Source organism: Planctopirus limnophila DSM 3776 (assembly GCF_000092105.1).
Lineage (GTDB): Bacteria > Planctomycetota > Planctomycetia > Planctomycetales > Planctomycetaceae > Planctopirus > Planctopirus limnophila.
The window spans coordinates 1,738,257-1,795,927 of the sequence record NC_014148.1 but is presented as its reverse complement, the minus strand read 5'-3'; the positions used below and the strand labels follow the sequence as shown (position 1 = coordinate 1,795,927).

Annotated in this window: 42 protein-coding genes (2 of these 42 cut by a window edge); 18 read left to right on the top strand and 24 right to left on the bottom strand. The window is 52.9% G+C overall.

Features of this window, described 5'->3' with window-relative positions; genetic code table 11:
- The 6 genes from PLIM_RS07275 to sppA all read right to left on the bottom strand — a co-directional run.
- Positions 1-2,568, bottom strand: the 5' portion of a protein-coding gene (locus PLIM_RS07275; RefSeq protein ID WP_449300679.1) for a DUF7133 domain-containing protein. It extends 735 nt beyond the left edge of the window; 2,568 of the gene's 3,303 nt are visible here — the first part of the coding sequence; it begins with the start codon at positions 2,566-2,568; the stop codon falls past the left edge of the window.
- A 361-nt stretch (positions 2,569-2,929) separates the two neighbouring features.
- Complete coding sequence (gene ilvB, locus PLIM_RS07270; protein ID WP_013109671.1) at positions 2,930-4,711, bottom strand: biosynthetic-type acetolactate synthase large subunit; 1,782 nt, start codon at positions 4,709-4,711, stop codon at positions 2,930-2,932.
- A gap of 394 nt (positions 4,712-5,105) precedes the next feature.
- Positions 5,106-6,836, bottom strand: coding sequence for an ABC transporter permease (locus PLIM_RS22615; RefSeq protein ID WP_052301515.1), 1,731 nt, complete (start codon positions 6,834-6,836; stop codon positions 5,106-5,108).
- Positions 6,836-7,888 carry an ABC transporter permease gene (locus PLIM_RS07260; protein WP_013109669.1) on the bottom strand — a complete coding sequence of 351 codons (1,053 nt, stop codon included), beginning with the start codon at positions 7,886-7,888 and terminating at the stop codon, positions 6,836-6,838. The genes PLIM_RS22615 and PLIM_RS07260 overlap by 1 nt, the downstream gene beginning before the upstream one ends.
- A gap of 77 nt (positions 7,889-7,965) precedes the next feature.
- Positions 7,966-10,566 carry an ABC transporter substrate-binding protein gene (locus tag PLIM_RS07255; RefSeq protein ID WP_013109668.1) on the bottom strand — a complete coding sequence of 867 codons (2,601 nt, stop codon included), beginning with the start codon at positions 10,564-10,566 and terminating at the stop codon, positions 7,966-7,968.
- Between the two features lie 163 nt (positions 10,567-10,729).
- On the bottom strand, positions 10,730-12,679 hold the full coding sequence (sppA, locus tag PLIM_RS07250; RefSeq protein WP_013109667.1) for a signal peptide peptidase SppA: 1,950 nt from the start codon (positions 12,677-12,679) through the stop codon (positions 10,730-10,732).
- Between the two features lie 585 nt (positions 12,680-13,264).
- Here sppA and PLIM_RS07245 point away from each other — a divergent pair.
- From PLIM_RS07245 to PLIM_RS07230, 4 genes are all read left to right on the top strand, one after another.
- Positions 13,265-14,092: a hypothetical protein gene (locus PLIM_RS07245; protein ID WP_013109666.1), complete on the top strand. Its 828-nt coding sequence runs from the start codon at positions 13,265-13,267 to the stop codon at positions 14,090-14,092.
- A gap of 111 nt (positions 14,093-14,203) precedes the next feature.
- Positions 14,204-15,388 (top strand): FIST signal transduction protein, encoded by a 1,185-nt coding sequence (locus tag PLIM_RS07240; protein ID WP_041403204.1) that lies wholly within the window; start codon positions 14,204-14,206, stop codon positions 15,386-15,388.
- Between the two features lie 43 nt (positions 15,389-15,431).
- Entirely contained in the window at positions 15,432-15,923 is a 492-nt protein-coding gene (locus PLIM_RS07235; RefSeq protein WP_013109664.1) for a metallophosphoesterase family protein, read from the top strand.
- A gap of 129 nt (positions 15,924-16,052) precedes the next feature.
- Positions 16,053-17,039, top strand: coding sequence for a glycoside hydrolase family 16 protein (locus PLIM_RS07230; RefSeq protein WP_013109663.1), 987 nt, complete (start codon positions 16,053-16,055; stop codon positions 17,037-17,039).
- A gap of 43 nt (positions 17,040-17,082) precedes the next feature.
- On the opposite strand, the gene PLIM_RS07225 is transcribed toward PLIM_RS07230, so the two are convergent.
- The 5 genes from PLIM_RS07225 to PLIM_RS07205 all read right to left on the bottom strand — a co-directional run bounded on the left by PLIM_RS07225 (position 17,083) and on the right by PLIM_RS07205 (position 21,387).
- Positions 17,083-17,880, bottom strand: a complete 798-nt coding sequence (locus PLIM_RS07225) for a hypothetical protein (RefSeq protein WP_148227015.1) — start codon at positions 17,878-17,880, stop codon at positions 17,083-17,085.
- A 32-nt stretch (positions 17,881-17,912) separates the two neighbouring features.
- Complete coding sequence (locus PLIM_RS07220; protein ID WP_013109661.1) at positions 17,913-18,908, bottom strand: ABC transporter ATP-binding protein; 996 nt, start codon at positions 18,906-18,908, stop codon at positions 17,913-17,915.
- Between the two features lie 91 nt (positions 18,909-18,999).
- Positions 19,000-20,436 (bottom strand): aspartate ammonia-lyase, encoded by a 1,437-nt coding sequence (locus PLIM_RS07215; protein WP_013109660.1) that lies wholly within the window; start codon positions 20,434-20,436, stop codon positions 19,000-19,002.
- 141 nt (positions 20,437-20,577) lie between these two features.
- Positions 20,578-20,985 (bottom strand): hypothetical protein, encoded by a 408-nt coding sequence (locus tag PLIM_RS07210; RefSeq protein WP_013109659.1) that lies wholly within the window; start codon positions 20,983-20,985, stop codon positions 20,578-20,580.
- Positions 20,986-21,072: 87 nt separating this feature from the next.
- On the bottom strand, positions 21,073-21,387 hold the full coding sequence (locus tag PLIM_RS07205) for a putative signal transducing protein (RefSeq protein ID WP_041401343.1): 315 nt from the start codon (positions 21,385-21,387) through the stop codon (positions 21,073-21,075).
- Between the two features lie 233 nt (positions 21,388-21,620).
- Here PLIM_RS07205 and PLIM_RS07200 point away from each other — a divergent pair, with 233 nt between their 5' ends.
- From PLIM_RS07200 to PLIM_RS07180, 4 genes are all read left to right on the top strand, one after another.
- On the top strand, positions 21,621-22,304 hold the full coding sequence (locus PLIM_RS07200) for a potassium channel family protein (RefSeq protein ID WP_013109657.1): 684 nt from the start codon (positions 21,621-21,623) through the stop codon (positions 22,302-22,304).
- Positions 22,305-22,438: 134 nt separating this feature from the next.
- On the top strand, positions 22,439-23,521 hold the full coding sequence (gene flhB / locus PLIM_RS07195; protein ID WP_013109656.1) for a flagellar biosynthesis protein FlhB: 1,083 nt from the start codon (positions 22,439-22,441) through the stop codon (positions 23,519-23,521).
- Positions 23,522-23,743: 222 nt separating this feature from the next.
- A complete protein-coding gene (locus PLIM_RS07190) occupies positions 23,744-24,202 on the top strand; it encodes an STAS domain-containing protein (protein WP_013109655.1) in 459 nt (152 codons plus the stop codon).
- 212 nt (positions 24,203-24,414) lie between these two features.
- On the top strand, positions 24,415-24,600 hold the full coding sequence (locus PLIM_RS07180) for a hypothetical protein (protein WP_013109654.1): 186 nt from the start codon (positions 24,415-24,417) through the stop codon (positions 24,598-24,600).
- 207 nt (positions 24,601-24,807) lie between these two features.
- On the opposite strand, the gene PLIM_RS07175 is transcribed toward PLIM_RS07180, so the two are convergent.
- Positions 24,808-25,764 (bottom strand): ROK family protein, encoded by a 957-nt coding sequence (locus PLIM_RS07175; RefSeq protein ID WP_013109653.1) that lies wholly within the window; start codon positions 25,762-25,764, stop codon positions 24,808-24,810.
- 96 nt (positions 25,765-25,860) lie between these two features.
- Here PLIM_RS07175 and PLIM_RS07170 point away from each other — a divergent pair, with 96 nt between their 5' ends.
- Positions 25,861-26,694: an HAD family hydrolase gene (locus PLIM_RS07170; protein WP_041401340.1), complete on the top strand. Its 834-nt coding sequence runs from the start codon at positions 25,861-25,863 to the stop codon at positions 26,692-26,694.
- Positions 26,695-26,702: 8 nt separating this feature from the next.
- Here the strand turns inward: PLIM_RS07170 and PLIM_RS07165 are convergent, their stop codons facing one another.
- From PLIM_RS07165 to hrpA, 3 genes are read right to left on the bottom strand one after another with little or no spacing between them, the layout of a single operon-like run.
- Complete coding sequence (locus tag PLIM_RS07165; protein ID WP_013109651.1) at positions 26,703-27,413, bottom strand: uracil-DNA glycosylase; 711 nt, start codon at positions 27,411-27,413, stop codon at positions 26,703-26,705.
- 10 nt (positions 27,414-27,423) lie between these two features.
- Positions 27,424-28,305 (bottom strand): rhomboid family intramembrane serine protease, encoded by an 882-nt coding sequence (locus tag PLIM_RS22610; protein WP_013109650.1) that lies wholly within the window; start codon positions 28,303-28,305, stop codon positions 27,424-27,426.
- A 32-nt stretch (positions 28,306-28,337) separates the two neighbouring features.
- Positions 28,338-32,255 carry an ATP-dependent RNA helicase HrpA gene (gene hrpA / locus PLIM_RS07155; RefSeq protein ID WP_013109649.1) on the bottom strand — a complete coding sequence of 1,306 codons (3,918 nt, stop codon included), beginning with the start codon at positions 32,253-32,255 and terminating at the stop codon, positions 28,338-28,340.
- 191 nt (positions 32,256-32,446) lie between these two features.
- Here hrpA and PLIM_RS07150 point away from each other — a divergent pair, with 191 nt between their 5' ends.
- A complete protein-coding gene (locus PLIM_RS07150; RefSeq protein WP_013109648.1) occupies positions 32,447-33,196 on the top strand; it encodes a class I SAM-dependent methyltransferase in 750 nt (249 codons plus the stop codon).
- 147 nt (positions 33,197-33,343) lie between these two features.
- On the opposite strand, the gene PLIM_RS07145 is transcribed toward PLIM_RS07150, so the two are convergent.
- Positions 33,344-34,234, bottom strand: coding sequence for a ThuA domain-containing protein (locus PLIM_RS07145; protein ID WP_013109647.1), 891 nt, complete (start codon positions 34,232-34,234; stop codon positions 33,344-33,346).
- Positions 34,235-34,489: 255 nt separating this feature from the next.
- Between PLIM_RS07145 and mtnA the strand changes: the two genes are divergently transcribed.
- The gene (gene mtnA, locus PLIM_RS07140; protein ID WP_013109646.1) at positions 34,490-35,578 is read left to right on the top strand and encodes an S-methyl-5-thioribose-1-phosphate isomerase; all 1,089 of its coding nucleotides are present in this window, start codon (positions 34,490-34,492) and stop codon (positions 35,576-35,578) included.
- A 36-nt stretch (positions 35,579-35,614) separates the two neighbouring features.
- Here the strand turns inward: mtnA and PLIM_RS07135 are convergent, their stop codons facing one another.
- Both PLIM_RS07135 and PLIM_RS07130 read right to left on the bottom strand, forming a co-directional pair.
- Positions 35,615-36,118: an MEKHLA domain-containing protein gene (locus PLIM_RS07135; RefSeq protein WP_013109645.1), complete on the bottom strand. Its 504-nt coding sequence runs from the start codon at positions 36,116-36,118 to the stop codon at positions 35,615-35,617.
- Positions 36,119-36,160: 42 nt separating this feature from the next.
- On the bottom strand, positions 36,161-37,648 hold the full coding sequence (locus PLIM_RS07130) for a S1C family serine protease (protein ID WP_013109644.1): 1,488 nt from the start codon (positions 37,646-37,648) through the stop codon (positions 36,161-36,163).
- 1,085 nt (positions 37,649-38,733) lie between these two features.
- On the opposite strand from PLIM_RS07130, the gene PLIM_RS07120 reads away from it, so the two are divergent.
- A complete protein-coding gene (locus PLIM_RS07120; protein ID WP_196349540.1) occupies positions 38,734-39,093 on the top strand; it encodes a hypothetical protein in 360 nt (119 codons plus the stop codon).
- A 285-nt stretch (positions 39,094-39,378) separates the two neighbouring features.
- Here PLIM_RS07120 and PLIM_RS07115 read toward each other — a convergent pair whose 3' ends face one another.
- Positions 39,379-43,059 (bottom strand): UvrD-helicase domain-containing protein, encoded by a 3,681-nt coding sequence (locus PLIM_RS07115; protein ID WP_013109642.1) that lies wholly within the window; start codon positions 43,057-43,059, stop codon positions 39,379-39,381.
- A gap of 95 nt (positions 43,060-43,154) precedes the next feature.
- Positions 43,155-44,219: a M42 family metallopeptidase gene (locus PLIM_RS07100; RefSeq protein WP_013109641.1), complete on the bottom strand. Its 1,065-nt coding sequence runs from the start codon at positions 44,217-44,219 to the stop codon at positions 43,155-43,157.
- Between the two features lie 509 nt (positions 44,220-44,728).
- Between PLIM_RS07100 and PLIM_RS07095 the strand changes: the two genes are divergently transcribed.
- Positions 44,729-45,073 carry a hypothetical protein gene (locus PLIM_RS07095; protein ID WP_013109640.1) on the top strand — a complete coding sequence of 115 codons (345 nt, stop codon included), beginning with the start codon at positions 44,729-44,731 and terminating at the stop codon, positions 45,071-45,073.
- Positions 45,074-45,144: 71 nt separating this feature from the next.
- Here PLIM_RS07095 and priA read toward each other — a convergent pair whose 3' ends face one another.
- The 3 genes from priA to PLIM_RS07080 all read right to left on the bottom strand — a co-directional run bounded on the left by priA (position 45,145) and on the right by PLIM_RS07080 (position 49,789).
- Positions 45,145-47,451 carry a replication restart helicase PriA gene (gene priA / locus PLIM_RS07090; RefSeq protein WP_013109639.1) on the bottom strand — a complete coding sequence of 769 codons (2,307 nt, stop codon included), beginning with the start codon at positions 47,449-47,451 and terminating at the stop codon, positions 45,145-45,147.
- Positions 47,452-47,516: 65 nt separating this feature from the next.
- Complete coding sequence (locus tag PLIM_RS22605) at positions 47,517-49,271, bottom strand: RuBisCO large subunit C-terminal-like domain-containing protein (RefSeq protein ID WP_052301512.1); 1,755 nt, start codon at positions 49,269-49,271, stop codon at positions 47,517-47,519.
- Between the two features lie 131 nt (positions 49,272-49,402).
- Positions 49,403-49,789, bottom strand: a complete 387-nt coding sequence (locus tag PLIM_RS07080; RefSeq protein WP_230849422.1) for a GlsB/YeaQ/YmgE family stress response membrane protein — start codon at positions 49,787-49,789, stop codon at positions 49,403-49,405.
- Positions 49,790-50,158: 369 nt separating this feature from the next.
- Here PLIM_RS07080 and PLIM_RS07070 point away from each other — a divergent pair, with 369 nt between their 5' ends.
- The 3 genes from PLIM_RS07070 to PLIM_RS07060 all read left to right on the top strand — a co-directional run bounded on the left by PLIM_RS07070 (position 50,159) and on the right by PLIM_RS07060 (position 53,665).
- Positions 50,159-51,094: an NAD(P)-dependent oxidoreductase gene (locus PLIM_RS07070; protein ID WP_041401328.1), complete on the top strand. Its 936-nt coding sequence runs from the start codon at positions 50,159-50,161 to the stop codon at positions 51,092-51,094.
- Between the two features lie 172 nt (positions 51,095-51,266).
- Complete coding sequence (gene dapA, locus PLIM_RS07065) at positions 51,267-52,157, top strand: 4-hydroxy-tetrahydrodipicolinate synthase (RefSeq protein ID WP_013109635.1); 891 nt, start codon at positions 51,267-51,269, stop codon at positions 52,155-52,157.
- Between the two features lie 170 nt (positions 52,158-52,327).
- Complete coding sequence (locus PLIM_RS07060) at positions 52,328-53,665, top strand: ATPase, T2SS/T4P/T4SS family (RefSeq protein WP_013109634.1); 1,338 nt, start codon at positions 52,328-52,330, stop codon at positions 53,663-53,665.
- Positions 53,666-53,753: 88 nt separating this feature from the next.
- Here the strand turns inward: PLIM_RS07060 and arfB are convergent, their stop codons facing one another.
- The gene (gene arfB, locus PLIM_RS07055; protein ID WP_013109633.1) at positions 53,754-54,209 is read right to left on the bottom strand and encodes an alternative ribosome rescue aminoacyl-tRNA hydrolase ArfB; all 456 of its coding nucleotides are present in this window, start codon (positions 54,207-54,209) and stop codon (positions 53,754-53,756) included.
- A 373-nt stretch (positions 54,210-54,582) separates the two neighbouring features.
- Here arfB and PLIM_RS07050 point away from each other — a divergent pair, with 373 nt between their 5' ends.
- Together PLIM_RS07050 and PLIM_RS07045 are read left to right on the top strand one after the other, a co-directional pair.
- Positions 54,583-56,763 carry an FdhF/YdeP family oxidoreductase gene (locus tag PLIM_RS07050; protein WP_013109631.1) on the top strand — a complete coding sequence of 727 codons (2,181 nt, stop codon included), beginning with the start codon at positions 54,583-54,585 and terminating at the stop codon, positions 56,761-56,763.
- 151 nt (positions 56,764-56,914) lie between these two features.
- A protein-coding gene (locus PLIM_RS07045; protein WP_013109630.1) for a ParA family protein crosses the window boundary here: on the top strand, positions 56,915-57,671 show its 5' portion. The gene runs 62 nt beyond the window's last position; 757 of the gene's 819 nt are visible here — the first part of the coding sequence; it begins with the start codon at positions 56,915-56,917; its stop codon lies off the right edge, out of view.

Here is a 57,671-nt window from a genome sequence, read left to right as displayed (position 1 = left end):
CTGAATCGAAGCTGTATAGACTTCCCGTTGCGGGGAGGCCAATCCCTCCACAAAAAGTGATCGCTCGGCTTCTTCAGGATGTTCGGAAAGTGCAATCGTGGCAGGAGATTTCAATCGAAATTCCTGAGCCTGCTTTCTAATGAGTTCTCGAAGCTTGGCGTCATTCGCAGATGCAAGAAGGAAGAGCACATCGCCCGTCCACAGATAATCGGGATCCGTTTCGATCTGCTTCACAAAACCACCGAGGGCAATTCCAAACAACTCTCCGGGGAACTTGCTCAGGTAGAGTACATGGTGAGACCTGCCCAGTTTGGGGTGCTGTGCCATCACGACGGGCAGCATTTCATCAATAGCACAATGGGCCAGATAAATGTCGCGGATGCGGTCATTCCAGTAAGTATCGCGAGGGAGTTTGCGTTCCATGATCTTTCGATCAAGATCAAGAAACGCGCTGATAATTGCTTCGCGATGGCTACTGGTACGAGCGACTCGCATACAGGCGGAAACCGCAAGCACGTGAATATCGTCGATCGGGTTCGAGGTTTCACTCAGTTGGCTGAGGAGTTTGGTGAGGACAGGTTCGTGCGCGAGTTCGATCATCGCGAGAACTCGTTCCAGTTCGACCTGATTGCCCGATGTGCGACTCAGGTAGATTCTCGCGAGATCAACTCGTAACTGGTCAATCTGTCGTTCGACTGTCGAGAGATTGGCACCGGCGACATATCCGAGAAATGCTGGTGGAACATCCGTTGGTCCGCCGACACCACCGAGAATTTTTTGCAGAAGTCGAATGGCCTCTTGTTGAGCTTCGATGTCATTGGATCGTTCCAGAACTTTCAACGCGACTGAAGCAGCGGAACTTTCGAGCCTGGTTGGCAGAGCATCTGTACGATCGATCCAACCAAATGCATACGCGATCGCTGCTTTGGGACCGCGTTTTCCGGCTTCGCTGGCAATCTGTGGGAGAAGATCCTCAGGAACCCTGGCGACAACTCGTGCTGCCAAAGTACGCACCAGGCGATGAGAGTGAGACAGGCAGGAGATGATGACGGGAGAAAACTCTTTCCAGTCAGAACTCGATATCTGCGAAACTTCGATTGTCAATAAACCTTCGAGTAGAGATTGTTCGACAAGGCTATCTGCATCACGGCCTGCCGAAGACTTGGATTCTTGCTGTATTGCGGGGATCACTTTCCGGATCGCCTCGACCGGTGGAAGTTCACCATTACGGAAGACGGACCAGACCGCCCGGGCCACGACAGGCCTACTGGCTTGAGCATCAGGAACAAGATTCAGCAGTTCGACGGCTTTCAACCCGCCATAGAGTTCGGTCATAGCTTCAATGGCACGGATTCTCTCGGCATCGGATCTGGAAGTCTCCAGCGCTGCCGCCAGAAGTGCTTCCCGGCCAGCCATTCGCGCGAGTGGAATCCACTGAGCCCGCGACCAACTGCTCAAAGGTTGGGGAGCATTCAAAACCGCCTGCATGGCTTTATCGACTGGCGATAACGCCGAGTCTGGCTGCGGGGAAGAGACGGCCTGCTTCGGTCGTAAGCGGTAAATTCCGCCTTGTGTGCCGCGACCACCCACACAGATATAAATGCTTCCATCCGGCCCGACTTCCATATCGGTGGGGGCGAAACCAAAGCCTGGTGCTGCAGTGAGAATCAATTCGGGGGGCTGTGGTTCCTGGCGAGTATCTTTGTCAGTTGCTGTAACCTGATGGGGAGGTATCGCCAAGAGTCGGCCATAGGTCCAATCGAGCAGGAACAATGTGTTACGCCATGATTCACCCATTGCATCGTGCTGATAAGAAAGAACACCAGTGGGGGAACCGCGGCCTGCTGTGGCGAGCACACGGGGCGAATCAAACCAATCGTCAGGACGCTTCCAACTGTTGCTTTCCCAGCCCATATGAAAAGTGGGCGTCAGCTCAAGCACGCGGGTCGGCCGATACCAGGGCAGCGAAATGTCACGTTCATCATCGCTATCGAAAGTGACCGCCCGGCCATGTTGATCAAAGGCAAAGTCGTAGGCATTACGTAAACCATCCGTCAAAACCTCAGCGGCTTTCATATCAGGGCGAATCCGCATCCACACGCCATGAACGGGTTTGGTGATGGGAGAAGATTTGAGCGTGACATAGCGACTGTCGGCCCTGGCCATGTTTCCAGCCAGAAGATACCACCAGCCATCGGCCCCTTTCTGAAGCGAGTGAGCATCATGTTCACCGCCAGTCTTGATCTGCAGGTAGACCTTGGCAGGGCCATCGGCAATATCGTCACCATCACGATCTTCGAAGTGAAGTACGCCACGATCTCCCACCGCGAGAAGGTCTCGCCCATGATAGACCAGACTCTGGGCACCATTGCGAGGCTCGCCGGCAACGGTGATGGCTTTGTCTGCTAAGCCGTTTTGGTCTTCATCGATCAGGATGCGAATGTAGCCCGGGCCGGCAACAACAACCCGTCCTTGCGGGTCGATGGTCATGCAGTAAATGTCATGGGCCAGTTTGTCATCGGCAAAGGGTTCGATCAGAAAGTCGGGATGCACCCTGAATCCATGCATTTCCTGAAAGGGCTGTTTTTCGTCCTCAGCAACCAAGAGGTGTGCAGAAATGCCACCGCCACGGAACAAAAAAAGTGCGAGTAAGCACCACAGAAATCGTTGAACAGCGAGCCTTTGCAAAGCCATTTGTGGTCATCCTTGCCACAGTGCCACCGGCGATTCTTACTCTATTTCCTGCAAGAATCATTTCCTGAATGGTAGTGAGCCAGCGACTTATGATCCAGTTGAACTTTGGCGACGAGAGTTTCAACGAGCTCGACGGTCGGAGAAACGAGACAGCATGGGTTGACTAAAACAAGAACCCCAGGCCTAGAGTCGGCATGGGGTTCTCTGATTCACAAAACATCCTGAGAGAGGTGAACTACTCGAGGATGATGTCTTTCACCGTTTTGCCACTGGGAATCATGGGCAAAACATGTTCCTGGTAAGGTGTCAGCACATCGAGGAGGTAGGGACCTGGGTAGGCCAGCATTTTGGCCAGAGCTGCCGGGAACTCCTTCTTACTCCGCACCTGACTTGCTTCGACACCAAAGCCTTTGGCGATCTGCACAAAGTTTGGATAGGTTTCTTCGTAGTGAGTTCCATCGCCGGCACCCACGGCTTCCGGGTGATCGATCGGCCCCAGATAGGTGTGTGCCCGATTCCCCTCATGGAAACGATCTTCCCACTGAACCACCATCCCCAGGTGCTGATTGTTCAACAGGAGAATTTTCACGGGAAGTTTTTCGCAGGCAAGAGTGGCCAGCTCCTGAACATTCATGAGCATGCAGCCATCACCATCGATATCAATACTTAAAGCATCGGGGAAGGCGGCCTGAACACCCATGGCGGCTGGCAAACCGAAACCCATCGTTCCCAGACCCGAGCTGCTCAACCAGCGGCGGGGCTTGCTGAACTTGTAGAACTGGGCAGCGAACATCTGGTGCTGACCCACCCCCACACTGACGTAAGCATCGCGATCTTTCGTCTGTCGCCAGAGCTCGTCAATCGCATATTGCGGGATGATGAAATCACCTGAATCGCGGTACTTCAAAGGATATTTGTCGCGCCATTCATTGAGTTGCCGCCACCAGGCATCCATCTCAGGGATATCATCATCGCTCACCAGAGCATTCAGCCCATGGAGAACATCTTTCACGTTCCCAACAATCGGGATGTGAGCTTTTTTGTTCTTGTGGAGCTCCGAAGGATCGATATCGACGTGGATGATGCGGCCATGCTTGGCGAACTCGTCGAGTTTCCCTGTGACGCGATCATCAAATCGCACGCCCAGTGCAATGAGCAGGTCGGCTTCAGCGATGGCCATATTCGAGTAGGCAGTGCCATGCATGCCGAGCATGTGCAGCGACTGCGGATGATCACCCGGGAAAGCCCCGATCCCCATCACGGTGGTGGCCACCGGGATGCCCGTCTTGAGGGCGAACTTGGTGAACTCTTCGGAAGCATCTGATTGAACGACACCACCGCCAATGTAAAAAATTGGCTTCTTGGATTCACGGATTGCAGCGAGAATCTCGCGGATCTGAGAAGAGGTCGGCTTGCGAATCTCCGGATGGTAACCGGGCAGATTCATCGGTGGATCGAGATCAGGCTCCTCGTCGATCGTCGCGAGCTGCACGTTCTTCGGGAAGTCAATAAGCACAGGCCCGGGTCGGCCGGTGCGGGCGATATAGAAAGCTTCTTTGACGATGCGTGCAGTATCGCGGACATCGGTGATCAGGTAATGGGCCTTGGTGATCGCTCGACAGATCTCAACGATGGGTGTTTCTTGAAAAGCATCAGTGCCGATGACCGTTGTTGGCACCTGACCGGTAATGGCCACCAGCGGAATGCTGTCCATCTTGGCATCAGCGATTGCGGTGACGAGATTCGTGGCACCGGGGCCACTGGTCGCCATACACACGCCGACTTCACCGGTTGTACGGGCCACACCCTGTGCGGCGAATCCGCCACCCTGTTCATGACGCGGGAGGATCGTGCGGATCTCGTCCGTGTGGAAGGTCAGTGCCTGGTGCAGCGGCATACTACATCCACCAGGGTAGGCGAAAATGACGTCTACACCCTGACGAATTAGCCCCCGCACCAGAATTTCCGCGCCGTTGATGGTTTGCGTTTTGGTCTGCGGTCGCTCGACGATCGCCACGATGTCGTTCCTTCTTGAGAATTCAGTCAGGCACCAGTTCAAAAATTGGGGCGGTGCAAACCCCTTGATCGATCCCTTGGTCGTTCGCGGCCAACTCTCTGTTTTGGCAGTTTCTGGTCGCATGGGACTTTATTCTCTCTTTCGTCACGACTAAATGTGAAAGAGAAAAATGTGTTGCCGCAGGATTTTACGCAATTCGCAACGCGAAAACCAGCACCTTGAGAACTCTCGGACTTTCGATCAGAGTTCTCAGTCAACTGGCGAAGCGGACACCTGGGACGCTGGGCGGGTTCGTGAGACAAATCGATGGAGCGTTATCAGGAGGTCAATTCCTGCCAAAACCGCCCACTCACAGGCGAAATACGAACAACGCAACATCATTCCACAAAAGAGGTTATCGTGTGCCGCGGAGCCTTGGATCAGCCGCATCCCGCAGCGCCTCGCCAATCAGATTGTAGCAGGTGACGGTGATGAAAATGGCGAATCCGGGATACGTCATCTGCCAGGGAGCCTGCAGCAGGCGAGTGCGGCCTTCACTGAGAATTGTGCCCCAGGAAGGTGTAGGAACACGGACACCCAGCCCTAGAAATGACAGTGAGCTTTCAAGCAGGATGGCTCCGGCAATACCAAATGTCGCCGCCACGACCACAGGGGCCAGGGCATTGGGGAGGATGTGTCGGAAAATGAGCCGCGTGGAGGAAAAGCCAATCGACTTGCCAGCCAGCACAAATTCCTGATTCACCAGCCGCAAAAACTCGCTGCGAACTAACCGGGCCACACCTGTCCAGCCGGTCAAGCCGATGACAATCATGATGTTGATGAGGCTGGGTTTCAGAAGAGCCACAATCGTCAATACGAGGAATAGTGTCGGGAAGCAGATGACGACTTCAATCAGACGTGAGATCAGAATATCGACCCAACCGCGGAAGTAGCCCGCCAGAGCACCGAGGACAATCCCGATCGACATGTAGATCAGAACCGCGACCAGACCGACCGAAAGGCTGATGCGTGCTCCCCAGATGAGAAGTGTCAGGAGATCGACACCATTGTGATTCGTCCCCAGCCAGTGCGGGCGATCCCACGGCGTGGCGAGCTTTTGCGGTTCCTTGAGCGAAAAGGCGGGTGGCTTTGTCTGATTGGTCGTGTCGTACTCATCGATGCCAAAAGGAACCAGTGGCCAGACGACAACATCGAAGATCACCGGGGCGGTGCGAGAGAAGTCGTACGCCGTCAGCACACCTTGCTTGTAATTGGTCTGATCGAGTCGAGAGGGGTTGATTTCGACCCAAATGCCTGCAGCCAGTGTGGGAACGCCAGATAGAACGAGCAGTTGCACCCAGCGAGGTTGTCGATAAGCGAACGTCGAGAGTCGCGTGGCAAACCACCAAAGTGGCCAGAAAATGGCAGCGGCAATAAACCAGAAGTCGATTCCATTGAGTTGTGCGAGTGCCGGAAAGTACCAGCGGGAGAGAAGTGGAGGCAATTCGCTTTTCTTCAGCGTTTTGACATCCATAAGAATTGCCTGAATTCCCTGAATCAGTTCTGGCGGCAAGGCCGAGGTCTGGTCGGGAAACGAGCCGAGGGGTTTCTGCATATCCTGAATTCGTCGGATCAAACCCTCAAATTGCCTGCGGGATTCGCTTCCGCCGGACTTGGAAACATCAATTTCTGCGGAGGCTGTCTCCAGCAATGACTGGGCCTTTTCCAGAACTGGATAGACCTTTTTTGCCGCCCCACTCTCCTGGCGACTTTCACCGTTGGCCATTGCCATCAGAGATTCCACAGTCTGAATCAACTGCTGGAACTCGAAGCGATTCACGCCGCGAAAGGCCATCGGCCTGTCATTCGCAATGAACGGTGCAAAGACCGCAATCATGATTTCGACAATCATGAGAATGGCCGCAAAGACTGCGAGTCTTCGTTTCTTGAACTCGCGCCAGATCTGAGCCGCCTGCGACTGTTCACTGCGAGAGGCTTGAACACCCGTAGACGAGGTTGAACTCGTACTGAGAGGTGAGGCCACCTTCTCACCAGCAGCGACTGGAGAGGCTCCATTCTCTGCTCCAAGTCCAGCCACCTGAGGCGAGGAAGGTGTCGTTGTGTGAAGTCGACGATCCGCAGCCATCAGTTCTTGCTTTCGAACGAGACGCGGGGATCGACCAGAACATACATGATGTCGGAAATCAGAATTCCAATCAAAGTCAATACCGCTGAAAGCATCATCGTGACGAGAATCATGTCGTACTCACGCGAAAACACACTGTCGATGGTGAGTTTACCCATGCCGGGAATGTTGAAAATGTATTCGATGATGACACTGCCGCCAATCAGAGCGGGAAGAAGTGAAGCAAATAACGTAATGATGGGAAAGAGGCTGTTGCGAAGAGCATGCACCCAGATGACTCGCGCGGGGCTGCAGCCTTTGGCTTTGGCCGTGCGAATGTAATCCTGCCGGACGACCTCCAGCATGCCCGCACGCATCTGTCGACTGATGTACGCCAAAGAGGCGTAAGTCATACAAAGTATGGGGAGCACCAGATGCAGCGTATAGTCCCATAGCCATTGGAACAAACTGAATCGATCCGCATTGACATCGTGCAATCCGCTGATTGGGTAATTAAACATCCATTCTTGAGCATCCTGGCTGAGCATTGCAGCATTCCATGCGGCATTCGATTCGAGCACTCCCAGCCGCAGCATTTCCGCCACCCAGAAGGACGGGAGGCTGTAGAGCACAAACAGAGTGAGTGTCATGATTCGATCGCCCGTGCTGTGAGGGGCGGTCGCACTGAAAATCCCCATGGGAATTGCCAGGAGATAGACCAGCAAGAACACGATCGAGTTGATCATGAGTGTGATCTTCATTGCCGGGATGAGATCGGGCCAGATGGAGCCTTGCTTGGTGTAGTAAATCATTTCGCCACGGAAGATGCGCCCCACAAACCAGAAAAACTGGACATACAGCGGTTCATCCAGTTTGAAGTTCTTACGGAAGGCTTTTTCCGCGTCCTCAGTCCCACGCTCGGCATTCATTCCGCCTTGCGCCGCAGCAGCACCACCAAAACGACCAGAGGCAGGATCGCCAGGTGTGGATTTAATGACGATGAATGACAGCACGAGAATTCCGAACAACGTCGGAATCATCAGCAGCAGTCGTCGAAAGATATACGTCGCCATGCATTCCACACATCAGATGGTCGGACTATGGATTCAGTGCCTCAGCAAGTCGTCCTGAACGCTTCACAATTCCCGTATTATTCCGACTTATGAACCTGCTCATCCTTGGGGACATACCACTCAGCCAGATCAAAACCGGGCCGCAGACGATACCACTTCACCCCCCGGAAGCGTTTGTGATATGCCCCCAGGTCTTTTGAGCAATAGAGGAACAAATAGGGCTGCTGGGCATCGAGCAGTCGATGGAGTGAATAGTTCAGAAGCGCCCGCTTATCGGGTTCAAGCGTGACTCGAATTTTCTCGATCAGTTCATCGGCCAGATTGTTCGCAAAAGAGCCGGCATTACTGCCTCGCGATTCAGGCGTAGCTCCCGAACTGTGCCAGAGCTGGAAGGGATCACTCTCAACAGGCATGGCCCACGAAAGTGTGACGAGATCGAAATCCTTGGCTTTGAGACGTTCGACAAAAGCTGCCCATTCGATGCGGGTAATTTGCATGTCGACCCCAACCTGCTTGAGTGTTTTCTGCAGGAGTGCCGTACGGTCATCAATAACTGGATTTCCAAAAGGGATCAGAGCTTCGAAGCTGAGTTTCACACCGTCTCGGTCAAGAATGCCATCCCGATTTGTATCGATCCACCCAGCGGTCGCGAGGAGATCGCGAGCCGTTTCAGGACTGTAATCGACCGATTTGACCGAGTGGTCATAGCCGGGACCAAAGTAATACTGGCTGCCACTGACCATCGTTCCCAGATTGTACATCTTGTTTTTCAGGAACGCTTCTTTCTCGAACAGCATAGCCAGAGCCATGCGGACGCGCTGGTCTTTGAAGTAGGGCCGGTTGAGATTCCAGCAGTAGTAGCCGTAGTTCGGGGTGTACCAATCGGCTTTGATGAACTTGTCTTTGAACCAATCGGGCGGACCAGCGAGATCCTTGGTGAACTGCTCGGGGTCCATCCGGTAATTGAAGTCGATTTCACCGGCACGCAACGATTGCAGCGCGGTCGTATTATCGGGGAGAAAACGGAAGATCAGCTTATCAAGGTAACCACTGCGTTCGGGCAGCCAGTAGCTGTCATTTCTGCTCAGAATGACGCGATCGGTCTTCTTCCAGCTTTCGACCATGTAAGGGCCAGTTCCCAGAGGAGTCTGATTGTAGGCCGTGTCGAGATTAAAGAATTTTCCGAACCGCTTTCCGTGCGCGCTCACTTTCTTCTGAGAATCTTCTTCCGCTTCGGTGAGACGATCGAGAGTCAGCTCGTAGCCTGTGATCGCAGGTTCGGTGGTCTGTGTTTTCAGTCGATTCTTGAAGAACTCAAACGGGGGCGTGTAGAGGCCAATCCCGGCACCAAACTCGAACGCTTTAAAGTACTGCTGCCGATATCGCATGCGCACGACCAGCGGCGAAAGGGCATCCAGATCTGTGAGGTCTGAGTAATAGGTCCGAACGGCATCACAGTCGACTGTGTTGTTGTTCAAGACTGCAAAGGCAAACTTGAGATCGGTACTCGTAAAGGGAGTGCCATCAGACCATTTGGCTCGGGGATCGAGATAAAACGTCATCCACGTCTCGCGCTGAATATCCTGGTATTCATCGGCTTTAAGAACGAGCGATGTCTGGCCGGGTGGAAGTGCCTGCTTGAGCGGGTTCTCTTCGGAAAGCGGAGTGACTTCGATGGCTCCATCGGCTAGCGGCTTCACTTTTCCATAAATCTCGCTCCCCGTCAGGACGCGGTACTTGCCGGGAATGATCCCGCTGATGACGAGTTCGCCTTGTTCATTGCTCCAGTTGTGATAGCCAGTAGTTGGCGCTCCCAGAATTTTGCCGATGGGGAAAAGGCCAACCCAGCCTTTGGCAATCGGCTGACCTTCCTCATTGACCGTTTTGACGACGATCTTCATGACCTCAGGTTCGGCCTTGGGGTCTTTTTTGGCGGGCGGCAGATACTCGATTTCAGCTGAAGGAAGTGGGCTGCCGTCACCGAGGACGAGGCGATATTTCTTACCGGGATAATCCGACGAGAGCTTGACGGAATCTTCGATGATCCATTTCGTCGCGAGGTGAGGCACAAACTCGAAGGTCTCGTTGTCCTGCCGCGCCAGAGCTTCCTGAATATATTGGCCCATGTAGGTTTGGACCGCTGACTGTTCGATGACGGGGTTCAACGATTTGGGCTCGGAATTGAACCGCACAATGACCTGATCACCCTTGACCGGTTGGCTGGGTTTGCTCGCCGCGTGCGGGTTCCCGACGTCCACTGGTATGCCTGCACCCAACTCTAGTGTTTTGCCGCTGCCGGCTTTGACACGAGGAATTTCGATGCCATCGAGTTCTTTCAGGATTTCGACACGGGGGACATCGGGGTATTTGGCGTAGAGCTCATCAACTTCGCGGATCAGTTTGGCTTCGGTCGACGAGGCGGCTGTCTCTACTGGCTTGGCCTCTGCTGTCGTTGGTGAAGCCGTTGCTTCGGAAGCCGCGGAGCCCGTCCCTGAACCCACCCTCACTTCCAGCTTCGACAATCGATCGGCTGCGGCAGCGAGTCGATCAGCGGCCTGCTCCATCTTGAGAGCTGCCGCAGTGAGTTTTTCGGCTGCTGCATCTCCCCCGCCCTGATTCGCAACAGGTGGAGACGAAGTGATGAAACATCCTTGAGTTCCGACAAGCAGGCCGACCATTGCGAACCCACTGAAAGAAATCCTTCGTGCGGATCTCCGCATATCACCAATCTTTCGCAAGAGTCTTCTGAACAATTATGGTTGTACCAGCGAGACAGCCCAGTGGATAACAACTCATCTTATAGAGGAAGTATGAGTTACCCCAGGCAGATTTTATCAACCGCTACTTCAGTTCGAGACGGTAGGGCATGACTGTCAGCACGGGCTGATTCGCCAGCATGCGCATCAGCAGTTCATCCTGCAGAGCGGGTTGAAGTGCCGTGGGAATCAGATCTTTAAGACGTTGTTCCAGACGGGCTTCCATGCGAGATTCGGCACCCATGGGGCCCAGCAACGATTCCAGTGGACTGCCTGGTTTGGGGAGTTCCAGGCGTTCGAGCTTGGCTGGGTTTTCGATCTTGGCGAGGGCGATAGCTCCCTTGATCGCATCTTCCAGAGTGCCGATCTCATCCACGAGGCCGATTTCGAGAGCACGATTGCCCGAGTAAATCCGGCCGCGGGCCAGCTTTTCCAGTTGTGCGACTTCCATTTTTCGTCCAGCAGCCGCCTTGCTGGTGAACTGCTCGTAAATTTCATTCATCAGCAGTCGAGTCGCTTCTCGCTGAGACTCCGTAAAGCCTGTAGTGGTCGAGAGTACGCCGCTGTTTTTGCCGCGTTCGAGAACGACGACATTGATCCCCAGTTTGTTGTAGAGTTTTTCGAGTGCTACTTTCCCGCCGACAACACCAATCGAACCTGTCACTGTTCCGGGGGCAGCGTAAATCTTTTGAGTTCCCATCGCGATGTAATAGCCGCCGCTGCCGGCGACATCGCTCATGCTGGCGACGAGTGGTTTTTTCGCTTTGAGAAGTTCCAGTTCGTGCCACATCAGATCACTGGCTAGCGCACTTCCACCAGGGCTGTCGATCCGTAACACGACCGCCTTGACAGTGTCGTCATCTCTCAGTTGACGAACGGCCTTGATAAAGGTCTCGGAACCCAGCACTTCGCCCGAAAGGGGACTGTTCTGGCTGCTCCCGGTGGAGATCATGCCACTGGCATAGAGAATGCCAACCTTGGGAGCCGATGACTTCCGAGAAGCGGGTGTCTGCCCGGAGAGTGCATTCATAAGAGTGATAATGCCATTCAGGCCAGAAAGGTCAGCGTCTGTCTTCTTACGACCATAGTTGCGAGTCAGTTTTGCGGAAGTGACGTTGTGAGACTTTTTGATTACGTCATAGAGACCAGACTCATACTGCACTTCATCCAGAAGGCCAGCGGATTTGGCTTTTTCGCTGGTGAAGACGGCGGTATCGATCAACTCGCGAACTTTGTCTGCGGGAATTTTTCGACTTTCCGCAATGGTTGACACAATCTGGGAGTAGACATCGTCGAGGAGTTCATCCATCTCTTTTTTGAACTCGGGGCTCATATCTTTGCGGGTGTAAGGTTCACCGGCCGATTTGAACTCGCCAATACGCACAACTTCGGGCTCGACATCGATCTTGGAGAGCATCTCTTTGTAGAACCAGACTTCAGCCCGCACGCCGGGGATCATGAGCATGGCGGGTTCGGGCATCACGATTTTGTCACAGGCCGAAGCGAGCAGATACGCAGTGGTGTCGGCGGAATCGAGATAAGCCCAGACGTCTTTCCCGGCAGCGCGAATGCGGGCAATGGCCGAACGAAGTTCATAAATCTTGCCACGACCGAGAGCAAGGTCACCAAACTCGAGGACAACCGTTTGGATTTCTTTGTCGGCTGCCGCTTTGTCGAGGCGAGCAATGAGAGTGAATAAGGTTTCGGAAGTTTCTCCAAATAGCCCTTCGAGTGGTGCTCCCTCAGTTAAGGCACCGGAGATCTTCAAATGAGCAATCTTGAGAGGCTTGACTTCAGCTTCCGGAACTTTGTTACCTGCGGTTCCCGTACCTGCTTTTTCTGAGCCAGGAGTGATTGTCGTTGTGGCCGAAGTCGCTGGTGCATCTTCCGCTGGCTTTTCCTGCGTTGGCTTTACCAGGGCTGTTTTTACCGGGACAGGCTCACTCGCAACGCTTTGAGACAGCTGGTACAGACCACTTGCAGCCAGCCACATGGCGACGCCCAGAACTCGACAGAAAAACGAATGACTCAGCATAGAGACGATTCCTTGGCTCGTTAGAGAAGTCAGCAATGAGAAAATTCGCCCGATCTTCTTTCCTGATGAAGACTTCCTGCAGTTCTACGACAATATCATGCCAACTTGTGAAATGAACAATCTATTCGGACCGGTTTTCGTAAAGTTTTTCCTCAAAATGATTCTCTGCAAGCCCATCAACACTCGGGCATTTAATCAATTTATTTGATTCCATTAGAAGCGGAGGCTTTATCACTTGTCTGCGGAGTAAAGCCGGGGGACCGATCACCGTCAGTGGATACCCTCTCAGTGGCACGCCCGTTTCGCATGTCGATTTCACAGAATGTTCGGGCTGACAGGCTTACACTTCTCTCATGAAGACAACAAACTCAAAGAAATCGGCTTGTTTTGTGCCCTCTGTTCGGGCAAAACTCAAGAACTCGTGGCATCGATGAAGTTGTGACTCGCGTTTGGTGGGCAGCTTCATGGATCGTGAATAGTCACAACCAAATCTCACCAATCATTGAAATGTATTCAAAAGAACACTCTTTCAGAAATTCACTTCAGATGCTTTCACTCCGAAAGTCGATGGCAAAAGGGTTCGTTATGAGACGTTGGCAGCCGCAAAAGCTTGCTTGGATGTTCGCACTGGCTCTGGTCTTCGGGATTCAGGCGCACGTCTCAGCACAAACGTTGATCTGGAATTTGCCAGCCGAGGGAAGTTGGGTTCGCTTTCAGGGGACCTTCGAGCAGACGGAAGCCAGGCCGGGAGCTGCTGGCGGTGATCTGGAATTACCACCCTGGTCAGAGCAGGTGACCATCAAGGCGCTGGGATCAGAGATGGCCGAAGTGGCAGGAGAACAGAAGCCTTGCCGATGGATAGAGATTCGCATCGAGCGTGGCAAAGAAGTCGATGGCAAGCTGGATACTGGTCTGGCTGGGCTGGAGATCTACAAAGTGCTCGTCCCGGAGACTGCGATACCTCAAGGAATTACGAATCAGGAAGGGATTCCGCTCTCCTTCCTGCCCGTAGTCAAAGGTTACCGCAAAGTGGGCAGCGGCGAGATCACTCCCATCGTCTCCCCAGCTTTGCAGCTCTATCCACTCGGCGTGCTGGCCGGATATTTCCGCACCATGACCGTTGGTAACGCTCCGGAAGATCTCTCCACCCCGGCCGGCCCGCAATCGGCAACAAAGTATGAAGGCAAACTCGAAGTCGAGCGAGCTGGCAGCCGAACCCAGGAAGACTCCACCATCTGGCGATCTGCCGAGATTCCGTTTGGTGTGGCGGGCTGGACGGCGAACGTGGTTCGTCAGGTCAAGGATGAACGAGCCCCGCGAGATGACTTCAAGACGGTGAGCACTGTCAAGTCATCAGTTCGCCTCGCTGGAACTGGAACTGATGCGACGAGTGACCTCCCCGATTCCAACTGAGATCAAACTCATTTTGATCCTGACATGGTGAGTCCGTAGCACTTGCCGATGGTTAAAGAATTGCTCATCCTTAGGTGATAACCTTTGAGTCACCTGAGGATGATTGCCTTTATGAACCGATATGCAGCCGCCTGGACGACAGAAGTTTCATTAGTTCGTGCGATGGAACAGGTTGCTATTGAGATTCAAAGCCAGCTTGAGGGGCGACACCCCGATTTGCTGCTGGTGTTTTGCTCCCACCATTATGCGGATGCCTGGCAGAATCTGTCGGCGGGGCTCGTCTCCACAACAGGTGCCAAAGTCCTGCTCGGCTGTTCGGGCGAATCGATTGTGGCCACAGGCCGGGAACTTGAAAATGGACCGGCACTTTCGATTTGGGCGGCCTCGTGGGACGGCGTGGGAATGATCCCTTTTCAGGCAACGTTTGAACGCACGCCGGATGGCATCGTCACTACGGGCTTACCACAGGGAGTCAATGGACTTCTTCAGGGGAATGCTCGCTGTGCGATCGTACTGGCCGATCCGTATTCCTCATTGACAGATCTGATCACAGATCATCTGGCAGAGGATTTGCCGAACCTGCCCGTCATTGGTGGTATGGCCAGCGGCGGTGGACCGGGCGAAAACCGCCTGTTTTATGCTCACAAGGCAATTGAACCGCAGGTTTTCGAAGAGGGGGCGATTGGAGTCATTCTCTCGGGAAATCTGACGTTTACACCGGTGGTCTCACAAGGGTGTAAACCGGTGGGAACAACCTATGTGGTGACGAAGGCTGATCGAAACTTTATCGTGGAACTGGGTGGTGAACCTCCACTGGCCCGTCTGGAACAGCTTTACGCTGACTTATCCGCCACTGACCAGAGGCTGATCGAAAACGGCCTACACCTGGGATTGGCCATGACCGAGTATCGCGATCAGTTCCGCAGGGGCGACTTTCTGATTGCCAATGTGATTGGTGCTGATCGTAATACCGGAGTGCTGGCCATTGGCGGAAAAGCACGAGTCGGCCAAACCGTGCAGTTTCATCTGCGTGATCATGTGACGGCCAGCGAGGATCTGGTCGAAATGCTAAAGACTGCCCGTTCCAGCCATCCGGCACCGCAAGCCGCCCTGCTCTTTACCTGCAACGGCCGAGGGACGCGGTTGTTTTCCGCTCCTCACCACGATGCCCAAAAACTGGAAGAATTCTTCGGCTCCATTCCTGTCGCAGGATTTTTTGCCCAGGGAGAACTTGGTCAAGTCGGTACAAAGAACTTCCTGCATGGATTTACGGCAAGTATTGGGCTATTTGGATGATGGCAAGAAGCGTTTTTTACGCTCATTGGAAGGAACACCCTAAGTGCTGCTTGGGATCCTCTCGGATACTCACAACGAATTGGCCCGCACGCGTGTGGCTGTTGAAGTATTACGCCAAGCCGGTGTGGAGGCTTTGATTCATTGCGGGGATCTGGCCAGTACTCCCATCTTGGAGATCTGCGCTTGCCTGCCCCTGTGGTTTGTATTCGGGAATCATGATGCGGACTCCGCCTCAGAATTGAAGATCGCCGCTGCTGAACTCCATGTAACATGTCTGGGCTGGGGTGATGTCATTTTGCTGGGTGGCCGCAAGCTTGGAGTGGTACATGGCCATTTAACGTTGGACATCAAAAGAATCAGTCGAGGCACCCCAGAAGTTCTCTTCTGCGGGCATTCGCATCTCGCTGGGGAATTAACGATTGATGGTCTCAGACGGATCAATCCGGGGGCACTCCATCGAGCTGCAAAATTCACTGTTGCCGTCTTTGAAACGACTAACAGTCATGTTCAATGGCTGGAAATTCCAAGAAGCTGACAATTCAAGGTGTCATTTGCAAAAATCTTGACTCATGAATTGAGAAGCGGGGTAACTTCGGAGATTGATCTATCAACTCTGGTTGATTGTATCTTGCATAACAGTCATCCCATCTTCATAAGACATTTCATGAACTCCATTGCACGTCCTTTCTTTCAGATCCTGGCCGTTGGAATCACCCTTTCAACCATCGGTGGATTATCTCCCGGACGAAATCAAGCGGCAGAGCCAACCAGCGAGTGGAAGCTCACGTGGAGCGACGAGTTTGCTGGCAGTGAGATTGATCGTAAGAAATGGGATTTCGATCTCGGGAACGGCTTCTACAACTACCATTCCAACCAATGGATCAGTGGTTGGGGTAACAACGAACTGCAGTATTACACCAAAGAACCAGAGAATGCGTTCATTCGCGACGGCATGCTGCATATTCGAGCGGTCAAGGAATCGTATCAGGGATGTGGCTATACATCCGCCAAGCTGAAGACACGCCAGCGGGATGGTTCTCCGCTCTTCAACCAGAAGTATGGCAAATTTGAATTTCGAGCCAAGTTACCCACCGAGAAAGGTGTCTGGCCCGCTCTCTGGATGCTGCCACAGGGCGATTCCTATGGGCCCTGGGCAGCCTCTGGCGAGATCGACGTCATGGAAGCTCGCGGACAGGAACCTGGAAAAGTCTTAGGGACAGTACACTACGGCGGCAGATGGCCTCAGAATGCCCATAGCGGAGATGAGTTTATCTTTCCGGCAGGGACATCGATGGCTGACTTTCACACCTACGCGGTCGAATGGGAACCGGGAAAGATCAGTTGGCTGGTCGATGGAAAGGTTTATCAAACTCAAAACTTCTGGTGGAGTACCAGTGGTGTTCAAGGCACTTCTGGACAGGGGAAGAAGCCAGCCGGAGAACAGGATCTGAATCCGTGGCCAGCCCCGTTTGACCAGCCGTTTTATCTGATCATGAACGTGGCCGTGGGAGGGAATTTTCTGGGCCCACCCGATGAGAAATCCCAGTTTCCTGCAGAGATGATTGTGGACTATGTGCGTGTCTACAGTTCGACAAAGCCTGCCTCGATCGTTCCGCCCCGAGGCGAAGGAAAATTGCCATTCCAGCCTTGAATGAGAACTCTTCAACAAGCGATATCTGTTTCTAGATGACCATTCATTTCGTGTTTTTGGGCAGGCGCGCTCGTTGTAACCGGGCAACTTGCCACATGTATTGCGGGCCATAACCTGCCTCGCGTGCCCAGGTCGATTGGAGGGCTTCGTCGTACAAAGCTCTGGCTTTGTCTTTCTGTCCGCGAGCATCCGTTAACAGAGCCACGTAGAGCGGCAGATAAAAATCGGTCGATTGCTGTTCATTTTTTGTGAGAGAAGCTTGGGCAAGCTGTGCCTTAACTTGTTCGAGTGTCACTTCTCCTTCGTAATAGCGATAGACGAGTGGGAACGGTTGTCGATCCACTTTCTCGTAGCGGATTCGCTTTTGAAGTGCTGTTTTTTCGTCGAATTGTTCCCGGTTACAGAGAAACTGCCAGAGGCCATTTTCGCGGTCTGACTGACTGATCTGCTCATGGTACGCTTCAAACTGAAGTGCCCCGTCTTTCCACTTGCCCAATGCATGCAACACCAGCCCACGCTGCCAGAATGAAGCATAGCGAGCGGGAGAGATTCTCAGGCATTCATCGTATGCCGCCAGTGCCCCAGCACTATCGCCCGCGAAAAAGCGGGCATCACCAGCCTGCAGCCAGAGTACCGGGTTATCGGGCTGATCTTTAAGAGCCATCAAATACGATTCGGCCAACTGAGCGTATTTTTTCTGCTCGCTCTCGTGCAGCTTCTGGAATGCGGCTTCAGCAGGAGTCTCTTCATTCGCAATCGCAGATTGATTCACACCCAGCAGGAATGCCAGAGCGAAAGGGAACATTAGAAGCGTGTTGAGACAACTGCGATGGCTTGTCATTTCAGTGATCACTTTCGCTGGAAACTGAGAACCTACTTCTCAGTTGATTGTGACATGGCCGCCGTGAAGACTTCGGCAATCACATCTTCCAGAGGTCGCTCCTGGACTTCAAGATCCTCGATGGAGTAGCGGGCGAGCAGATTCGAAAGGAGTTCGGGAAGATTGTGCCGGGGAACTTCAAGTTTCACCCGTGGGGGCAAGTGCTCGATAATACGGCCGTAAGTCTGCAGTTCGTCCGCATTGAACTCGCCGGCAAACTGCAAGGAAAGCAGCTTGTACTGGCTGAATTTTTCGACCAGTTCGGCCAGCGGGCCATCGTATCGCAGTGTGCCACCACTGATGATAATGGCCCGTTTGCAGAGAGCCTGCACGTCCTTCATATAGTGGCTGGTGAGAATGACCGTAATCTGCTGTGACTGCTGGTAAAACTTGAGAAAATCCTGCACTCGACGCTGCGAGACGACATCGAGGCCAATTGTGGGTTCATCGAGAAGAAGAACCTCAGGCGCGTGCAGCAAGGCAGCAATCAATTCCATGCGCATGCGTTCGCCTAAGGAGAGTTCCCGCACCGCTTGCCGAATGAGAGGCTTCACTTCGAGCAGCGAAGTCAGTTCATCGAGTCGGCGATCATAGACCGCCTTGTCGATCCGATAAATTTCCTGGTGTAAACGGAAAGATTCGACCGCGGGCAGATCCCACCAGAGCTGATTCTTTTGACCCATGACGAGAGAGAATCGTCTGCGGTAAGCATTTTCCCGCTTCCAGGGAATGTGACCCAAAACGTGAGCTTCACCCGTCGTGGGATGAATCAATCCCGAGAGGAGTTTGAGTGTGGTGGTCTTGCCGGCACCATTCGCCCCCAGGAACGCGACCATTTCCCCTTTTTCAATAGAGAAACTGACATCTCGAACAGCTTCAATCACCTTGTATTCTCGATGAAAGACTCCCTGGATCGAACCGAGCAGACCTTCTTTCTTGCGGAAGACCTTATAGCTTTTGGAGAGCTGCTGTGCCTCGATGATACTCATGGATGCTTTTCAATGATGCCGATGCAGGAGTATGAAAGTCGCCCGCATCTGGTAAGTGAATCAATAGAACGTCGGAAGGTTCTGAAGTCTTTTACTCTCGATGTGAGGATCGCCCTGTCATGACTGAGGGATCGAGCACATGCTGAATCTGCTCTTCAGTCAGCAGTTGCTGTTCACGAACAAGTTGCACAATCCCTTTGCCCGTTCGCATGGCTTCAGCGGCAAGAACAGTCGCCTTCTCGTATCCGAGCAGAGGATTCAATGCCGTGACCACGCCAACACTCTGTTCGATGTACCGCTGGCAAACATCGCGATTGGCCGTGATTCCGTCGATGCAGAAGGTTCGTAACGATCGGGCAGCATTCATAAAGAGCGTTTGTGATTCGAGCAGACAGGCTGCGATTACAGGTTCCATCACATTGAGCTGTAATTGGCCCGCCTCGGCACCCATCGTGACTGTCAGGTCGTTGCCAATGACCCGAAAACAGACCATGTTGACCACTTCCGGCATCACCGGATTGACCTTACCGGGCATGATTGTTGAGCCTGGCTGTAACGCTGGCAGGTTGATTTCGTTAATACCAGTTCGTGGGCCGGAAGAGAGTAATCTCAGATCATTACAGATTTTGGAGAGTTTAATGGCCAGACTTTTGAGTGTGGCTGAGTAGAGCACAAAGGCCTGAGTATCCTGCGTGGCTTCAACGAGATTTCGAGCCAGATGAATCGGCTTTTTTGAAATGACAGCGAGATGTTCGACACATTTGGCGGCATAGCCTCGAGGGGCATTGAGGCCCGTTCCAATCGCAGTCCCGCCCAGATTCACCTCGTAGAGCACCTGTTCGACGAACTGGAGCGCATCAAGCTCATCTTCGAGACTGTTGGCCCAGCCCAGAAACTCCTGACCTAAAGTCATGGGGACTGCATCTTGAAGCTGGGTGCGTCCCATCTTGACGATATCAGAGAATTCGTCGGCTTTCGCGCGGAAGGAATTGATCAGCAGGCGGAATTCAGCCATCAGGTCGGCGTTGCCCAGGAGCAGAGCCAGATGAAGTGCTGAAGGATAGACGTCATTGGTGGATTGAGATTTGTTGACATGGTCGTGGGGATCGCAGAAGCGATACTCACCTTTGGTGTAACCCATATGCTCCAGTGCCCGGTTGGCAATGACTTCGTTGGCATTCATATTGGTCGATGTGCCAGCCCCGCCCTGAAGGACATCCAGTACGAAGTGTTCGTGAAGTTTGCCCTCAATGAGATCTTCGCAGGCTTTCTCAATGCCAGCCAGAATTTCGGGAGAGAGTTTACCCACATCAAAATTGGCTCTCGCACAAGCCATTTTCACCATAGCCAGCGCTCGAATCAGATGCGGGTAATGATTGATCGGCACACCTGAGATCGAAAAGTTTTCGATCGCTCGGACTGTTTGTACGCCAAAATAGGCATCTGCAGGTACTTCTTTGGGGCCGATTAAATCGTGCTCGATTCGGACTTGCGGATCGAGTTCATGTCGTCGGGCATTGGCAGTCATCGGTCTCTCTCTGAAGAACTCTCAGCACTCGACAAAGTTGTTTGGATAAGAGTTTGAGTGAATCCAGACGTGGTTTTCAATCATGGCAAGGCAAAAGATTGCCACCCACCACGGGAGTGCGTGGTGAAGAAATCGCTTCGGTTAATGACTCCGACGATCATTGATTGGCTGGACAGCGATTCTTCGGGGAGCCACCAGCAGCTGAATTGTGCCCATGAACATGGCCAAACCGGCTGCGAGTGAAACCTGTATGATCGAAATCGTCCAGGGAGAAAGTTGCCATCCGCCAGCCATGGGTGTTGCCGGCACGACGCCCGAGGTGCTCTGCAGAAATGTCGTCACCGTACAGATCAATCCGAACAGCAGGAGTAATGGAAGTGCCGTTTGCCGGCTCAGCAGGCGGTAAGCGCTGTGCCAGTCGATACAGAACAAACTGAACCCGCACCAGCAAATCCAGGGTAACCAGGTTCGGCCAACATCCGCTAAAGCCAGCAGCAGATTTCCTGCAGCGAGGAGGAAATCTGCTCCTTTTGAAATGAGTTCTTCCATGAGTTGTCTTTCTTTCAGAGCCGGATCAAGAATATGGAGATGGTCGTAATCGATGTGGGGAATTTGAAAGAGAAATTTTGAAGTGAACTATTCTTCCTCCGGATTGCCCACATCAATTCGATCCCAGTCGATTTGTTGAGCCAGTTTCTGCTGTTGTGCGTAAATCTGCTGGGCTGCCTGATAGTCGAGCTGATCGACCAGTATTGAGACCATGCCGGGAACTTCCGCTCGAAAGCCCGAAATATAACCTCCGAGTGCTCGAGCATGGATTCCAGACTGATCCAAGATGGAAACGATCAATTGAGCCTCGACTTCGGTCGCCACCTGACAAAGTCTGACAGGCTGCCAGATTCTCTCCAACATCTCCGCATGCTCCAAACGATTTAACGGGAGTGCCATCATTCAGAATCTTGCCACTTGATGAATCTCGAAAACTGGCAGGATGTGCTTCACAAACAAATGCCAACACATCTTTCGCAGTGCTTCCGTTTCTCACAAGCCACGAAATCCATTATTGTTTCGACGGACAGGAAAATGATCGTGTCAAAAGTTGACTCTCTATTTTGTAGGTCATTTTTGCGATGCTGATGTTTTCGAACGTGCCATGAAGAGTATTTCACTGGGGAACAGGCCAAGTGCAAAGAGTCGCAATTGTTGGTCTTGGTCGATTTGGAATCGCTGTCATCGAGCAACTGGCCTCGACGCGGGCACAGGTGATCGCCATCGATACTTCGGCAGATGCGGTGGCTGATGTCAAAGATCTGGTGGATGTGGCTGTTGTGCTCGACGCCACCGATGAACGGGCCTTGAGGGGGCAGGACGTTCATAAATGTGATTATCTGGTTGTAGCGATTGGCGAGAATTTCGAGGCAGCACTTCTGACAGCAGTGCTGGCCAAGAAACTTGGCATTCCCAAGGTGATTGTAAGAGCCACCACGTCGATGCACGCACAGATTTTTCTCAAGATCGGTGCTGACGAAGTGATTCAGCCCGAATCGGAAGCTGGCATTGCACTGGCGAGAAGGCTGGCCAACCCTTCACTCGAGGATTTCGTCGATCTGGGTGAAGGTTACACGCTGATTGAATTGAGAGCTCCCAGTGCTTTTCGTGGCAAGACACTTCGCGAGCTGAATCTGCGAGCGAAATATGGCGTCAATCTGGTCGCCATCCGTCGGTCAATCCCAGCCCCGGCAGGGAGTGAACTCGAAGAGACTCGGAAAATGATTGGCGTGCCCCAACCCGACGAAGTCATCGAGGAGCAGGATATCCTCATGCTGATTGGGGCGAATGAGAATCTGGGTAAATTGCCACACGAGTGATCTCTTCCAAATTTGGGACGAATTTTCCCGAATTGATTTGATGGCCTAGGCTCCAGGAGATCCATCAACAAACTGATCTTTCTGGAAATACCCTTTCTTTGGCATGATCACCTCAACAGGAGGTGCCTCAGGCCATGGCCGAAGATGAATCCGGCGACAAAACCGAAGACCCAACCGAGCGCAGGCGTAGCGAAGCGCGCGAGCAGGGGAACGTTGTCAAAAGCCAGGATCTCACCGCCGCTGCACTGATGCTGGGATCGGCTGGTGTCCTCTGGTGGCATGGTCGGAATGTGGCCGAATACATGGCCCGTTTGATGAGAAACAGCCTTTCCGCTGCTCCCTGGACGACGTTTGACCAGAATGATCTGGTCTCTCTGGCATGGGCGCACCTGGGCGAATCGGGCTGGCAGGTAGCGCCACTACTTATACTGCTGGCTCTGGCTGCGATTGCGATTAATCTCCTGCAAGTCGGATTTTTGTTTTCACCGGAAGTCCTTCAACCCAAATGGGAGAGGATCAATCCGCTTTCGGGAATTCAGCGGTTGTTCTCGATTACTTCTGTTGCGAGGCTGGGTGCCAATCTGGCAAAACTCGCCTTACTGGGCTCTGTGGCGACCTGGTTTGTGTACGATGGGCTACACCGCTTTGCCGCCTTGGCACATCAACCTTTGACAGTTGTCGCGGTGGTGGCAGGCTCAGAACTGATCTCACTCATTTTCTGGATGGCTTTGGCGATTTTCGTCGCTGCTCTCGCTGATTTTGCCTTTCAGTGGTGGAAGTACGAGCAGGATCTGAAGATGAGTAAGCAGGAAATCCGGGATGAATACAAAGAGATGGATGGCGATCCATTGATTCGCATGCGCCGGCGCGAAGCTCATCGCAAATTGACTCAAGGGCGTGAACTTCAGTCGGTCAAGACAGCCGATGTCGTCATCACTAACCCAACAGAAATTGCCATTGCGATCAAATACGACGTCGCCACGATGCCTGCACCGATTGTTGTCGCCAAAGGGGCAGGAGAATTGGCTGCCCAGATTCGAAGGCTGGCAGCAGAGAACGGCGTCCCGATCATTGAGCGAAAACCTGTCGCGCGGGCACTTTACAAACTGACGCGTGTGGGTGACCCCATCCCTTCAGACCTCTATGCTGTCTTCGCAGAAATTCTGGCATACGTTTACAAAATCACCGGTCGAAAGCCTCCTCGAAACCTCAAGTAAGGCCCCAGGTCGTTCCTAAGCGAGAAATGAATATTCGGGATCGAAGTTGCTCAAACCTGAATGTTTGGAGATTTCATATACAGAACGGCGAACAACTCCTTGCGGTTGTCAGGTTGGATTGGCAGGATGTTGTTAGGGTTGACCGAGGGTGATTACTGATCATCCGGCAAAATGCCTTTGGTCAGGCAAGTTTGAGTCCCTGAGATGTCTGGAGACTCCGAAATGGCAGATACAGCAGGTCTTTCTGGTGATTCACTCCACGAAAAATCATCCGCTACCAGTGCAAACACAGGCAGCATCTTTGATGATGGAGATACTGCCTGTCCCCCATCCAAACCACGTCAAAAACCGGCCGTCCGCAATGACGTCCTCCAGGTTTATCAGACCGGGGCTTTGACTGTGGTGGGTTTTGGCGGGCAGGATGTTCCCGATGAAGTCTGCATTGCTTCCTATCGCGAGCAATTGCGAAAACTACTCGAAGACAACACTTGTTCAGTCCTCGCATTTGACTGCAGTGGCGTCAAATTAATGCCCAGTGGCATGCTCGGCTTGCTCACAACCTTGCGAAAGCAGGTTGACAGGATCGAACTTTATAATCCGAGCGAAGATATCCAGCAGGTCCTCCGATTGACGAATCTCCTTCCCATGTTTGAGGTTAAGTCAATCACCGTCGCTTCCTGACCACCTGCTCAGTCTCAATTTGAAATGCTTCTGAACAAAATTCGGGCATAACGAAGTCCGCCGTTGGCCAGCTCTCGTGAGCCCGCCGAAGGATCACCTCGTCAGACGTGACAAAGCGGAAGCAACGTGTTATTCTCCCACAACTTACAGAGCCACCCCGGAAGTGTGTCTCTTTATTGATGATCATTGCTTTGCTGAATGGATGATTGAACATGTCTCTGAAAGTTTTGAAGAACAAGATCGAAGTCAAGAAGGCTCTGGCTGCCAAGTATTCGAACCTTGCCAATATTGCTGGTAGCTCTGTCAAGCGGGCAACCTTCATGTTTCACTCCAACCGCTTCAATAACCAAGTGGCTGTCATGAGTGAAACACTTCGCCAGCTCGAAGCTGCCAAGTAATTCGCAAGCAAACAGAATTGGTCGGCTCGCAGGTTGAGCAACACCTGTTTGAGTAACACCCGATTTTTCAGCCAAATCCATCACGGCTTTCCTCAAGAGTTGATGACCACACATCGCTAACTCTAGAGCAAGGCCGTGATTGTCATTATGGCGTTGTCAGTTGCGTCATCTCATCAGTTGTTTCATCTCAAGAGCCAGGCGTCCTCTTCAGGCATTCTGGGCAAGTGCCAAGGCTCCGTGCAGGACAACAGTCTCCCCCAGTGCAGCGGGGACAATGTCATAAGAGTCTTTCAGTTGACCGAAGACGTATGTTTCCGTGAACTTGGCGAGTGGTTCGAGAAAGACGTGCGGTTTCGTGAGAGACACACCTCCGCCGATGACCACTCTCTCTGGGGCGATCAATGTGATCATCTGAGCAATGCCCCAGCCGAGAGCATGAGCCGCCTCGGCAAACGCTCGCAGGGCAATGCTGTTGCCATTGCCAGCGTGAATTCCCAACAGCCGGGTTGTGAGGCGATCAAGATCTCCTTCGCAACTGTCCAGAATCTCTCGAGCATCCGAAGAGAGCGTTTCGGTTTCCGTCAGTACACGCAGCTGGCGGGCCGTGAACTCACTGATCGCCGGCCCTGCTGCCAAAGCTTCAATTGTCTGGCTCGGGCTGCAGGCATCGAGACCGGGTCGCAAATGCCCGATCTCTGCAGCAGCCGGTCGCGAAGTGCCATGAATACGGCCATTGAGAATCAGCCCGCCACCAATTCCTGTCCCTACAGTAATAAAGAACATCGACGATTTGCCCACCCCGGCTCCAAATCGAGCTTCAGCCAGACCAGCCGTGTCACAGTCATTGGCCAGGATAACGGGGCAACCTGACCGTTCATGAAGCCAGTTTCCCAATGGAAAGTGATCCCAGCCACGAACCTGATGTGAGGTCTGCACTATCCCTTGATCAGACCAGACGGGGCCGCCAAAACCCACGCCCACACCACTGATCTGATACTTCTGGCACAGCCTGGGAACTTCATTTTCCAAGAGACCCAAAATGCTGGGGGCTCCCAGAGACCGGTCGATCTCATGCCGTACGACTTCTATGAAACTGGTTTCGCCAGCTTGACCGACAGCCAATTGAAGTTTGGTTCCTCCGATTTCAATTCCCATCTGGTACATTTTCGAATCCTTCAAGTGACTTAAATCAGTGCTTGCGGGGGATTGTGGCTGGCGTATTGAACATTACTCGGATTCAATTCATCAAGAAAATCTTTTATGGAATCTTGTGGAGTGGAATCTGTGCTGGAAGTCGTTTCGTCACGATCGGTCGATGTCCCGGTGCGACTGGTTGTCTTTGACTTCGATGGGACATTAAGCCTCGTCCGGGCTGGCTGGCTACCGATCATGCTCGAAATGATGCTCAAGCATCTTGCACCCACATTTACTCCGCAGGAGCAGCGGGAACATCTGATTCCCCAATTGCGCACAGAGATTCTTTCGCTCAATGGGCAGCCCACGATCCTGCAGATGGAACGGCTGGCCAACTCAATTCTCACCCGTGGTGGAACGCCAGAACATCCCAGATATTACTTCGACGAGTTCGCTCGCGATTTGAGACAAACGATTGATAATCGTCTCGAAAAGCTGAGTCGTGGTGAGAAGACCATTGCTGATCTCGCCTTGCCGGGGGCTCATCAGTTTCTGGAAGCCCTCGCCAATCGAAATGTGACTCTTGTGCTGGCAAGTGGCACTTATCGACCGGATGTCGTTCATGAACTGGGACAACTGGGGCTGAGTCATTTTTTCGAAGATCAAGTTTACGCACCAGATGACGGGCCTGTCGTCTTCAGCAAACAGGCCGTCATGGCCGAATGGTTGGCAAAGACCAACTGTTCACCGCAGGAAATGGTCGCCTTTGGAGACGGAGTGACAGAAATTCGTGCGTGCCGTCAGTTGGGGGGGTATCCCATTGGCATCGTGGGTGAAGAACTCAATCCGTGGGTAATTGACCACGAAAAATCAGCACAGTTAAAGCCTGCCGGAGTTCAACTCCTGACACCAAACTACCTTTCGCAAACAGAACTGCTCAAAACATTAGGTTTACTATAGCGGGTCCATCAACTCGGGCGGTCAGTGATCTCCAGCAGACGATGGGCCTCCGCAAAAATGCTGTCGAACATCGGTTCGGTGAGCCTGCCTGTGAAGGTGTTCTGCTGACTGGGATGATAACTGGCCAGGCCACTTCGCCCGTCATTGAAAGTGATTGAGGCGCCATGAGCGAATTTGACTGGCTGGCTGGAAAGTAGCTCATGAGCTTTGGCGTGGTCCATTAAACTTTTCCAGGCAATCTGCCCCAGTGCCAGAAAAACCTGCGGCTTGAAGAACTCGATCGTCTGGGTGAGATACTCCTGGCAGTTCACAATCTCCAATTTGCCGGGCTTGTTATCAGGTGGTGCACAATGACAGACGGCTGTTATTGCACAGCGGGAGAGAGTTAAACCATCATCGAGATGTCGGCTGGCGGGCTGATTCGCAAAGCCTGCTTTATGCAGAGCGCGATACAGCCACTCGCCACTGCGGTCTCCCGTAAACATTCTCCCGGTGCGATTGGCACCATGGGCAGCCGGTGCCAGCCCGATAATCAGCAGTTTGCCAACATGAGTTTGTGTTGGTATGGGTAACAGATTGGGTACTGGCCGCCCCCAATAGTTGTCGGCCATAAACTCGCGTTTCTTTTCGCGGGCCACATCCTGGCACCATGCGCGTAATCGCGGGCAGCGCTCACAGCTGACAATGTGTTGATTCAAATGTTCCAGAGGCTCAACCATCGGGGATCCATTACCTGCTCTTTTCAGTTTCAGCCCATGCCCAGAAACAACCGACTGCAAAGCCTACACCATGTGCCCAGTTGGCCATCCACGATTCATGATGAACAAACTCACCGGCAATCCCTAATAGTCCCCAGGCAATGGCTAACCCTGCCGATTGCGGGGAGAGCCTGATGCCAGAACCGGGTGCTCTCCGTCCCATGATCCAGGCATAGCCAATCAGTCCATAATTCACTCCGCTGAAGCCGCCAAATGCCGGGCTGACGAAATAAGCCTGAGCAAAGTTCGAAGCAATGCCCGTGATCAACACAAACCCCAACAGCCAAAATGATCCATTGCGTCGTTCGATCAGGGGGCCCAAACTGACCAGCCACATGGCGTTAAAGAGAATATGCATCAATCCAAAATGCAGGAAAATGGGAGTAATCAGCCGCCAGAGTTCACCCTCTTTCAATTCGCTCCAGTTCATGTCAGTCGAGAAGAGCAACCAGGGCGTAATCGTGTTTCCGGCCTGACCTAACCATGTCAGATATCCCACTATCAGGCAGATCGAGAGCAAGAGTGCAGAGACAAATGTCGGGCCAGTCGTGGGAGCAAGACTCCATGATGAGCGGATGTCTTTGACGTTCTTGCGATATTGCTTTCGCCTGGCGAGTTCCTCTTTGCGAATCTGCCGGGCCGCTTTGGCCCCATCGGCATAAACCGGATCGAGAGGGTTGGCTTTGAAGGCCAGCAGATGTTCTTTGGCTTTTGCCACGAGATCATCATCCAGCGCCCACAGCACGAACTGAGATTTGTCGTTATCGATATGACATTTGATGCCTTTTGACAGCAGAAAATCTGCCAGTAGATCGGCCTGCTGAACGTCATCGAGAACACCAATCTCTCTCACGGATCGATCTCTTTTCCAAACTCAAAATCGAACTAAGGGGTGGTCGCCAGCCACTGTTTCTCCAGCCGTTTATCCGAAACGGGCACAGCGGTCGCCATTTCCTGAACAAACAGATGAATCCGATATTCTTCAATCATCCAGCGGAAGGTTTCTAACTCAACATCGACATATTTTCGCCGCTTGTGTTCATTCCATCTTTGGGCATAACGCACAATCCAGGGCTCCAGATTCATGATTCGATCACGATCTTTGGCCGCGTTGCCCGTGAGTCGATCCATTCGCAGCAGGATTGCTTTCAGATATCTGGGGAACTGGGCCAGCCAGAACCACGGTGTCTGCGACAGAAAACCAGGCGTTAACAGCCATTGATACTGCCTCTGCAGATCGCGCTTGGTCAGATCATGCACCGGCGGAATTCGATCCAGCCGCACTCGAATTTCTGCCGTCTGTTGAAAAATGCTACTCATCAATCGCATCACTTCAGTGACAGCATTTCCCAGTTCATCAAACCCGGCATCAATCGCTAACTGGAATTGTTCGGGAGAGCGCGGCAAGACTTTTCCCTCACAGACGGCCCTCATCGCCAGCAGATCGATCAAATGCTCTTTAAGTGGGAAGGGTTGTGGAAGCGCTTTGGCAGCCAGTTCCCAGCGTTTGATCTCTGGCAGGTGGGTCACCTGCATCGAGAGTTCTTTCTGAAGCTTTAGAACAGCCAGTCGCCGCACGCCTCGCTTATGCTCGTGGAGTGCGCGAATGGCGGTATCAAAAAGCTTCAGACCCACTGTCTTCCCCTCATCGACAATGGCAGGAAAACCATCAATTTCGAGCCCGTTCTGCCGTACGATCACCTTTTCGTGGACCGTCGCAAAGTCCCAGGTCTTCAGGCCCGTTCGCTCCATCGATTTGGAAATCAGTTCACTGGGAATGAGCTGCCCGGCATGAGCTTCCAGTTGAGTTTGCTCTCGACTGGAAAGAACTTCCTCACCTGAGTTATCAATCAGGCGGATGTTCATTCGCAAATGATTCGGGAGCTTCGATTCATCAAACATCGCTGGAAGGACTCTGGCCCCGAAGCGACTCCGGACGATCTCTGCCAGTTGATCGACGAGCGAACCTTGTCCCATCTTCAGCAAAGGGAGAATCTGTTTGACAGACTCCGGGATCGGGGAAAGTGTCACTCGATACTCTTTGGGTAATCCTCGAAGCAACGCGACAATTTTTTCCTCAAGAAGGCCTGGAACGAGCCAACCCAATCGCTGCCACTCCAGCTGACGAAACGCCGCTTGTGGAACCTTGATCGTAATCCCATCTTGAGCCGTCCCTGGTTCCAGATGATATTCGACTTCGGCCTGCAGACTCCCCACACGAATCTGGTCAGGAAATCGTTCTCGCCAATCTTCATCAGCCTCCTGGGCCAGCAGGTCTTCCCGCGTCATTTTGAGGAGATCGGGCGAATCTTTAGTTGCAATTCTCAGCCATTTATCCAGTCGCGGGCCGTCGTAGATATCAGGAGGCAATCTTTGAGCATAGAACTTCGCCTGGGTTTCTGGATCAGCAATCAGCGAGGTTTTTCTCAGCCGCGCCTGCAGATCTTCCAGTTCCTGCCTTAATGCCAGATTGTGAGCCAGGAATGCGGGAGGATTCGGATAATCACCTTCCACGAGAGCTTGACGGATAAAAATCTCCTGCGCCTGGGCCGCATTCACTCGTCCGAATTGAGTCTTCCGCCGATTAACGATTGGCAGTCCTTGCAGACTCACCTTTTCATAAGCGACCACACTCCGGCTACGGGCATCCCAGTGGGGATCATGATAGGTTCGATTGACCAGATGTTCGACATAGGGCTCGACCCACTCGGATTCAATCTTTCCTGCAATTCGCAAAAAGCGGCGAGTCGTTTCCACAAACTCGGCAGCCACAATCCAGCGAGGCTTCTGTTTCGCCATCCCGGAACCAGGCCAGATGACACCCAGTGCTCCACCACCCATCTGATACTCACCGCTATCAGTTTTCATGGCGATGTTGGTTGGGAATCCAGCCAGAATCGCCCGATGGATGGCAGAGGTATCCTGCAAACGGGGGCGAATCTTTAACCCTGCGGCACGAACGAGTTCAGACAACTCTCGATGCAGATCGCTCCACTCTCTCAATCTGGTTAATGAGAGATAATTCTGGGAGCACGCCTTTTTAAGCTGGCTATGTGACAGCTTGGCTTTCAATTCGTGATAAAAATCCCAGATCTTGAGATATGTCACAAAGTCCGAGGTTTCGTCCAGAAACTTTGCATGGGCTTCATCGGCTGCATCCTGTTTCCCAACCGGTCGCTCGCGCACATCCTGTGTTTCCAGGGCAGAGGCAATGATCAGCATTTCGGCGAGGCAAAGCTGTTCGTCGGCAGCGAACAGGACACGGGCAATGCGAGGATCGGTCGGTATCCGCGACAGTTTCTTCCCGAGTTCCGTCAGACGATTGTCCAGATCGACGGCACCCAGCTCGAACAAGGTGCGATAACCATCTCGAATTGATTCAGTTCGAGGTGGATCCAGAAACGGAAAACTCGACAGGCTTCCGAGCCCGAGCGATTCTGTTTTAAGAATCACCTGAGCAAGGTTCGTTCGCAAAATCTCTGGAACTGTGAACGGATCACGCGCTGCAAAATCCGCTTCATCATACAGTCGATAGCAGATTCCGGGGCCGACACGCCCGCAGCGTCCTGCCCGCTGATTCGCTGAGGCCTGGGAGACCGGTTCAATGGGCAATCGCTGGATCTTCGAACGTGGAGAATACCTGCTGAGCCTCACGGTCCCTGTGTCGATCACATAGCGAATGCCGGGTACAGTCAATGACGACTCGGCCACGTTGGTTGCAAGAATGATTCTGCGCTGGCTCTGAGAAACTTGGAACACTCGCTGTTGCTCGGCTGCAGAAAGTCTCGCATACAGCGGCAGAATCTCACGATGAGAAGCCGCTCGCTCGCCTCCACGCAAAATCTTCGCTGTCTCGTGGATTTCCCGTTCGGTGGGCAAGAAAACCAGAATGTCTCCAAACCCCTGCGAAGTCGCTTCCTGAACGGCTTCGACAATCGCCTGTTGCATGTCGATATCATTGTCTTCCGCCGCATCCCCCTTACTCAAAATGGGCCGGTAAAGAATCTCGACGGGATAACTTCTTCCGGAGGCTTCTATGATCGGAGCGGGTTTGCCATCCACTTCAAAATGCTGGCTGAACCGCTCGGCATCGATCGTTGCCGAAGTAATGATCACCTTGAGATCTTTGCGCTGTGTCAGCAATCGCTTGAGATACCCGAGCAGAAAATCGATGTTGAGCGACCGCTCGTGCGCCTCATCGATGATGATCGTGTCGTAACGACGCAAGTGCGGGTCCGATTGAATTTCTGCAAGGAGAATTCCGTCAGTCATCAGCTTGATGTATGACTCAGCTCCCACGGCCTCCTGAAAGCGAACTTTGTAGCCAACAGCCTGCCCTAAAGGTGCACGAAGTTCTTCGGAAAGCCGCATGGCGACTGATCGAGCGGCAATTCGCCGTGGCTGAGTATGTCCGATCAGTCCATCGATTCCGCGCTGGGCCTCAAGGCAGAATTTGGGCAGTTGCGTCGATTTTCCTGAGCCTGTTTCTCCGCAAACGATGATCACTGAATGCTGGGATAAGAGTTTCAGAAACTCTTCCCGCCGCTGCATGATAGGCAGCTCGTTGTCGTAATGAATGGCTGGCCTGCGCGCCAAGCGGTCATTGCGGGCTGTGATCGATTTTTCCAGCCAATCCGTGAATCGATGCAGGTTGCGATCAAACGGCTGGCCGCGCTGGGCCATGCGGGCTGTTGTTTCGAGCAGCTTTGAAAGCCCTGATCGATCAGCGGCCATTGCTTCGGGCAGTCGCTTTCTCAACGCAGCAAAGTCTGGGGCCGTAGGGGCCGGTGAGAGCGCATCCATGTTAAAAAGCGAAATCCAGTCAATGACGAAAACTCAGGAGCGGCCATAGGCCATCTTGCAGCAATTCCCGACAAATCTGCCGCGCCTCAATTGTAGCTGACAGTGTTCATTGGCAGGATGTTCGTGAGAAAGTTCTTTTCGATTATCCAGAACTTATTAATTGAGTATCAAGATTGAACGAGGAATCATCTTTGCCCCCACCGGCAGAAGCCCCCGCTGATGCACCGCCCTTACTTCAGGAAATCCGACATCCAGCCGAGCGATTGCCTCAGACACCACCGGGATTGTTCGAGATTCCCGCCGGCTGGGCACTGGCCACTTATGATGTCGGCGGGCTCAGGCCTGTTCAGCTTTACCAACCGGCTGATCCGGATGCATTTCTGGAATCTGATACTGTACTCGCTCGGCATGAAGCGGATGGTTACATGCCCTACTGGGCATATCTGTGGCCAGCGGCTGTCGTCATGGCGCGCGCTTTGCAGTTCGCTCCTTGGCCGACAGGAACACGTCTTCTTGAACTGGGTGCTGGTGTAGGGCTTGTGGGGGTTTCTGCCGCTGTGCGCGGTGATCATGTGACGATCACTGATTATGACCATGAAGCGATTCTCGTGGCCCGGGAAAACGCCCGACTCAATCTGGTCGAGGCACAGGCCCGGCAGCTCGATTGGAGAGACCCACCCGCCGAATCATTTCCAGTGATCATTGCCAGTGAAGTGCTTTATGAAGAACGCAATCACGCCCCGATTCTGAATCTGATCGACAAAACGCTCGCATGTGACGGGCTCTGCTGGATTGGTGATGCCGGTCGTACGCGGGCTGAATGGTTTGCCGAGAAACTCAAATTCACACCCTTTGAATACCAGCTCTACGACGAAAACTATCAGCCTCTGGCCAAACCTCGATTCGGCCGCTTTCAGCTTTTTGAACTTCGCCGCAAATAGTGAATTCGGGCGCTGAAATCCTCTGACATCTGGATTTCTGATTCACAGAAAAAAGCCAAAGCTCCCGGCAACACATGAGCGTTGCGGGAGCTTTGTTGGTTATCAAATCCTTGTCTCGATCCGATTCATCGATGACCTATTCATGAATCACTTGGCAGGCTCTGCGGCTGCCTTGGCCTCTTCCTGAAGTTTGGCCTGAAGCTCAGGATTCGGCGTGGCATTTCCTTCTTCGAGCCGCAAGGCCCAACGAATTCCCTGATGAGCATGCTCCAGGAAAGTGGGGTTGGTCCAGGTGCCTTCATTATGGCCCAGATTGGTGTAGAACAATCGCCCCTTGCCATGTTCTTTTACCCACGAGACCGGCACCATGTAAGGACGCTTGGTTTTGCACTTGGACATATCGAGGCTCATCAATACTCGGACGTTTTCAGGCCGATAATTTTTGTACTGATAGATTTCGTCCTTGACGACCAGTTCGCTCCCCAGTGGCTTCATCGCGGGAAACTCAGGATCGTGAATCTTGATGGTGACTGTCTCGCCTGCTCCCCAGGGATGTCCATCAAACGTACCACCTACAAAATCAAAATAGGGTTTGTAGTTGTTGAACGTATCTGTCGCGGAATGGAACCCGATGAAGGCATGACCTTCCTGCTTTAGCCAGTCATTGAGAAAGTATTCTTTATCGGCATCGGCAATGGGCAGATTGCCAGTCGTGTAGAAAATCACCATGTCGTACTTGGACAGGTTCTCTTTCGTGAAATCGCTGGCGGCATCCTGCGTACAGGTCACATCAAACAGACCGGTCTGCTGGCCGAGTTGTGTCATCGCGATTTCTGACGCACTCAGCTTCTGCGGTGCATCGCCTTCAGCTTTCGGGCGACGTACCGAGCCATGCGTAAATCCTGCACTTTGAGTCAGCATGAGGGCTTTGTACTTCTTGGCAGGTGCATCAGCTGCCTGTAAAGATCCTTCCTGTCCCGCGAACAGGCTCAACCAACCCAACGCCAGCACCAGAAAACTCTTGCAGATCACTCGCATGGCCAGACTCCAGAGGTCAAAACATCCCAATTTCATGTTCCATGAACAGATTTGCATGTTATCAACTGTCGGGTTCGGGTTCACCTCTTTCCGAAAAAGTTTGTCTCGTCCCGAACGACCACGATTGAAATCGGCGACTTTGAACTTCAAACCGCTGGGAAAGTGGCCTTCGTTGGTACGTCTTAGTCATTTCGGTTAGCGTACCAACTCTTGAGAATCTTCCTGAATGTTCTGCCAAGCCAAAGAGAATTCCCCATGGTGTCCAATCCTGTGTCGTTGCCCAGTTATCGTGCTCTGGAGTGGCAAGCGGACGAACTGACCGGATCACTGAAGCTGATCGACCAGACGGTATTGCCCACGCAGTTAAAGCATATCGATGGGAACACCGTGGAACACATCTGGGAGGCGATCAAGCAGCTCAAAGTTCGCGGCGCTCCTGCGATTGGTGTGGCGGCGGCCTATGGAATAGTCGTCGGCCTGCAACCACTCTTTCAGCCAGGGGCAGATGTCTCGCGAGGAGAGTTCGATCAACAATTGGCCAAGGTGGCCAGATACCTGGCCGAAAGTCGGCCCACGGCTGTCAATCTCTTCTGGGCCATCCAGCGCATGGAGCAAGTTGCCAAAGATCACCCACAAATGAGTGCTGCCGATCTTCAGAAAAGATTGTTAGTTGAGGCACAGGCCATTGAAACTGAAGACCGCGCCATGTGTGCCAGACTGGGAGAATTCGGAGCCTCGCTGCTGCCTGCCAACAGCGGGATTCTGACACACTGCAATACAGGTGGATTAGCCACAGCCGGTGATGGAACAGCGTTCGCCGCTCTGGCTCATGCGCATGCCGCTGGCAAGCAGATTCATGTTTATGCTGATGAAACCCGCCCTTTGCTTCAGGGGGCCCGACTGACCATGTGGGAACTCATGCAAAGAGGAATCCCCTGTACTCTCATTACAGATTCCATGGCCGGGCAGGTCATGAAGGAAGGCCGGATTGGCGCCGCCATTGTCGGGGCTGATCGCATCACCGCCCGTGGCGATGCCGCCAATAAAATTGGGACATACAGCGTGGCGGTGTTATGTCATTACCACAAAATTCCGTTTTATGTCTCAGCTCCATCCTCCACATTCGACCTGACGCTTCTCGAAGGGAAATCAATTCCCATCGAAGAAAGAGTCTCCACTGAGATTACTCATCCTGGGGGTGTCCAGCTCGCCCCCACAGGTGCCAATGTTTACAACCCGGCATTCGATTTCGCACCGGCGGAACTCATTACGGCGATCATCACGGAAAAGGGCATTATTCAGCCGGTTACGGAAGCCAACGTCCGCAAAGTGCTGAGTGCCTGAGCGGTTTGACGACAACAGTTACACACCAACTGACGCTTACGAACCAATTGGTGTCCATTCGTGGAACATGGCGGCCTGTCCCTGATAGGTTCCCTCTGCGTCGATCACATTCCAGACCGTCGCCTGGTGGATGCGAAATCGAGTGCCCGACGCAGAGATGCGGATTCCCTGGTAATCGTCGACAAATCCGTACCTGGTCGTGCGTTCGAGGAGTTGTGCCCGTTCATCACGATGCATCGGTTCGGCCGTATATCGTGAAGGTGTTTCGAGAAACTGAGAGAGGCTCATTTCCCACAGTTTCAGAGCTGTCTGATTGCCGTAGCACAGGACTGGGTCAGCTTCCTTTCCATGCGAAACCAGCACAAACGGGGCATGGAACAGCACTCTGGGAAATTCTTCCGGGCCTGCATCGGAAAGGGATTGTCCCGTCCATTGAGCATATGAGGCTACTACCCACTTGATCCATTCAACCCAATGGGGATGAGTCCACGGCGATTGAGAGGCGGCGACTTCGATACGCCAGTGATCGTTTGACGCCAATGATCTCTCCCTTCCCAACCCGTGCACCTGGAAGGCATGGGCTTATTGCAGTTTCGATTGCGGCAGTTGCACGACATGCTCGACCGATTTTCCACCTTCAAGTCGCATCAACCTGATCGGTATGGCCGGCAATGCCTGGCCTGCCTTCAACACACTGGCTAACTCGCTTTCGGAAGCGACCGGCCACTGATCCACTTCGACAATCAGGTCGCCCACTTCGACAATCCCTTGCCAGACACTGTCGATCGCGACCTCGTTGACCAGGATGCCACCGGCACGAGCTGGCAGCCGGTGCGTCTCCCGCACTTGAAAATCGAGTGGCTTCAATTTCAATCCAGGCGTGAGACTCGTCGTTCGAACGGGCGGAAGACCCATGTCGGGAGTTGGCACGGCACTCTGTTCCCGCATCTCCGCACGATCACCCAGTTGTACCAGGACAGGCACCTTATTCCCTCCGCGCCAGACCACCATCCGCACTTTTTTGCCGAACGGCGTCAGACTGACCAGATTGATCAGATGGTTCTCATCTTCAACATCGACTCCATCAAAACTGAGAATCACATCATCGTAGAGCAGGTTGGCTTTGGAAGCAGCAGTATTAGGATAAACTTCGGTAACGCGCGCCCCGCCCACACGGTCGAGCTTCAGCCGGTTGGCAGATCGCAGATCGAAGGCGGGATCCAGCCGCACACCGAGGTAAGCCCGTTGCACCACGCCAAACTCAAGGAGCTGATCCATCACCCGGCGGACAAGATTGCTGGGAATGCTGAAGCCGATTCCTTCGTTTCCGCCGCTGCTGCTGGCAATGGCGGTATTGATGCCAATGATGCGTCCCTGCAGATCAATTAAAGGGCCGCCACTGTTCCCGGGGTTGATGGCGGCATCGGTCTGCAAAAAGTCCTGATTCAAAACAGCCGTCGTACCAAGCTTAAGCTTGCGACGACCTTTGGCACTGATGATTCCAAAGGTTACTGACTGACTGAGGCCAAACGGACTGCCGACTGCCAGCACCATATGACCAATATCGACTTTATCAGAATCAGCCCAGCGGGCAGGTGAGAGGTTGGGAGCATTGACTCGCAGAACGGCTAAATCTGTGTCGCGATCTGCACGAATGTCATCGGGATTGATCACGCGGCCGTCAAAGAGCGAAATCGAGATGTTGCCTGGAATCGCCCCATCAATCACATGCCGGTTGGTAACGACATAAATCCCTTTGCCATCGCTGCCGCTGACGAGGACTCCCGATCCGGTTTCTTCCACGACACCTTTATTCGGGACATTCCGCCGACTCTCGATATGCACCACGCTGGGAGTCGCTAGATGAGCCACTCGCGCCAGCAGGGAACTTCCTTCCTGTAGGGCGGTCACTTTCTTGTTGAGATCTTCGTAGGCTTCTTCTAGAGCCGCTTTATCGACGGCGGATGCACGGACGGCATTCATGACAGGAATCGAGAGCAGCCCGCCGCCAGCCAGGCAACCCAGAAAAAACATGCTGGCGGGAACTGTCCATTTTGTCAGTTTCGACATTTCAGGCTTTCTGAAGAAACGGCCCTGACATTGGGCGACGCTGGGAGGAGACCAGGCAGAAGTCGCTCGTATGTCTCTTCGGCGGAACATCTCAAAGATCGCAGACAAAGCCATACTTTGCGGGTTGCATCACCTGCGGAGATTCTAGTTGCGACCTTCGATGTGCCGGAGAGTCATCCGATCCGTCAAATCTTACCTGATCAGAACAGATTCACACGAAAAAAATCTCATTGCACAAAGACCTCTTCTGTAGTCAACCGTGCCACATGAATCAGGATGTGTGTCAACTAAGGTGTCGCAGAGGCACTTTTGTTGATGGGACTTCATGTGTTGTGACTGTTGCGGAATCTCGGCAAGGGATTCTGATCACAACGAATGCAATACCTCTGGAAGTTTTCTTCCCTTCTCAAGAGAAACAAGCGAGATCCACATCGCCAGGAAGAAAGCGCCAAACTCTCACCCCTTCCCAAACTCATCACTCGCAAACCTGATGGGTGGTACAGCCAACTGATGCCGGGTCGCCGTGAAGAACGACGACAAGACACCACTCCAAGCTAGTGACATGAAAGGTCTCTCAAACGGAATTCAGGTTGAAGTCATGATGTCTGACTTTGGTAGACATCATGAGAAGTTCAAGGCCTGCCAATATAACTTGACCACCCTTTGAAAACGCGAACTCTTAACCGTTGGCAAAAGTCGGGAGGTGCACCATTTTCGCAGAGAATCCGATCTACTCTTGAGCTGCACTTCGCTTGAGGCCGCATGTCCTCTGGTTTTGGGAGCGTTTCAGTCACAATAGGTGAAACACTGGTTGTTTCAGCTATTTCTGGCATTAGCGACTGGTTTGGCTCAATGTCATTCAGTAACGTGCATCGATTCATAACCCAAGTCTGTTTATCAACGCTTTCTCACTTCACAAGAAAATCGCGGCATAAAGAGCGATACATCGCATTTTCCACAACGAATTCTTGAAGTGGACCCTCGTATAAGGCCATTGGTTGAAAGCCATCGCCATCCCGGAGTCCATGACTAACGATAACTCATTTGACACAAAGGAATTCTGCTTGAGAAACATTTCAAGAATCTTGTTGCTGTTAGTTCTCTTTACCGGCTGTGTCCGTCAGGAACCAGCACCTGTCGCTGGGACGACCGAACTTTCGGGCCGATTGGAAGCTGCGCTAGCCATGAAAGATGGCACTGCCAAGCATAACACCCTCGTAAAGTTGGCAGAAAACGCCGCTCAGGCCGGCGATGGAGAAGTCGTGCTCAATGCAATTGCGGCGGTTGATACTGGGACAGCTCGCGACAACACCTGTGCAATCTGCAGCCTGGTATTAGCCAAACATGGCAAGACATCTGAAGCGACTGCAGTGGCCAAGAAAATTGAGAATGAAACACAACGCAACAACACGCTCACACAAATCGCGACGGGTGGCACTAATTGACGCAGAAGGATCCCCCGGTTGAGATCCCAGTTTCGACCGTGGTGAACACCCGCCGGGGGATCAAGGCTAACCTTCGCCCTTCACAAACCTCATTCGAATGGCACGATCACCTTTGTGGTCTACAAAGCAACGTCTGTCCTCCAATTTTGAACGGCATATTCCGAAAGACGTTCAGCCATAACACGATCGAAGGTGTGATTCTGGAGAATCGCGTCAAAATGCTGAGCGACCATCGCAAGGTACTTTGGATCAGATGGCCAAATAAACTTCAGGTTCAATCAATTCTCAGAATGAGCTCGAAGCCTGTGCCGCATCCAACTGATGGATTGCCTCGGTCACAAGTTGTTCCAGATCGGAAACTTGCACCTGCTCCATGTTCCAGACCACTCGGCGGGGCTTGGGACGCATAAAAATCAGTTCGGCTTTTTTGGGAAGGCGACCAAAAAGCCGCTGCACGGCGAGGGCATATGTTCCCAATTGCAATCGATACGGCTGGAGCAGCAGTTCATCAGTTACTCCAGCCGCAAGGCGACTCGTCTTGTAATCGAGAATGATCCAATCATCCTGAGAATCCTTCATCAGGACATCGATCAGACCATAGATCTCTGTTTCTCGTTTCGGCTCTTCTCCAGTCATTTTCCAATCGAGACTGAACTCCAGTTCTCGATTCAGTTCACTGGCCATGGCCAGTTCATCAATCAGCTCGGTCGATGCAAACGTCTTGAGCCATTGCTGTGCCTGCTCCAGAATCTGGCCTCCAGGTGGTGCAGGCTGTCTCTGGCACCACAGCCACAGTCGATGGAGCAAAGCCTTTTCGGACTCCTCTGCGGCGCGAGGTTCAAATCGCTCCAGTACGCCATGAATCATTTCTCCCAACAGTTCCGCATCGCTGCGACTGAGACTCGCCGAATGTGCTTCCAATTCACCTGCTGGAACGAGACTCTTCAATTTCGATGAACTTTGTTCCTGAAACTCCTCCAGTCGCGAAACACTCAATCGCCTGCGACCTTCCGCACCCCGCTGAACATCCGCCACGAGTTGAGGCCAGGGCAAAGATTCGGCCAGTTCTAGTTCATTCCAGACCTGTGGAAATGACAGCTTGTGAACACCCTGTCGCTGAACTCTGTGGTCGATGAATTGCGGTGGCTGATGATGAGTACGAATGAGCGGAATCTCCTGCGGGGTTTTCACATCCTCATGTCCGCTCGCAAACCAGGGATCATTCCGCAAGAGACCTGTCTCGAGATGAAAGACTTGCTTCAAGACCAGCATCCACGGCGAAAACTTTCCTTCATCAAAACCTTTGATCCCGGCAGACAGGATCAACAGATCCCGGGCTCGTGTGGCAGCGACATACAGCAGACGCTGATACTCTTCGAGGCTGGCAGCCTCTTCCATGATCTCAATGAATTGGCCCACAGGATGTTTTTGTCGTTCACCCAGGGGGTTCGAAGGTGTCACCAAAGCCCCTAACTGCGGATGAAGCGTCGGTGGGAGCGATTCAGTCTTTCGCGGTCGATTCATATCGGCCACAAAGACGACTGGAAACTCAAGTCCCTTGGATTGGTGGATCGACATCAAACGCACCACACTGCTCGATTCGGGATGTGTGGCGGCTAACTCCTCGCGAGATTCCTGATCGATCGATTCCCGCAGCTGAGTCACAAACGCCGCACGACTACCACCCGCCAGGTCAAACTGTCGGGCCAGTTCAATCGCTTTATGAACATTCGCCAGTTTCCGCGAACCGAGAAACTCCTGAGAGACAATGGCCTCATAGCCCGTCAATTCCAGGGCTCGGCGAATGATTCTCGCCAATGGCCAGTGATCCCGCTGCTCCACGAGTGAACCGAGAGTCTGGGCTGCAAACTGAACCTGTGCAGTCTCTTCCGGCGACAGACCGCTGACTACCGAAGCTTCAGCAAACAGCGACTGGGTGATACCACCCGCACGTGAAGCCAGTCGATGAATCAGTGGATCGCTGAAACAGAAAAATGGCGAGCGTAACAGGCCCACGAGACTGAACCCATCCTCAGGGTCATCCAGAAACTGACACAAGTGGGCCAGATCATAGATTTCCTGCTGGGCAAAGAACGCTCGGCCACCCGCCACATAATAGTCGATTCCCGCCGCTTCTAACGCCTGTTCGTAAACCTCCAGGTTCGTCAACGCCCGGAACAAAATCGTAATGTCGCCAGGAACGATGGTTCGCCACGGGCCACTTTTCTCCCGAATTCGCGGTGTTGGATCGGCCAGCAACTCGAGAATACGACGGGCAATCCAATCCGCTTCACGCCGTCTCAGAAAAGGAGCAGTCTGCTTCTCACCGGAATCAGAGCGGGAATCATCATCGATGTTTTCAACATCCTGACTTTCCGCATCAGCAGCATCCCGGGCCTGTTCATCGGCCAATCCTTGCGCCAGGGGAACTGTGCTCGGGATACTTCCCTGAACCGCCTTGTTCTCAACGACATCCGTGGTTGCCCACAGAAACTCAATCCGCTCAAGTTCAGGTTTCTCATCCGCGAAAGAGGGTTCCAAAGCCTCATAGTCTGCTCCCATCACCCGCCGAAACAGAATGTTTACGAAGTGCAGAATCGGGGGCTGACTGCGAAAGTTGATGGTGAGTGGGAGTTGACCAGCCGCTGGAATTTTGCTTTTTAACGATCTGAACACCAGAGGATCAGCACCTCGAAAGCGATAGATGCTTTGCTTCTGGTCACCCACCAGGAACAACTTCCCTGTCGTCAATTCCTTCCCGCAGATCATCTCGACCAGATCGGCCTGAACGGGGTCCGTATCCTGAAATTCATCCACCATCAGCACACGAATGGAGCGCGACAACGCCTGACGCACCGTCAGATCGTTCCGTAGCAAATCCCGGCTCAAAACCAGCAGATCATCAAAGTCAACACATGCTCGCGACTTCTTGATTAATTCGTAATCTCTGATTGACTCACCTGCGACTGAGAGCCATGCCAGGCTCTTCTCGGCGTATGGGACAAACTCCGTTTGAGCGAGTTGAATGGTTTCAATCAACTTTTTGCAATCGTCACGAACCTGCGTAAACAACTCCTTAGCCAGTTCGTGATCATCAGGAGATCCCCAATGATCAGGCTTCACCCCCACCACTCGCGCCTGAAGCGATAACTCCGCAAACAATTCTGCCAGACGCCCCGGCTCTGGAGAGTCTTGCTGACTCTTCAATTGCTCCATGATCTGTCGAAGTATCTTCAGCTTCTCGTCAAGCTTGGGAGAATTGGCTGATGTTCGAGAGATGAATTCACTGAGCCTGACAAACGTCCGCTGGTGCTCGATCTGCCGCACAAACGCTGGCCAGCCGGTCTCTTTCAGCCAACGATGCCAGATCCCTGCCAACTCTTCGGCTGTCATTTCGGCAAAGTCTGCTAGAGAGATCAGTTGCCGTTGTCGAACGAGAATTCCTGACGATTCGAGTAGTTTCTCAATACCATAATCGACGGCCAGCAGCCGAAATGCAGGTTGATCGTTGACCAGCAATCGCGTGGCTGAGGCTTCAATCGATTGCCTCAGGAGCGAATCGGCCACACTCGCTTCGAGGGTGGTGAATTCGGGATCGAGACCACTCGCGATCGCATGCGAACGCAGGATATTTCCGCAAAAGGAGTGGATCGTACTGATGCGTGCTCGATCCAGATCCCGCAGCAGACTCAACCAGTGGTCAGCTTCTTCGGGTGGACATTCTCGCACACGCTGCAGACAAGTGGCCCGTACCCGATCCCGCATCTCGCGAGCGGCTTTATCGGTAAAGGTGATGGCCACCAGCGATGTCAGCGGGTATTGCTCAGGCCCCGGCTTTAAATACCCGAGAAATCTTCTCGTCAGCACAAAGGTTTTGCCACAACCAGCACCTGCCGAAAGAGCGATCGAGACCGATTTCTCAGTCAAGGCCCGCGTTTGTTGAGGTGTGTAGCGGGGAGTTGACATAACGATTCATTCCCTGCGGATCACGCCATCTGTTTCTGGCTGTAGTGAAACTTCGCTGCGACATCTTTGGCGGCAGCATTCCTTTGGTGGAAGGCTTACGGGATGAGATTCGTATCATCCTGAATCCGCACGCAAAACGCGGCCATCAGATTGGCCGCGTGATCCAGATCCTCCAGCGAGACCATTTCCACTGGGCTGTGCATGTATCGATTGGGAATGCAGATCAATCCCATGGCCACTCCATCGCCCGCCAACTGGAGTTGAGCCGCATCGTTACTGGCTGGTGTGCCTAATGAAGCCAGCTGATAAGGGATCCCGTGCTTCGCAGCTTCTTCTTCAATCAGGTCGAAGACCCGAGGATTAGTATTCGGCCCGCGATAAACGACCGGACCCTGCCCCAGCTTGATGCGACCATGCTGATTCTCATCAATCGTCGGACAATCGGTGGCATGGGTCACATCAGTCACCAGACCGATCTGTGGACGGATGGCGGCGGCACTCGTCTGCACACCGCGCAGACCAATTTCTTCCTGTACGGTGGAGACTGCATAAATCGCCGCCTTTGGCGATTGAAGTGCCGCCCGGCGGGCCGCCGTAAATACAGTCCAGACTCCGACCTTATCATCCATGGCCACACCGCTGACAAAGCCGTTTCGCATGGTTTGCTGATGAAGTTCACAGGTAATGACATCGCCAACTCGCACGGCCGCCCTGGCTTCTTCTCCATTCAGAGCGCCAATATCGACCCACAAATTCTTGATTTCGGGAACAGCTTTGCGATCTTCCGGCGACTGCAGATGAATCGGCTTGCGAGCCATAATCCCTGGAATCGGTCCGCTGCGTGTCCAAACCTGCACGCGCTGTCCCAGCAGGACCATGGGATCCCAACCACCAATCGTCTGCACCCAGATAAACCCTTTTTCGTCGATGTTTTTGACAATCAGGCCAATCTGGTCGCAATGGCCAGCCAGCATGATGCGCACCTGTCCTTGAGGATTCACACAGGCCATCACATTCCCATGTCGATCTGTGGTGACAGTCTCTGCAAACCCGGCTGCATAAGCCCGGACAACATCCTGAATCGGTTGCTCATATCCTGAGGGACTGGGAGCCGCCAGGAGATCATCGAGAAACTTGCGATCCAATTCAGAGAGAGGCATGAGCATGAACCTTTAGTGTTTTTAAGACTCTCAGGATAAAACCGAGGGGAGGTGTTCACACAACCTGTTGCAGTCAATAACAGACATTGGCCGGCACTCAAGAAGAGGCTTTCACCCCAGAAATCACCCGGGAGATTCCAATTCGTGAGAATTTACATGGCTGACATTCTTCGACAGCTTATATGAAGCGATGAAAGTTGTCTCTCCACGCAGGATGGATGCTTCAGAAAAAGTTACTTCCTGCTAGAGAAACAGCATGAAAACAGCCATTTTCCAGTACAGAATGAATATCGACCCAACCAGATTTCCCCAGCACATATGCAGAGAATTACAAACCCAGGATTCATACAAAATTTCTTTGACGGATTGAATCGCGAGGGGTAGCTTTTAGAGCAAATGAATTCAGTCAAGGAAGGCTGCATGATTGTCATTGTCTTGTACAACAATCATTCTCAATGCCCGTCGTTTTGACATGGGTGGCTCAAGAATTCACCAGCAGGGATGGCACCATGATTTCTCAACCAGCGAAGTTTGCGGTGATCACAACGGCATGGCCACACGAGCCACGTGAGGCTGATAATGATGGGACTGCTGTGGTCAACCCTGGTTCTTCCAGCATGCCGGTCTTTGAAATGATCGACCCTGCCAACAAATTGGAAGAAGACGATACGGCAGAGATTCTCCGCAATCGTTTAAGAGGATTGGTACATCACCTCGAACTCTGCTGGTCGGATGATCGCGTCATATTGACCGGTGTTTGCCCGTCCTATCATGCCAAGCAACTTGTCTCATCAATGACACAACAATTGGTGACCGACCGACATATCTGCAACCAGATTTGTGTCGAGCGGTAAATGCCGTTCTTCATTGATACACCCCGACAATCGGCCGTGAGGCCCAGCTTTTCGAAGGCTTGGGAATTGATTCAGCGAAAGCTGATCGGGTCAAGATCGACAGAGATTTCCACGGGCACGAGTTCAGGCGCGACGGGTTCAACGTCTCTCCACAATTGACCTAAAACCTCTCCTGAAGGATGAGAAATCTGCAACTGGTAGCGAAAATACTTCTTGAGTCTGGCCACTGGGCAAGGTGCCGGGCCGAGGATCTTTGCCAGCATGCCACCCCTTTCCAACCCCTTCGATTCCATTCCCAAGCGAATTCTTTCGGCGGCTTTTTCCACATCGGCTTCGATCTCACCGCGAAGAATGATCCGCAAGATGCGGACAAACGGCGGGTATCCCAAAGTATGCCTGTGCTCAAGTTCTTGCCGTGCAAAGGCGGCATAATCATGCCGGGCGGCATACAGGATCGCTGGCTGATCCGGGCACGCTGTCTGCACCAGCACTTTGCCGCCCAGCTCACCGCGACCGGTCCTCCCTGCGACTTGAGCAATCAACTGAAAAGTTCGTTCAGATGCTCGAAAATCCGGTTGATGTAGAGACGTATCGGCATCAATCACGCCCACGAGTGTCACGTTGGGGAAATCCAGACCTTTGGCAATCATCTGCGTTCCCAGCAGAATCCGCACCTCACCCTGCCGGAAAGATTCCAAAGCCCGATCGTGGCTCCCTTTTTGCTGCATGGTATCACTATCCATGCGCAACACGCTGACACCGGGGAATCGAGCCTTCACTTCGTGTTCCAACCGCTCGGTCCCCTGCCCGAGAAATAACAGGCCGGGCTTTCCACAATTCGGGCAACTGGTCGGTGGATCGATGGAATACTCGCAGCTATGGCACAGAGCAATTTGCCGCTGTTTATGATATGTGAGTGTGACATCACAATCCGGACACCTCACGCTCTGCCCGCAGGCCCGGCAAAAGAGTGCTGGCGAATAACCCCGAACATTCAGAAACAGAATAATCTGCCCCTTCTTTGCTAACGATTCTCGCATCGCCACGAGCATGGCTCGCCCCAGAGAAGCTCCTTTCTGAAGTGACTGATCGTTGCGGGTATCGACAATCATCACAGGTGGCAATGGCCTTTGAGCCACTCGATAAGGCAGAGAAAGCACGATCTCTTCTTTTCGAATCCCGCGAAGCCAGGTTTCGAGAGTCGGTGTGGCAGAACCAAGAATCAGTGGTATCCCGGCATCGCGCACTCGTTGCCTGGCAACCTCCCGAGCATGATACCGAGGCGTCGAATCCTGCTTGAAACTCGTTTCATGCTCTTCATCGATCACCACCAGACCCAGGTTCGGAGCCGGTGCAAAAATCGCACTTCTGGCCCCGACAATCACCTGCACCTGGCCTCGTGCGATCTGCTGCCAATAGCTATGCCGCTCGGCATCACTCAAATGAGAATGCAATACAGCGACCGAAGCAAATCGCTTACGAAAACGCCGGATTGTCTGCGGAGTGAGACTGATTTCCGGCACCAGCACAATGGCCTGCCGACCGTACCTCACAACTTCTTCAATCACGCGGATATAGACTTCTGTCTTGCCACTGCCAGTGACGCCGTAGAGTAGAAAAGTTTCCGACTTCCCTGATGCCAGCGACTCGATGACCCTGGTGACAGCCGAGTGTTGATTTCGATTCAGGAGAATGGCCGAAGTATCGTTCTCTCCTGCGCTGGAAACCGACTTTGACCAGGTGCGAATTTTGGTGGAAACGACAATCCCTTTGTTCCGCAGGGTTTGCAGAGGCGAGAGCCCACATTCCGCCAGAGAGGTCAATTCATCTCCGGCCATCGGCTCCGTTGTTGATCTCAGGACATCGACAATTCGCTGCTGAGTGGCCGACAATTTGAGAGTTGTCAGTCGAGTTTCATAGCCTTCGGCAAGTTCGAAGTGCAAAAGTTCACGAGTCCCGGCTTTCGATTTCACTCCCGCCGGGATTACCGAATCGAGCACCTGACCCCAACTGCACAAGTACTCTTCACTGATCCATCTCGTCAGTCGCAACATGGCGGCATCGACCAGTGGAGCGACATCAAGTAAGGATTCGATCGATTTAAAGTTTCGATGTGCAGGTCGAGTCCTTGTTAAAGAGACACAGTACCCTTGAGTCAACTTCTGGCCAGTCCCAAAAGGAACTCGCACTCTCGAACCGGGGCGTATGTTGTCTCTGAGCCCCGAAGGGACAAGATAGTGGTAGGACTTGAGCATGGGCAGGTTGAAAACCACTTCAGCGTAGAGTTGATCTTCACTGTCCACGATCTCCCAGGGGGTCGAAACCTCAGGAAGGTCTTCTGGCGTAAACAACGATGGTTGCTGGGCACTGGACTGCATGCTGGTTCGATGTACTTTTCCAACAGGCAATAAGACGTTCAATCCATACGCTTAACCGAGCCCGATTAAGGGGCCATCGGCGCATCACGATCATGATCAACAATGCACAGAAAACCAAATGGTTCATCGGTTGGATTGGACAATTGATGCACAGCCAGTGGCGGAACGTAAGCAATATCCAGGTGCTGCAAAGGAAAAATCTGTCCCTGGCACTCCAATTGACCCTGGCCGCGAACGGGAATTACGACATGCGTATGGAAATGCTTTTCACGACTCGAATAGCCACCGGGCGCCAGTTCGAAGTATCGCACATCAAATGCCGTTGACTCTCCAAACTTCCCAATCAGTTCCTGTCGATCCACATGCGCAAATGGCAAGCCAGCATTAGGTTTGTAAACCGAAACTTCGCGTTTTTCCCATCGATAACCAGGCAAAAACTTGAGCAGTTGAGTCACGATCGAATTGGCAGAATCTAAAGACGAGATTCCTGACTTTTCATTTCCCTGAGCATACTCGGCGATGCCAGAATTTTGAGCTCCTGGTGGATACGCTGCTGGCAGTTCACACGAAGAAACATACTGGCCACGAGGATCCGGATTGGAATTCTGAGACGCTTGATTCGTGAGGAACAGTTCTTCGATTCTGGAGCGAAATGCCGCCGTGCTGTCTGCGAGATTTTCTGAGTAACCGAGTAGTCCGCCTCCGACCAGAAAGATCGTGTCCGGGCCGTAGTCGCGAGCCATTCCTGGAAGCGATGCATACGACATGCCTCCCGCCGGTGCCGGGAAACAACTCTTCAATCGTCCGAGAGGTTTTCGTGCCGCGTCTGCGATCGACAGACAATCTGCCTGTGAGAAGGAAAACCTTCCTCCCGTATTGGGGAACACAGTTCCATCACAACCGCACAGACGCATCATGGTCGAAAGCCAGAATGCATGCGATAGGCCCTGCCCTTCCTGCAGGAATGAACCGGACATTGTCGGATGGGCAAGTATCGCCAAGGGAAAAGATTCCGACAGATGGCGGATGGTTTCGAGACCGGCAATCATAGGTGCCACGAGGACACCCCGAATGCCGGATTCCACACAAAATGCTGCCTGCCGTTCCAGATCACGCAGCGTCCCGGAAAGATTGGGAAAATAAAGGCATTTTTGTCCTGGAGGAGTCTTTGAAAGCACGGCTTGCTGGCAGGCTTCGACACGAGTTCGGAAGGCGTCGAACGTGCTCTCTGCAAGATTGTGATCATCCTTGACGAGATCACCGCCCCCAGCCGCAAACTCTCCCGCGATCTGTGCCAGTTGCGCGACCGACGACCCCTTAGGCTTGATGGCGGTCGCCAGCAGAGGACGCTCCCAAACGCCGCAGGCTGACCGGAGACCTTCAATCCCAAGTTTAGGCCCAGCCAATCCACTGAGAAAAGATTCCGGAAACTCGACATCTAATAATCGAACCCCGGGTTTCAGACTGACATTTCCAAACAGCAGGTTCATCAACTGCGCCAAGTGTCCACTCGCCAGATGAGCGTGGTATTCAATCGAAGCCACCTGAACATGCTCAGAGACTGATCGAACAGAGACCACCTGGCCAGCGAAGTTCTGCCAGATCACTTCATCCGTGATCAATGACTCTGGCACCTCGACCGTCTGTTCGAGTGCAATATCTCTGGCAACAGCTTCTGCAGAGTTCTTGGGACAATTCAGTTGATAGAGAACTCGAAACACGCCCTGCCTGCAGCTTGGCAATGAGTCGTTGGCCTGGCCAGACAGCCACTGGGGCCCGGGTTGACCGTTGGCTGAGAAATGCGACGAAAAAGAGGTCATGGACTCAGTCACGCAGGATACTTTTCAAATAATCTCTTCACAGTATTTCGTGAAAATCTACTTGAAAGTCTGCCAAGATGCACCCCAGTGACCAAATCGCCCATGAGGGTATTTGTTGGGGGAAGTTCAATCTAAGCGGCTGTTCGGCGACGGCGACGGTAAGTCACCCGCTCACCACTGTTGAGATCTCCGCCATCGACCGCTTCCACAATGAAGTACGAGTTCGACAGAATCCGGTAAAACAAGAGGAGGGCAAAAGCTCCAGCAGTAGCGGCTATAAATCCACTAACACTGATAGGCGAGATTCGCAGTGACGAATCCCACAACAGTAAAGATCCGCAACCAATCACACTCCCGGAAATCCCGATACAAACAGTCCCCACAGCACCGCCGGGATCTTTCCCGGGCATGATGGCTTTGCCACACAGCCCAACCAGCGTGCCAAAGCCTACCCACATCAACATTTCGTGGGCCGCCTGTTCAATGGCGAGCATAAGTTCGGGACTGAGCATTCCCATCGGACATCCATCTCCGCACGAGCTAACAGCCCGATTCCAGACCACATTCGAGCGGCAAATTTCGCCGGTCATCCTGACCACGAAATCTCCCCCGTACTTTTGACATCGGGAATTGACTGAAGAAACTTGGCGAAAAGTTGTACTTTCGCCACTTTCGCCTCCAATTCGGCTGAACTGCATGGGGTTCCATCAGCAATTTTTTTGACTACAGCCAGTGATGAACCGCTGGGAATGATGCATTTGACCAGGATATCACCGGGCGGACTGATGACGGTGAGATTCACGAACGGTACACTGCCACACTGCAAAAGATTATGATGTACTAAAAAATCGCCAGTTGATGCTCGTCCAGAAATTCACGACTGAGGAATGAGGTTTACAGTGCTTGAGTTTGCTCCCGGAAAGACACGTATCGGCTGGATCGGCACTGGGGTCATGGGCCGCAGCATGGTCGGTCACCTGATGAACGCCGGCTATACCGCCACAATTTACACCCGCAGTCCGGAGAAAGCGGCTGATCTGATTTCGCGAGGTGCTCAGTGGGCAGCCACACCTGCGGAAGTCGCCGCCAATTCCGACGTCGTCTTTTCAATTGTCGGTTTTCCGTCGGATGTCCGGGAAGTCACACTCGGGACCAAAGGTGCTCTCGCCGGGGCAGCGGCTAACACCGTCCTCGTCGATATGACGACCAGCGAACCTTCTCTCGCCGTTGAGATCTATCAGGCAGCCAAGGCGAAGCATGTCCATGCTGTCGATGCTCCTGTTTCCGGTGGAGATATCGGTGCGAAGAATGCAGCCCTCTCCATCATGGTGGGAGGAGACGCAGAAGTGGTCAACGCCTTGCAGCCATTGTTTTCCGTCATGGGGAAAACAATTGTGCATCAAGGGGGGCCCGGGGCTGGGCAACATACAAAAATGGTCAATCAGATTCTGATCAGCACAGGCATGATCGGTGTCTGCGAGGCCTTGTTATATGGTTATAGAGCCGGCCTGGATCTTAATACAGTGATGCAATCGGTCGGGCCAGGTGCAGCCGGAAGCTGGTCGCTTTCGAATCTGGGCCCACGCATGATTGCGAATAATTTCGACCCGGGATTTTTCGTAGAACATTTCATCAAAGACATGGGAATTGCACTGGCCGAATCCCGCCGGATGGGTCTTTCCTTACCTGGTCTGGCACTCGCAGAACAATTGTATCTCTCAGTGAAAGCCAAAGGTTTTGGCCGCAATGGGACTCACGCATTGATGCTGGCACTTGCAGAAATGTCCAATATCGATTGGCGCAACCGTACCAGCAATTCGTAAACACAAAGGGCCTGATGATCCCGGATAGGACTGGTCATTACGGGGTTTCTCTCGGACAATTTCACTTTCAGGCCCGATCGTTACATCGAGATTTTTGGTTTCACTTACTACTGATACCCGTCCTCGAATGTCATTGACTGCGAGTATCAGGCTTTCTTGAGGGTTGTTGAAAATGCCTCGCAAAGGCGAACAGTTTGCTGGTTTGACCGTCGCGATCGTGACTCCGTTTCGAAATGATCGTCTGGATGAGGTGGCTCTGAAGAAGGTTATTGATTTTCAGATCGAAGCAGGCACCAACTGCATTTGCCCGGTAGGTACGACTGGCGAAAGCCCCACTTTGACGCATGAAGAGCACGAGCGTGTGATCGCTCTCACCTGCGAACACGCGGCTGGACGCATTCGCGTCATGGCGGGTACTGGTTCAAACAGCACACAGGAAGCGATCCAGCTCACAAAGTTCGCCAAGTCGGTCGGTGCCGACGGAGCGATGATGGTCGCCCCTTATTACAACAAGCCGACCGGTGAAGGCTTTTTCCGTCATTTCGAAGCCGTCGCCACAGCCGTCGATATTCCCATCATTCTGTACAATATTCCCGGCCGAACCGCTAAGAATATGGAGCCAGAGACGATTGCCCGCATGGCCGAGATCCCTTCGATTGTGGCTATCAAAGAAGCGACAGGGTCGATGGATCAGGCTTCGCGACTCCTCGCGGAAACAAATCTGACGGTGCTTTCAGGAGATGACAGCCTGACTTTGCCTCTCCTCTCGATAGGGGGCAGCGGCATTGTGTCGGTCGTCGGGAACATCGTTCCTCAGGACATGCTCAAACTGGTGGCTGCCTGGAAGGCTGGCAAGATTGCTGAAGCCCAGGCGATGCACTTCAAGCTCTTTACGTTGTGCCGCGATCTGCTGGGGCTGGCGACCAATCCCATTCCCATTAAGGCTGCCATGAAGTTGCTGGGGCGCGATACGGGTGAACTCCGGCTGCCGATGACACCCCTCGGCCCAGCCGAAGAAGCCAAACTCGTCCAGACTCTCAAGACCTACGGCTTGCTGTCGTAGAGCTCTCCAAGACTTCAAGAAGTCTGCGTGATGGAAATTCTCGATGATAAATGAGCGTGTGATTGGTTACCCCTGTCGTTTAGAATGAGCTGGCAACAGCTCGCCTCCCGTTCTGGCTGCCAGCTTCTGACATACGTGCGTTTGATTGCGTGTTTGGCAAAGGATCGTCCATGATTTTCGGCATGTTCGGCAAAAAACCCGCAGACCAGGGTGGGGGTGAAGATCATGACGAAGACGAAGAAATTGAACTGGTCTCATTTCAGGGGGCCCTTAATGGAAAATCAGCCGATCTGCAGGCCAACGCCAAGCTGGCCCAGATTGGTTTGATTCCTGCCAAAGAATTCGTGACCGATGCGCTTTCGCGTCGAGCGGAAATGGTGCGGATTGACATCAAAGGTGAGCGGGCCCAATCGACACTTTCGGTGGATGGAGTCGTTTATGCCGGCTCCCGTATGCCCAGGCCACAGGCAGTAGCCATAACTCAGATTATGAAACTGCTGGCTGGGCTAGATCCCAAAAACAAAGCCACGACTCAGCAAGGTGGTCTCAAGAGCGACTACGAAGGCCATCCGTGGGAAATTTCTGTGGAAACTACTCCACAGGCGGAAGGTGTCGAGAGGCTGACTCTTCGATTTCGCGACTTGAAAGCCAAGCTCAATACGCTCGACGAACTGGGCTTTCCAGGCATTGTCCGTCAGAAGATTCGCGAAAAAACACCCAATCGAAAAGGTCTCGTGATTATTGCCGGCCCTCCCGGGAGTGGTGTCACAACCACAACCTTTGCCGCCATTCGCGGCATCGACATGTACATGTACTCATGCATGTCCGTTGCCAATCTGGGCTCACGCGAAATCATCAATTGCACGAAGTTCGAAAGCCAGGAAGGGGATTCGATCGTGCAAACGATCGCTCGTGTCCAGCGGGCCGAGGCTGATGTTCTCTTCGTCGATCCGATTAAAGATGCCGAATACGCGAAGACCTTGGTGGATAACTGCGATACTTTGACTCTGATGGCAGAAATGCCTGCCAAAGATGCTGCTTCTGCCGTGGCACAGCTTTGCGCCTGGGTCGGTGATCCCGCCAAAGTGGCCGATGCTGTTCAACTTGTTATCAGCTCAAAACTCATCCGGCAATTGTGCGAAGAATGCAAAGAAGCTTTCCGCCCTAACCCTAAGCTTCTGGCAAAAGTCGGCCTCCCTCCCGAAACCAAAGTGCTTTACAAAAAGGGGGAAGCTCCTGTCGATGAAAAGACTGGGCAGGAAGGCGAGCCTTGCGGCAAATGTGGCGGTATTGGCTATTACGGCCGAGTCGCCATGCTCGAAATGCTCGAAGGGACTGAGGAGATGAAGGAGGTCATCAAGCAGTCCCCCACTGCCGACGCCATTAAAGCTCAGATGCGGAAGGAGGGAATGCAGACCCTCCAGAAAGATGGTCTGCGTCTGGTGGTTGAAGGCAAAACCTCCCTGGAAGAACTCCAGCGAACTTTCAGCAGTGGCAACCCACAGTAAGCCAGCACCTTCATGCTCATCTGTTGATGGCATTAAGTTGCGGTGACACCGCATGAGAAATGATGATTCGACAAGAGTTCAGCCACTGCTAAGTCGGATCGATCCGCCGGCTGTTGCGGATGTTGGCGCGGTGCTTTTTTTCCTGCAATCGGCGGGCATTGGAGGCCTTCGAAGGCTTTGTTGGGCGGCGAACCTTCGGTGGAATCGAGATTGTTCTGAGAATCTGCACTAACCGCTGCTCACACGCCAGGATGTTCTGCTTCTGATCTCGGTGCTCATCGCTGGCAATGACAAGTTCGCCTTCATTATTCAAGCGATTCCCAAACTCGTGACGCAGCCTCACTCGAAGCTCCACAGGGAGCGACTTGGATATCATCGCCGGCCAGTGCATCGTTGCTTTGGAATTCACCTTATTGACATTCTGCCCGCCCGGGCCCGAACTGCGGCTATAAGTCCAGCGGAACTCAGAACGTGGAATGAGCAAGCGATTGGTCACGCGTAACACATCGCCTGCCTCCTGCTCCCTCGATAATGGGTGATCCATCACAATCTCTTTTCTGCAGCAAATTCTAAAAACAAGTCGACGATCTCAACTGTCATCGACTCTTCACTTGAGGTGATCGCCCGTTTTCTACACATCGACGATCGCGATTCACATCAACAGTGCCGCCTTGGACAATCTCAACGAACGCAGGTTCGCTTCGATCGAGAATGATTCTCACCTTCATGCAACTCCTTTCAAGTTCCTAAGCATCTTGATCTTACACTACCGAACGACTCTGAAGATCAGTGACGCCCCATGCAGCTGATTTTCAGTATGATGTTTTCTCTCGGGACGAGAACGCTCTTTCCCTGAGAAAACTGGTCGTTTACTCTTAATTGCGCATCAGATTGAGCCCCATTGAAGAAACTGCATCATGCGAAAAATCACCACGGGAGGCGGCTGGCCCGCAGTCCTCTACACTCTTCGCAAAGCCCGGGAGATGGGTGGCTTCTGGAAGATGTGGCAGGCGATGAGGTCCAAAAATGCCTGCAAGACCTGCGCTCTGGGCATGGGCGGCCAGAAAGGGGGCATGGTTAACGAAGCCGGTTCGTTTCCGGAAGTCTGCAAAAAATCACTTCAGGCGATGGCCTCGGACCTTCAAGCCGGCATTCGTTCTGAGTTCTGGCAGAAATACAGTATTGGTCAGCTGAAATCCCTCTCGCCGCGAGAGCTGGAATACTGCGGCCGACTCGTCGAACCTGTGATTCATGAAGCGGGCAAAAGCCATTATCGCCCCATCAGCTGGGAAGATGCATTTGCCAGAATTGCTGAACGCCTGAAATCGGTTCAACCGGATGAAACCTTCTGGTATTTCAGTGGCCGCAGTTCGAACGAGGCCGGTTTTTTGCTCCAGCTCTTTGCCCGCATTTACGGCACAAACAACATCAACAATTGCAGCTTTTATTGTCACCAGGCCAGTGGTGTGGGCCTGACCAGCGTGCTCGGTACAGGAACAGCCACACTGACGCTGGAAGATGTCGAACATGCCGACTGTATCTTTCTCATCGGTGGTAACCCGGCCAGCAATCATCCGCGGTTGATGTCCACGCTCAAGCACATTCGTCGCCGTGGTGGTGAGGTGATTGTCATTAACCCGGTCATTGAAACCGGACTGGTCAACTTCAGTGTCCCCAGTGATCCCTGGAGCCTGCTCTTTGGTACCAAAATCGCCTCGCTGTATGTTCAGCCACAAATTGGCGGAGACCTGGCTCTACTTACAGGGATTGCCAAAAGAATTCTGGAACTGGGCCAGCACGATCCTGCATTTCTCACCACGGCCTGCGATGGCTGGAGCGAATGGAAGCAACATCTGGAATCGACTCACTGGAGCGAAATCTGCGAAAAATCGGGAGTTGGCATCGATGAAATCAATGCCATCGCCAGACGATACGCCAAATCCAAAAACACCGTCTTCGCCTGGACCATGGGCATCACTCACCATGCACACGGGGTGGAAAACGTTGAGGCCATTGCCAATCTGGCCCTCATGCGCGGCATGGTGGGCAGACCCCACGCCGGCCTGATGCCCATCCGCGGACATTCCAATATTCAAGGCATGGGGACGGTTGGTGTCACTCCCAAACTCAAAGATGTGATTTTTGAACGACTCCAATCGACCTTTCAGATTTCTCTCCCACAAACTCCCGGGCGGGACACAATGGCCTGTATGGATGGCTCGCTGAATAGAGAACTCAAGTTCGGCTTCTGCCTGGGGGGCAATCTCTTTGGGTCAAATCCCGATGCCGCTTACGCCGCGAAAGCGCTCTCGAAACTCGATCAGATCGTTTATCTGAGCACCACACTCAATACCGGACATGCCCATGGTCTGGCTCAGGAAACCATCCTCCTCCCGGTGCTGGCACGCGATGAAGAACCTGAACCCACGACTCAGGAATCGATGTTCAATTACATGCGACTGAGCGATGGGGGATTGCCTCGGCATACCGGCCCACTATCGGAAATTCACGTGATTGCCGAGATCGCCCAAAGAGTTCTCCAGAGGTCGGGCCCGATCGACTGGCAGGAAATGAAAAGCGCCCAGAAGATCCGCGAATCTCTGGCGAAAGTCGTGCCAGGCCTTGAAGCCCTCGCCACGATTGGCGAGACAAAACAGGAGTTTCAGATTCCTGGCCGCACCTTTCACACGCCTACGTTTCCGACGCCCAGCGGCCGTGCACAGATCAAAAGCCACGAGCTTCCTTCTCTGATGGGGGCACCCGGTGAATTCCGATTGATGACAATCCGCAGTGAAGGCCAATTCAATACCGTGGTTTACGAAGATTACGACCTGTATCGCAACATCGACCGGCGTGATGTGATTCTCATGCACCCTGAAGATCTTCAGTTGGCTGGCCTGTTCGACGACCAGCGAGTAGTCGTGAAAAGTGCTGCTGGTGAGATGGTGGGTATTCGCACGAGGGCCTTCAAAAATATTCGCCCCGGGAATGTCATGATGTACTACCCGGAGGCCAATATCCTTGTCCCACGCAGTCTCGATCCACGCAGCAAAACGCCAGCCTTTAAGGCCATCCCTGTGACAGTTAAGGCCTTGTGAGGCCGAAAAACGCTTAAAAAATCAGCGGTCAAAGACCCACAGGAAATTCAAAAGAGTCTTCGCAGTTCATCTTTGCGATTTGGAGCGGATTGGCTAACATCTTCAAGAGAGTGTGTTTGCGCTTAAACAGCTTCCAGGGACGGAATCAGAAATGCGCCGGATTGCAGTCATGAATCAGAAAGGTGGCGTCGGCAAGACGACCACAAGTGTCAACCTGGCTGCGGGCCTGGCTCGTGCCGGGCAGAAGGTTCTCCTGATCGATCTCGATCCGCAAGGCCATGCTTCGATTCATCTGGGTGTCGAAGCCTATGGCCAGGTTCCCACGATCTATCAGGTCTTTACTGGCCGTAAAAAGCTGACTGAAGTTCAGCAACTTGCTTGTGAAAATCTTTGGCTGGCCCCCGCGAATCTCGATCTTGCAGCGGCTGAACTGGAGCTTGTCGACGCACAGAATCGCGAAGTCATCCTGCGAGACGCCATCCTTGCCTGTGAAGATCAGGGGGCGTTTGACTACATCGTGATGGATTGTCCTCCTTCACTGACAGTTCTTACGATCAATGCGCTCACGGCAGCGACCGAGGTTTTTATTCCTCTCCAGCCTCACTTCTTTGCCTTGCAGGGGCTTTCGAAGCTGTTTGAAACGACGGCTCTGGTGAAACGCCGTTTGAATCGGCAGCTCAAAGTCGCCGGGATTGTGCTTTGCCTGTATGAGACAGGAACTCGACTCGCGGCAGATATCACCGATGACCTGACTCGCTTTCTCGAAGAGAGTGATCCACAGTCTCCCTGGGCACAGGCCAGAATCTTCTCGTCTCGCATTCGTCGAAACATTAAACTGGCGGAAGCACCGAGCTTTGGACAATCCATTTTTGATTACGCCCCCAAATGTACGGGAGCTGAAGATTACC

What these genes read in the sequence shown, in the direction of transcription:
- sppA (WP_013109667.1), bottom strand. Translation starts at nt 12,679, where the DNA reads ATGCTGAGTCATTCGTTTTTCTGTCGAGTTCTGGGCGTCGCCATGTGG.
- PLIM_RS07215 (WP_013109660.1), bottom strand. Translation starts at nt 20,436, where the DNA reads ATGACTGCCAATGCCCGACGACATGAACTCGATCCGCAAGTCCGAATC.
- PLIM_RS07060 (WP_013109634.1), top strand. Translation starts at nt 52,328, where the DNA reads ATGATTTTCGGCATGTTCGGCAAAAAACCCGCAGACCAGGGTGGGGGT.
- PLIM_RS07240 (WP_041403204.1), top strand. Translation starts at nt 14,204, where the DNA reads ATGAACCGATATGCAGCCGCCTGGACGACAGAAGTTTCATTAGTTCGT.
- PLIM_RS07050 (WP_013109631.1), top strand. Translation starts at nt 54,583, where the DNA reads ATGCGAAAAATCACCACGGGAGGCGGCTGGCCCGCAGTCCTCTACACT.
- PLIM_RS07220 (WP_013109661.1), bottom strand. Translation starts at nt 18,908, where the DNA reads ATGAGTATCATCGAGGCACAGCAGCTCTCCAAAAGCTATAAGGTCTTC.
- PLIM_RS07190 (WP_013109655.1), top strand. Translation starts at nt 23,744, where the DNA reads ATGGCAGATACAGCAGGTCTTTCTGGTGATTCACTCCACGAAAAATCA.
- PLIM_RS07145 (WP_013109647.1), bottom strand. Translation starts at nt 34,234, where the DNA reads ATGCGAGTGATCTGCAAGAGTTTTCTGGTGCTGGCGTTGGGTTGGTTG.
- PLIM_RS07095 (WP_013109640.1), top strand. Translation starts at nt 44,729, where the DNA reads ATGATTTCTCAACCAGCGAAGTTTGCGGTGATCACAACGGCATGGCCA.
- PLIM_RS07205 (WP_041401343.1), bottom strand. Translation starts at nt 21,387, where the DNA reads ATGATGGCACTCCCGTTAAATCGTTTGGAGCATGCGGAGATGTTGGAG.
- PLIM_RS07070 (WP_041401328.1), top strand. Translation starts at nt 50,159, where the DNA reads ATGAGGTTTACAGTGCTTGAGTTTGCTCCCGGAAAGACACGTATCGGC.
- priA (WP_013109639.1), bottom strand. Translation starts at nt 47,451, where the DNA reads ATGCAGTCCAGTGCCCAGCAACCATCGTTGTTTACGCCAGAAGACCTT.
- PLIM_RS07175 (WP_013109653.1), bottom strand. Translation starts at nt 25,764, where the DNA reads ATGTACCAGATGGGAATTGAAATCGGAGGAACCAAACTTCAATTGGCT.
- PLIM_RS07210 (WP_013109659.1), bottom strand. Translation starts at nt 20,985, where the DNA reads ATGGAAGAACTCATTTCAAAAGGAGCAGATTTCCTCCTCGCTGCAGGA.
- PLIM_RS07255 (WP_013109668.1), bottom strand. Translation starts at nt 10,566, where the DNA reads ATGGTCGGCCTGCTTGTCGGAACTCAAGGATGTTTCATCACTTCGTCT.
- flhB (WP_013109656.1), top strand. Translation starts at nt 22,439, where the DNA reads ATGGCCGAAGATGAATCCGGCGACAAAACCGAAGACCCAACCGAGCGC.
- mtnA (WP_013109646.1), top strand. Translation starts at nt 34,490, where the DNA reads ATGGTGTCCAATCCTGTGTCGTTGCCCAGTTATCGTGCTCTGGAGTGG.
- PLIM_RS07165 (WP_013109651.1), bottom strand. Translation starts at nt 27,413, where the DNA reads ATGGTTGAGCCTCTGGAACATTTGAATCAACACATTGTCAGCTGTGAG.
- arfB (WP_013109633.1), bottom strand. Translation starts at nt 54,209, where the DNA reads ATGGATCACCCATTATCGAGGGAGCAGGAGGCAGGCGATGTGTTACGC.
- PLIM_RS07100 (WP_013109641.1), bottom strand. Translation starts at nt 44,219, where the DNA reads ATGCCTCTCTCTGAATTGGATCGCAAGTTTCTCGATGATCTCCTGGCG.
- PLIM_RS07170 (WP_041401340.1), top strand. Translation starts at nt 25,861, where the DNA reads ATGGAATCTTGTGGAGTGGAATCTGTGCTGGAAGTCGTTTCGTCACGA.
- PLIM_RS07180 (WP_013109654.1), top strand. Translation starts at nt 24,415, where the DNA reads ATGTCTCTGAAAGTTTTGAAGAACAAGATCGAAGTCAAGAAGGCTCTG.
- PLIM_RS07130 (WP_013109644.1), bottom strand. Translation starts at nt 37,648, where the DNA reads ATGTCGAAACTGACAAAATGGACAGTTCCCGCCAGCATGTTTTTTCTG.
- PLIM_RS07260 (WP_013109669.1), bottom strand. Translation starts at nt 7,888, where the DNA reads ATGGCGACGTATATCTTTCGACGACTGCTGCTGATGATTCCGACGTTG.
- dapA (WP_013109635.1), top strand. Translation starts at nt 51,267, where the DNA reads ATGCCTCGCAAAGGCGAACAGTTTGCTGGTTTGACCGTCGCGATCGTG.
- PLIM_RS07080 (WP_230849422.1), bottom strand. Translation starts at nt 49,789, where the DNA reads ATGGGAATGCTCAGTCCCGAACTTATGCTCGCCATTGAACAGGCGGCC.
- PLIM_RS07115 (WP_013109642.1), bottom strand. Translation starts at nt 43,059, where the DNA reads ATGTCAACTCCCCGCTACACACCTCAACAAACGCGGGCCTTGACTGAG.
- PLIM_RS22615 (WP_052301515.1), bottom strand. Translation starts at nt 6,836, where the DNA reads ATGGCTGCGGATCGTCGACTTCACACAACGACACCTTCCTCGCCTCAG.
- PLIM_RS07230 (WP_013109663.1), top strand. Translation starts at nt 16,053, where the DNA reads ATGAACTCCATTGCACGTCCTTTCTTTCAGATCCTGGCCGTTGGAATC.
- PLIM_RS07225 (WP_148227015.1), bottom strand. Translation starts at nt 17,880, where the DNA reads ATGACAAGCCATCGCAGTTGTCTCAACACGCTTCTAATGTTCCCTTTC.
- PLIM_RS07245 (WP_013109666.1), top strand. Translation starts at nt 13,265, where the DNA reads ATGAGACGTTGGCAGCCGCAAAAGCTTGCTTGGATGTTCGCACTGGCT.
- PLIM_RS22605 (WP_052301512.1), bottom strand. Translation starts at nt 49,271, where the DNA reads ATGACCTCTTTTTCGTCGCATTTCTCAGCCAACGGTCAACCCGGGCCC.
- hrpA (WP_013109649.1), bottom strand. Translation starts at nt 32,255, where the DNA reads ATGGATGCGCTCTCACCGGCCCCTACGGCCCCAGACTTTGCTGCGTTG.